We start from the raw sequence: 57671 nt of genomic DNA, 5'->3' as shown, positions 1-57671 counted from the left end.
GCCTGTGTCGTGCCCGCCTTCGAGCACGGCAGGCTGGCGGGGCTCGGCGACCCGGTGACCGGCGACACCACCGCGCCCGCCTGGCAGGGCACGACCGGAACCGTCCGGCTGCCCGTCTACCACCACTGGTCGTTCACGACCGGGCCGGACGGGGACTTCGGCGCGCTGGCCCGGCGGCTGCACGGCGTCCTGGCCGACCCGGGCCTGCGGCTGATGTCCTACAAGGAGGCCGACCCCGAGTTGCGCGCCGCGCTCGGTTCCGACCCCGGCAGGCTGTGGCTGCCGCCCGCGCTGACCGCACCGGGCACCCTCCTGACGGGCGCCCCGCCGGACGGCTACGCGACCGCGATGGGCACCATCTTGAGCCGCGGCGCAACGGCCGTTGCGCCTGTGGTCTATCTCGCGGCCCATACCGGCGGCGCCCCCGGCTGGACCGGCACCGAACCGCTGTGGATGCGGCAACTCAACATCGACCCGAGGCTGCGTGCGGCCGCCGGGCTCGGCGCCGAGGTCGTCCGCGTCCACCAGGAGGCGCTGATGGCGTCGGCCTGGCGGCAGGCGGCGGAGCTGGACCGGGTCAACCGCGAACTGGCGAACGGCAGGCTCGGCCAGACGATGGGGGAAAGCCTGCACCAACGGTTCTTCGACCTCGGCGCCGGCGGAACCCCCCTGCGGGCCGGCGGCGCGGCCGATGTGATCCTCACCCGGGCGGCCACCGCGCTGCGCAGGCTGCCGGGACAGGGTCCGTCCGGAACCGCCGCCGCTGTCGCCACCACCGTCTTCGACGACCTCGCCGAGCACCCGCCGACGGCCGCCGCGGCCTCGACCGACTTCCAGCGCGTCACCCGTCCGGCGGGGCCGGTGGCGCGGGCGGCCGGTGCGACGACCGAGCAGCCGTTGCCGTCCCCGGTCGGCCCAGTGGCCACCGGCACGGTGGTGCCCGCTCCGCCGGTGCGGGCCTCCGCCGACACCGGGGTCTTCGACCGTTACTCCGGCACGACCGTGAAGTACCGGCAGATCACCCTTGAGCTCGTCGACGCCGCGGACCGCTGGTGGAGCGGGCTCGGCGGCGCCGGGCAGCCTGCCGGTGCCCCGGGGCCTCTGGGCTACTTGGCCGACTTGGTGGTCGTGCAGCAGGGTCCGGCCCCCGCCCGGCAGCCCAGCCTGGCCCTGCACCGCGACGTGGACTTCGACGCCTGGCCGGGACGCGTCGGGACGCCGTACCCGCTGCCCTACGAGCCGCCGGTCGCCGACTTCCGGCTCATGGGCGTGCGGCTGGGCAGGATCGGCGCCGGACCCGAGCCGTCGCTGGTGTTGCTGGGCGTGGAGCACTACACCGATTCCCGCACCGGTTACCGGCGGGGCCGCGCCTGGATCCGGTCGATCCCCGCGATCACCTCGGCCGGGCACGGCCCGGCGGGTCCATGGATCCCGATCGACGACTCCCTGAGCCACGAGGCGATCGCCGTCGCGGATCTGACCTTCTGGCGCGACCCGGACCCGTGCGTCGTCATCGCCCACAGCCTCGGATCGGGGAACGGCTTCGAACTGGCCACGGCGAGGCCGGACGGAACCGGCGCGGCACCCGCGACAGGCGTCGCGCCCGAGATGTCGCCCGGCGGGGCGGTCGACGTCGCGATCGACATGGTGCCGATCCCGGCCCGGTCCGGGCAGCCGTACACCGAGCCACGTGACCTCCTGCTCTGCTGGATCGAGGACTACGTCGAAAACGAGGACGTCGGCTATCCCATCCACTACTGGCGGATCTGCTGGACGCTGGTGAAGGACTTCGACCGGCCGAACCAGACCACGACCCCCGTCAGAGATCTGCGGCTGTGGGGCGAGCACGATCCGGAGGACCCCCTCCACCCGCAGCTCAGCGTCAGTGTCACCGACATTGACGGGGACGGCCGGCCGGATGTCGTGCTGCATTTCACCGACCGGGTATCGGTGCCCGGCCCCGGCGGCTGGGTGATGGAGAACCGGCTGCACCAGATCGTCGGCCACGGCCTGCACTTGGACGGGCGCGTCTCCCACTGGAGCCAGTCCCGGGAGCTGCCCATCGTGCCCGGTGAACCCGGCCAGCCCGTGTTCGCCGCGCTCGGCGACGTCGACAACGCCCGGCTCGCGCGTCTCGGCCGGTTCGGTGACCGTTTCGCCGTGGCGGCCAGGGCCCACCAGGCGAGGCTGATCCGCCCGGCCACCGCCGCGCCGTCCCCGCCGCAGCCCGCGCCGTACGAGGTCGAGTCCGTGGCCGACGCGGTGACCGGACTGCTGCGGCCGGCCGACACGCTGCCGCCGCGGGTCCTGGAACGGATCGACTCGGCCGGGGCGCCCCTGCCGGAGGACCCGGCGGCGCTCACCGCGGCCGGTGATGGTGGCGACGCGATGGCCGACCCGTTGCGTCCGCGCCGGTACGAACCGGCCTTCCCGCAGCCCATGTCGGAGCCGCTGCGTGAGCTGTTCCCCGAGCTGGTGTTCCCGGCCGTGGACGGGATGCCCGCCGACTCGGTCGCCCTGATGGCCGGTTCCCCGGAGCTGATCGCGGCCTACCTCGCCGGCCTCAACGACGCCTTCGGCCGCGAGCTGCTGTGGCGAGGCTTCCCCTCCTCCGGGCGGGCCACGTGGTTCCGCCGGTTCTTCGACGTGCGCGGCGCGGGATCGTCCTACGACGGGGACATCCGCGACATCGCCGACTGGGGCACCGGTGACCTGGCCTCGGTCGTCTCCGGGCCGGCGGCCTCCGGCGGCGTCATCCTGCTGATCCGCGCCGAGCTGCTGCGCCGGTTCCCCGGGGCGATCGTGCAGGCGGTCCAGGCGCAGTGGACGGGCCGTCCCCTCTACCGCGACCCGACCGACCAGGTGCTCGCGCCGAGCTTCATCGGACGGATCGGCGCCGACACCGGCATGTTCGCCTTCCCGCTCAGCCCGGCCGCCGCCCGCGGCGCTCCCGCCCCGCCCGGCTCCGCCGGATGGTTCTTCGTCTTCGCCGAGCCGCCGACCGCCTCGCGGTTCGCCGCGGCGGCCGAACCCTCCTGGGACGGGTCCGCCTCGCACACCGCCGCCGCCCTGCTGCGCCCGCCGTTCCGGATCGCGATCCACGCGACCGACCTGCTGCCCGCCGCCACCCTCACCGATGCGCCGGCCTCCACCGATGCGGCGCCGAGCGAACCGGGAACGACGGAATGAGCCAACCACCACCAGCCGACTCCGACCCCTGGCCACGGCTTCCGGCCGGAGTGCCCATCGTGCTGCTGCCGATCCGCATCGAAACCCTGTTCTTTGAGGGGCTTCGGGTCCGGATCTACCCCGACGTCGCGCACGTGGACTCGCACGAACCCGCCCTGACCGAGACCGAGATCGCCTCCGGTCTCGCCTACTGGGCCGACGTCGCGGCGGCCGGCGCGGACCCGGCCCGGCAGGAGGCCGCCTGGGCGCCGCTGGCCGACCGGTTCGGGCCCGAGCGGGCGGCCTGGGTCGCACGTGCCACCCGCCTCGGCCGCCCCGCCGGGACCCCGCGTCCGGCGGCCTGGGCCCGCGCCCCGCTCGCCCGGCTGCTGCCCACACGCTGGCACGTCGCGGGCTTCAACTTCCACGGCTACCAGCCGGTCTGCGTCTTCGACGTCGCCGGTGCCCCGATCCCGCCGGACCTGGCCGTCGGCCCCGACCCGGCCACCGGCCCGGCGCCCGCGCCGGTCCCCGCCGACGGCACGTTCGTCGATCCGGGGATGCAATGGATGGTCGACTACGCGGCGGCCGAGGCGGTCGGAATGGCCGTCACGATTCCCAACCCCCGGGAGGTCGACCGGCTGCTGGTGTACGGCGTGGACGAGACCGCGACGCCCGAGCAGGGCCAGGCCCGGCTCGCCGCGCTGCTGGAGGCGCACTACTACACCGACGGCTTCGGGTTCGTCGAGCCCGGCACGCCGACCAACAACACCACGGCGGAGCGCTCCGGCCTGGTGCCGCTGAGCGCCGCGCTCCGCGAGCGGTACCGGCTCGGCGACGGCACGGCGACCCGCCGCCCGCCGCACCCGGCGGGCACCGTCGCCGCCGACCTGGCGACCGCGCTCGGCCTGGCCGACGGCGCCGACGGCGCCGACGGCGTGCTGGCCCGCGACCCGGCAGGCGCCAGAGTCGACCACCAGGCCGCCATGAACGCCGTCGTATGGCCGTCGAGCTGGGGTTACTTCCTGCTCCACATCCTGGAGGGCATCAGCCTGGACGGCGTGCGCAAAGCCCGGCGGCACTTCATCGACTACGTGCGCGCCGACGGCCCGCTGCCGACCGTCCGGCTCGGCGCCCAGCCCTACGGCGTGCTGCCGGTCATGGTGCCGTGGGGTCAGCCGGCCCAGACCGCCGACATCGCGCAGCACCACATCCACCGCCTCACCGGCATCCTGGGCGTCACCTGGCTGGCCGCCGCCAACAACCTGCCCGACCCGCTCACCGGCCGCCCCCGGCCGCCCGCGGGTGACGCCGGGCCGCCCGGTGACCCGGTTCTCCAGCCGCTGCTGCGCACCCTGGCCCTCCAGCCGAAGTCGGCGGCCTACGCCGGACGCAGCGTCGTCGGCCCCGAGTACATCAGCTCCCTGTGGCGGTTCCTGCGGCTCGACCTGGACGACAGCTGGCGCGACCTGCCCTTCGGCTCGGCGAACGTCACGCTCTCCGAACTGGGGGTGCCCGGCCGCCGCCACGCCGGAGCGGTCTTCGCCGAGGAGGCGTTCGCCGTCCCCGGGCAGCTCGTCGGCACCGACCCCGGCGCCTACATCACCGAGATCCTCGGCCGGACGCCCACCGCGCTGCGCGACGCCCCCGAACACGGCAGCACTCCGCTGCTCTACCGGATCCTGCGCGACGCCGCACTGCGTGAACTGTGGACCGGGCTGCTCATCGTCGACGGAGGCTCCCGCAGATACGTCGAGGACGAACTCGTCGACCTCGACGACACGGTTTCACCGACCCTGTGGCGCGGCCTCCAGCAGCCGGCGCCGCCCGAGCACGGCGGCCCCGCCGTCACCATCGGCCAGTACCTCGACCAGGCCGCACGGGCATCCCAGGATCCCGGTGACCCGAACGTCGCCGACCTGCGCGAGTTCCGGGCCTGCGCCGGCCGGCTCGCGACACTGCCCGCCGCCGAGCTGGACCGGCTGATGCGCGGCAGCCTCGATCTGGCCGCCCACCGGCTGGACGCCTGGACCACCTCGCTCGCCGGCCGGCGGCTCGCCGAGCTGCGCGCGGCCGGCCGGCATCCCACCGGGATACTCGTCGGCGGCTACGGCTGGGTGACCGGGCTGAAGTGGCAGGGCCCCACCCCCCACCCGGAGACCCCGCCCGGCGAACGGCAGCCGCTGTACCAGGCGCCCGGCAACGCCGGATACGTCCACGCGCCGTCGCTGCGGCACGCCACCACGGCCGCCATCCTGCACGCGGCCTATATCGCCCGAGGCGGCCCCGCCGGGAGCGCCGGCCCGGTCGCCGTCGATCTGAGCGCCGAGCGGGTACAGCTGGTCGCCCGGCTGCTCGACGGCGTTCAGGCGGGCCAGTCACTGGACTCGGTGCTCGGCTACCGGTTCGAGCGTGCACTCGCCGAAGGCGGCGTCGCCGGGGTGCCCTACCTCGTCGAGACGTTCCGGCTGCTGGCGCCCTGCCGCGTCCAGACGCTGAGCGCCGACGGCGACGCGGTCGAGACCAGCGAAACCGGCGCCGTCACCGACGGCCTGGCGTTGTTCCGCCGCTGGCGGGAGGGCGGCGTGCCCTGGGGTTCCCCGCCGGATCCGGTGAACCGGCCCGACGCCGTGCTGCCCGCCGAGGGAACGGACGAGTACGAGCTGTGCGTCACCGCGCTCCAGGGGCTCGCGGACATGGTCGACGCGCTGGCTGACGCCGCGCTCGCCGAGGGCGTGCACCACCTCGCCGCGGGCAACGCCGTGCGCGGCGGCGCGGTCCTGGACGCCTTCACCAAAGCCGACGCGCCGCCGCCCGACCTCGACGTCGTCCGCACTCCGCGCAGCGGCGCCGTCCACACCCACCGGCTGATGTTCCTCGGCTCGGTGAACGCCGCCGCCGACGTCCCCGTCTGGCCGACCGACGGCCGGCAGGTCAGGGCCGGGATCGAGCCCACGCTCAACGGCTGGGCCGCCGCCCTGCTCGGCGACCCGGGCCGGGTGCGCTGCCGCGGGGTGTGGCGGGCGCCCGACGGCTCGGTACGGGCCTGGGCGGAGGTCACCCTCGCCGACGTCCGGCTGTCCCCGCTGGACCTGGTGTGCCTGGCCGGCGGCGACCGGTCGGACCGGCTGTATGAACTGCGCCAGCGCTTCGTCGACCGGTTGCGGCTGCACCGGCCCGCCGGGGTGCCCGAACAGCCGATGCCCGAACCCGATTTCGGCCGCCAGGCCGGCTGGCCGTCCGACGTCCTCAGCGTGTTGGAGGTGATGTCGATGGCCGCCGCCGTCCGGGCGGCGCTGCTGGCGGCCCGTCCCGTGCGCGGCGAGGACCTGGCGGCCGCCGGGGATGCGCTGCCGATCCAGTGGAACGTCGCCGGGATGCGCGCCCGTACGTTCGCCGCGAGGGCCGGCCTCGCCACCAAGCGCCAGGCGTTGCACACCGCCGTGCTGGCCCAGGACATCGGCCCGATGGGCGCCGGCCTGGTCTCGCTGGCCTCGCACGGCATCCCCGGTGCGATGCCCGAGGTCGGCCGCGACTGGACCGACGCGTGGCGGGCCGAGCTGGTCGCCCAGGGGACCGCCGTCATCGCCGAGGCGGACCGCCGGCTGGCCGCCGACGACGCGCTGCAGGCGGGCTTTGACGCCGCGAGCGCGACGCCGTACGCGCAGGTCCAGCACGAGGCCGAGCGGCTGCGCACGCTGCTGGGCGAGGACTTCCCCGTGGCGCCCACCTGGACGGTGCCGCCCGCCGCGGCGCCCAGGCTGACCGACCTGCTCTCCCACGGCGCCGAGTTGCTCGGCGGTGACCGGGTCGCCACCGGGATCTGGCTCGACCGCCTCGCCCGGGTGCGGGCCGGTGCCCGGCGGCTGCACGAAGTGCTGGCACAGGCCGAGGCGACCGACGCGCCCGCGGCCGACCGCCCCCTGACGATCGCCCAGTCGCCCTACGTCGCCGGCGAACGCTGGGTGGCGCTGCCGCCCGCCGGGCCGGGTCGCCAGGCCGACCGCACGGCCCTGGCCGTGCACACGGTACGGGAGGTCAGCCCGGCGGGAGAGGTCACCGGGCTGGTGTTCGACGAGTGGACCGAGATGGTGCCCGACGCCACGGAGACCACCGGCGTGACCTTCCACTACGACGCCCCCTCCGCACGGCCGCCCCAGGCGCTGCTGGTTGCCGTGCCGCCCACGGCGACCACGGGGTGGAGCCCGCAGACGCTGCGCGAGACCGTCTCCAGCGCACTCGACCTGGCTCAGATCCGGACTATGGACCTGCCCGCGGTGGGAGAGCTGGGGCACTTCCTGCCCGCGATCTACTTCGCGCTCAACCAGACCCCGTCGACCGTCTCCACCGACCTGACCGGAGCAGGCACGTGACGATACCGCCGAATCCCTCCATCACCACCTGGACCCGGCTGGAACCGCGTACCAGGGTGAACGACTTCGGTGAGAGCGTCGCCGCCCGGGTCGAGGACCCGGCCTGGCTGCTCGGGCGGCAGTGGCAGCTCGGCGAGTTCGCGGCCAGTTCCGGTGGGTCGCCCGCGACCGTACGGATGCGCGTCACCGCGGGACGGCTCTCGGCCTACCGGGGCACGGGCGGCTCCGGGGCGACGGCCACCGGGTATGACCCCATGGGGCTGCCCCTGGAGACGCTCGTCGAGCGTGAACCCGACCACGGCGATCTCGGCCTGCGGGCCGACGGCGGCCGGCTGTTCCTGCGGTTGCTCACCCAGCACGGCATCGGCAGGTTCCGTAAGGCGTTCACCGCCGCCTATCCGCTGCCCGTACCGGACTCCGGTGACCCCGCCATTGACGCCGCGGTCACCGCCGACCTCGGCGTGCTGGCCGGAAGGGTGCCCGACGCCGCGGCGCTGGCCACCGCCTTCGCCTCGGGAGTCGTGATCCCTCCGCTCTCGGCTGAGGAGCCGCCCCCGACCGGCGGCGAGCGGCGGGCGGCCGAGGCCGCCGCGGCCGAGTTCCGCACCGCCTGGGCCTCCTACGTCAGCCGTCCCGGCGCCGAGGTCACCCCGTGGGACTCCACCCGGTTGGAACACGCCTTCGCGCTCGGCGCCCGCCTCGGCACCGACGACGTCACCCTGGTCGCTCGTGAGTACCTCGGCGGCGCCCTGGACTGGTACGACCTGGACGTCGCCGCCGACGGGACCCAGGTGCCGGCGACCCAGCCGTCCACCGACATCGTCAGTACGGGAATACCGACGCCGATCAGGTATCCGGGGATGCCGGCCGACCGCTGGTGGGAGTTCGAGGACGGACGCGTTCACTTCGGCGGCATCGAGACCGGCGCCACCGACCTCGGCCATATGCTCTTGGCGGAGTTCGCCACGCTGTACAGCAACGACTGGTTCACGCTGCCCGTGGAACTGCCCGTCGGCACCATCGCCCGGGTCTCCTCTCTGGTGGTCACCGACACCTTCGGGATCCGGACCGTGATCGAGGCCGCCGCCCATCCCGACTGGGAGATGTTCCGGCTGCGCGGCGGCGGGCCCGACACCGCGCTGTTCGTCCTGCCGCCCGTCGCCGCCCACACCATGGACGGGGAACCCGTCGAGGACGTCCTGCTTGTGCGCGACGAGGCCGCCAACATCGTCTGGGGGGTCGAGAAACTGGTCGAGCACCAGGCCGGACGGCCGCTGGACCGGCATGAACTGCACCTCGCCGCACTGCGGGCGGCCCCGCCGCCGCCCGTCCCGCCGCCGTCCCAGGGTGACCTCGACTACCGGCTGCGCGCCGCCGCACCGCCCGAGCACTGGATCCCCTACGTGCCTCAGGCCACCGCCGACCGTCTGCGGCTGGTCCGCTCCGCGCTCACCCGGCCGGTCACCGGGCAGCCGATCCCACCGCTGAGCAGGCTCCTCACCGCTGCGGGATGGCTGGCCGACGAGGAGGTCCCCCGCGAAGGCGCCAGGGTGATGCGGCAGTGGCGGCTGGCCCGCTGGACCGACGGCTCGACGCACCTGTGGCAGGCGCGGCGCAAACGGGCCGGGCGCGGCGAGGCGTCCAGCGGCCTGCGCTACGACGTCCTGACCCGACGGGAGGGACCCCCGGCCGGCTGATCCGCCGACGGCACCGGTCCCGTCTGCTCATCGTCCTCCTCGCACTGGTCACATACCGGTTTCCACCCCACCCACCAGCGGAAACATCTCCAGAGACAAGGGGATCGCACACCGAGGGCGGCGGTAGGAGGCGGAACTGGATGAGCGCATGGGGCGAATGGACACGGCCGTGCCTGCTGGGGACGCCGCCGGAGACATGCCGATGATCAGCGATCGGACGCGCGCGGTGCCCGGCGGCGGACCGGCCCCGCAGCGCTCCCGGCCCGCACCGGTGCGGTGCCGGGACCGGCGACGGCGGTACGGGAGCCGATGACGGTGCCAGCTCTGATCGCCGGACTTCTGCTCGGCCTGCTGGCCGGGCTCATCGCCGGGCTGATCCTGGGCCTGGCCGTCGGGCTCGCCGTCTTCTTCACCATCGGGCTGGCGGCCGGACTGATCGCCGGCATCCTGATCGGCGTCGTCGTCGGCCTGGCCGTCGGGCTCCTGATCGGTCTCCTCGTCGGCCGCTCGCGCCGATGACCCCGCCTCCCTGAGGCCGCTTCCGGTCCGGCCGAAAGGAGCCTTCGAGTCCCTGGTACCTCGTCCGCGCTTGACCGCCGGCCGGTGTGGGCGTCAAGCTCCGATCGGCTCGGTCGCCGAGACGGCGGTGGAGCGCTGGGATGTGAGTCACCGGTCGCAGGCCGGTGGTTGACACCGCATCGTTGCGCCGCCCGGCCCGTGCCGTGTCCTGCGAACGGCTCTCGGAAAGGTCGACGGGCGATGAAGATCGCTTTCTTGGGTGATGTCCACGGTTGTGTGCTGCACGCGCTGGGCGCGGCGGTGATGCTCCAGGCCCGGCGCGGGATCCGGCTCGACGCCGTGATCCAGGTCGGGGACCTGGGCGCCTATCCGTCGCCCGAGCGGCTGGATGAGTCCAGCCGCCGCTTCGGGCGCGGCCACCCCGCCCAGGGCGACTTCATGCGCCTGCTCGATCCGCCGCCGCCGTTCGCCGCAGGCGTGCGCCTGGCCCTCGGGCAGATCCCGCCGGTGCTGTTCGTCAGCGGCAACCACGAGGACCACCCATGGCTGGCCGCACTGCACGACGCGGCGGCCGGTGAGGTCGCGCCGGTGGATCCGCTCGGCGCCTACCGCCATGTCGCCTGCGGGAACGTGGTGGAGACGGCCGGGCAGCGGGTGGCCTTCCTCGGGCTGATCGAGGCCCCCGGGAAGATGGACCTGGACGAGGGCGCGTACGCGCGGCTGATGGCCGCCGAACCGGGCAGCGTAGACATCCTGGTCACCCATGACGGCCCGTACGGGATGTCCCGCGACCGGAACGGCAAGGAGCAGGGCTCGCCGAAGCTGACCCGGCTCATCGAGCACCTGCGACCGCGCCTGCACGTCAGCGGCCACTACCACCATCCCAACGGGCCGCGCCGCTACGGCCCCACGACCTCCTACGCGCTCGCCCTGCTGGTGCAGCCCAAGGTCACCCGGTGGGATCCGGAGCCGATCAACCCCCGCCAGCAGGTGGCGGCCGGGAGCGTCGGTCTGTTCGACACCGGGACCGGCGCCTTCGAGTACGTCCGGGACGAATGGCTCGCCGACGTCAGGGGCGACGCCCTCGACCTCGCCGCGCTCGTGAGGTCGTGCGCCGGGCATGGGCTGGCCGGCCCCAGGTGACGGCGTTCCGCCCTCCTCCCCCGCGCGGACGGCTTCAGCCCGCGACCGTGGGGCGGCGCCGGGCCAGCAGCAGGGCGCCGGCCGCCGCGACGAGGGCGCACGCCGCGAGCGCCCAGCCGGTGCCGTACTCGGCGGTGCGGGTCGAACCGGAGTCTCGGGCAAGGGTGAGGAACAGGGTGCCGACCGTCGCCACGCCCACGACCTGGCTGATCTGCATCACCGTCAGCAGCAGGCCACTGGCGTCGGCGGCGTCCTCGACCGGCACGTGCTCCAGCGCGACGGTGATGATGATGGGCATCACGCCGAGGCCCAGGCCGATCAACGCGGTGAGGAGCTCGTAGGGCACCCCGCCGCCGGCCAGCGGACCGACGCACAGGTACGCCACGGCGGCGAGCGCGAACCCGACCGGGATCAGCCGAGGGTGCCAGTGGGCCGGCAGCCGCTGCCAGTTCAGGCCGACCAGCCCGAACGCCGCAACGCACGGGACGAACGCCAGCCCGGACTCCAGGGGGCTCATCCGCAGGTCCCCCTGGAGATGCAGGGTCGTGGTGAACAGGAACGCGCCCCACGTGCCCGGTCCGAGCAGGAGGGCGCCGACGGCAGGGAGCAGGCCGGGCGCGCGCAGCACCCGCCCCGAGATCAGGGGGCGCCCGCCGCGCGCGGCGACGCGCCGCTCCACCGCGACGAAGACGCCGAAGAACACGACGCCGGCGGCCAGGGAGGCCACGGTCCACGCCGGCCAGCCCGTCTCGGGGCCGAGGATCAGCGGCATCACCACCAGCAGCACCGCCGGGCTGAGCACGAGCAGGCCCGGCAGGTCCAGGCCCCCGCCCGGCCGCCGCTCGTCCGCCGGCAGGACGCGCGGCCCGGCGACCAGCAGCAGCACGCCGATCGGCACGTTCACCAGGAACACCGTCCGCCATCCGGCGCCGAACAGGTCCGCGCTGACCAGCAGCCCGCCCGCGGCCTGGCCGACGACGACGCCGCCGGCGGTCACCGCCGCGTACAGTCCCAGCGCCCGGGCCCGGGCGGCGCCGCCGAAGCTCTGCTGGATCATGCTCATCACCTGCGGCGTCATCAGGGCGGCGCCGGCGCCCTGCAGGAACCGGAAGCCGATCAGCGGCCCGGTCCCCGGCGCCAGCCCGCACGCCAGCGACGCCAGGGTGAACACCGCCAGCCCGAGCTGGAACATGCGGCGGTGCCCGGCGACGCCGCCCAGCCGCGCCCCGCTGATCAGCAGCACCGCGTACGACAGCACGTATCCGGCGACCACCAGTTGCAGCCCGGCGCCGGAGGCGTGCAGGTCCGCCCGCAGGGTCGGCAGGGCCACGTTGACGATGTTGACGTCCAGGGTGGCCATGAACTGGCCGAGCAGGAGGACGGCGAGCATCAGGCCGCCGGGCCCACGGGATGCTGCGGTGGCGGCCGGCCGCGCCTCGGTCGGCTGTGTCGCTTGGGTCATGTGCGACAGCCTGCGGCCGGGCCGATACCGGTAACGAGAGCCCGCTGATACTGGTACTGACAGCACCTGGAACGCGAGGCGTTCACCGGGCAGGGTGGGAGCCGTGACGATGACCCGGCCGAGGACCGTCCCGGTGCGCGGCGGGCGGCGCCGCCATGAGCTGGCGTCGTTCCTGCGCAGCCGGCGTGAGCGCATCACGCCCGAGGAGGTGGGCATGCCGTCCGGCTCCCGCCGCCGCACCCCGGGGCTGCGCCGGGAGGAGGTCGCCCAGCTCGCCGGGGTCGGCGTGACCTGGTACACGTGGCTGGAGCAGGGACGGCCCATCAACGCCAGCGCCCAGGTGCTGGACGCCGTGGCCCGCACCCTCCGGCTCGACGCGGCCGAACGCGAGCACCTCTACCGCCTGGCCGATGTGCCGCAGCCACCGCCCGCCACGGACGAGACCCACGCCCTGCCCCAGGACATGCGCACGATCCTCGACAACCTGGACCCGCTCCCCGCAGCCCTGCTCAACGCCCGCTCCGACGTGCTGAGCTGGAACCAGGCCTTCGCCGCGCTCTTCCCGGGCATGGTGAACACCCCCGCCGCCGAGCGAAACGCCGTCTGGTTCGTGTTCACCACGCCGCCCTGCTGCAATCCGATCCTGAACCTGGAGGAACAGGCGCCCGAACAGGTCGCCATATTCCGGTACCGGTACAGCCGGCACCTGCACGAACCGGAATGGCAGGAGTTCGTCCAGCGGCTGTGCAAGGCCAGCCCCGAGTTCGCCCGCCTGTGGGCCACTCACGACGTCGCCCCGCCCAGGCCCTGCGACAAGGTCTTCCGCTACCCCGCGGTCGGCGATGTGGCGACCAGGTCTACCAACCTGGAGGTCACGGCCCTGCCCGGCGCTCGGCTGGTCGTCTACACCCCGGTCGACGACGAGAGCCGCGAGCGCATCGCCTGGCTCCGCGACCACCCGGAGGCGACCGCCCCGGACCACCGCCACTGACCCTCCCGCGAGCACCGCGGGAGAGGGGTTCCCGGATCAGGAACGGGCACCGCGGAACTCCAAGGTGCCGCTGTAGACGCGGGAGCGATCCCTGATCAGGTACGTGAGGGTGAAGGTCGTTACGCGATCGGCGGCGATGGTGTCGGCCCGGACGGTCCAGGTGCGGTCACCGGTGGAGCCTTGGAAGGTTCCGCTTCGGGTGCGGGCGAGGGTGATGGGGGGTTCACCGGCGAAGCCGGTCAGGCGTAGTGCGCAGTCCGGCCCGGTGCATGCGGCTTCGAAGTCGATCGGGCGACTCCCCCGGTAAAGGGCGGCCTTGTTGGTGATGTCCTGCTGGAGCGGGTACGTCTGCGCCGGCGCCTCCGGCCGGAAGGCCGCCTTGGTCGCCGCCGCATCCAGCACGAGGGTGTAACGGCCGGCGAACTGGGCCGCCCGCGCAGGCGCGGCCGCCCGGGCGGATGCGCTGGGCGTGACGACCGGGAGCGGCGTGGGGAAACCTTTGGCGGAGGGGAACACGGGAGGAGCCGCCGGTCGGTGATCGCATACCGTCTGGAACTCCTCCCCGGGCGCGTACCGCTGCCACTCCGCCCGCGTCATGGGACGTCCGGCCGTCGCGCAGACCGCGCCGAGGAGGTCTGATGGTTCGCCGACGCGCCACAGGCGAAGCGTCCGGGTGTCGTCCACGGCGGCCAGCGTTCCCCGTCCCGGCAGGAACGCCAGCGCCCGTACGGACTCGAACGGCCCGGTGAACGGTGCGCCGAGCGGGCTTCGGGTGGCGGTGTCCCACAGCCGGATCGTGCCGTCCCGCCCGCCGGAGGCGAGGGTGCGGCCGTCCTCGCTGAAGGCGACGGTCAGCACGTCATCGGTGTGCCCGGTCAGCGGCTGGCCGACAGGGCGCCGGGTCGCGGTGTCCCACAGCCGCAGGGTCCTGTCGGAGCCCGCCGTGGCGATGAGCCGGCCGTCGGGGCTGAACGCCACGTCGTCGATCCGGTCGGTGTGCCCGGCCATCGGCCCTCCCGCGAAACGGCCGCCGGCGAGGTCCCACAGCCGCACGGTCTGCCCGTTCCCGACCATGGCCAGCAGACGCAGGTCCGGGCTGAGCGTCAGATGGCCCGACGACTCCAGATTCTCACTCGGCGCGACCTTGGGAGCGAGCGTCCGCAGCAGGCGGCCGCTCGTCACGTCCCATCGCCCTACCGTGAACCCCGCTTCGCTCGCGACCACCAGCAGCGATTTCCCGTCCGCGGAGTAGGCGAGCGCCTGTACGGGCCCGACATCGGCAAGGGTGGTACGTATCCGGCCGCTCGCCAGGTCCCAGATCTGGACCCGGTCATCGGCGGCGGCCGCCAGCCCGCCGCCGTCAGGGCTGAAGGCGAAGGCGCGGGTCCAGTCGTCGTGCCCGCCCAACGCGGTGTTCCGGCCGGTGGTCAGATCCCAGGCCCGGACATGCCAGTCCCCGTTGCCGACCGCTCCGGTCGCCAGGCGTCTCCCGCTCCGGTCGGCCGCGACCGGCCCGTCCCGGTCGCTCACGGAGGCCAGGAGCGGACTGCGCACGTCCCACAGTCGGACGGCGCCCTCCCCGTCCCCGGCACTGGCCAGGGTCGTCCCATCCGGACTGAACGAAATCGAGGTGACGGCGGCGTCGTGCCCCTTGATCGGTTCGATGAGGAGCCTGCGGGTGAACACATCCCACAGGCGCAGCGACCCGTCGCCGCAGCCGACTGCGATCGTGTCACCGTCCCTGTCGAACGCCGTGACGCGCGCGGGAACACCCGAAGCACAGCCCGGCAGGTCGCCCAGCGTCCGCTGACCGGCCACCTCCCACAGCCGCAGGCGCGCGGTCCCGGTGGAGGTGAGCAGGAACGCGCCGTCAGGGCTGAAGGTCAGCGGCCCGGCGGCGCCGGTGAGGGTCCGGCCGATCTGCCGTTGGATGGCCGTGTCCCACAGCCGGACGTGCCCTTCGAGGTCGGCCGTGGCGACCATCCGGCCGTCGGGGCTGAAGGCGACGCCGCCCACCGTGGTGTCCAGCGGCTCCCCCACCGGCCTGCGCGAGGCCAGATCCCACAGCCGCTCCCCGGCGAAGAACGTACTGCCCCCTGGGCCGAGGACGGCGGGCCCGGCGCTGCCGACCGCCAGCGCGGTGACGCGCCGCTTCGCCGCGACGTCCCAAAGCTGGACGGTACGGTCATCGCCCGCGCTGGTCAGCGTACGGCCGTCCGGCCCGAACGCCACCGACGTCACGGTGCCGGCATGACCGGCCAGCGGCCTGCCGATCGGCCGGTGGGAGGCCACGTCCCAGAGCCTGACCAGGCTGTCGGTGCCGCCGGTGGCCAGCGTCCGGCCGTCGGGGCTGAACGCGACGGCCCGCACCCCGTCCAGGTGCCCGACGAGCGTGCCGCGATGGCGGCCCGCCAGGACGGCGCGCAGACCGTGGCGGGCCTCGTCGGTGGGCGCGACGCGCCAGGCGGCCGCGGCCAGCAGCGCCGCGACGACCGGGTCGGAGGTCCTCGCGCCGCTGGCCGCCAGCCGCCGCGACAGCCCGGCCGCGTGCTCGGCGTCCGCCCGGCCGCCCACCCGCACCGCCGAGACGACGGCGACCAGGGCGATGACCACCAGCGCCGCGATCGCCCCGAGCAGGGCCTGCCGCCTGCGCAGCCGCTCGGTCTCGGCGGCGGCGGAGGCGTTCAGGAACTCCCGCTGCCGCTCCTCCAGCGTGGGGAACCGGCCCGGATCGGCCGGCCACCGCCGCTCGGCCTCTCTGATCGTCTCCAGTTGCCGCCCTCGGTAGAGGAACGACGGGTCGAGCCGGCTGCCCGACCACTGCTCGGCGTCTTGGACGAGGCGGCCGTACAGCTTCCACTCCTCGACGTCCGCCTTGAGCCAGTCCCGCAGCTGGGGCCATGCCTCCAGCAGCATCTGGTGGGCGGGCTCGGCTCCGCCGTTCCCGATCACGACCAGCCGCTTGGCGGCGAACTTCTCCAGGACCCGCAGCGACCGCCCGCTCAGGTCCTCCAGGGGGACCCTGCGGCCGACCGGGCGTTCGTCCCGGCCGATGAGCGTCAGCCGGCGCAGGGCGCCCTCGGCGAGGGCCTGCTCCTCAGGGGTCAGCCCGGCGTAGACCTCCTCCGCGCTCTTCTCAACGGCTTTGCGCACGCCGCCCGACAGCTCGTAGGCGCGGTCACTGAGCCTGTTCCCCTCGCGTCTCTCCCAGGTGAGCAGCATCGCCTGGGACAGCAGCGGCAGCGTCCCCGACTTGAACGCGGCGAGCTCCGGGGACCGCAGTTCCGCGAGGATCGTCTCGACCAGCCTGTTCTCGATGCGCAGCCCGGCGGCCTCCGCCTGGCCGATGATCGCCCGCCGCAGATCCGGTTCCTCCATCGGGCCCAGCACGAACTGGCTCTCCTGGAGCGCCTGCCTGAGCACCGGGTGCCGGGCACAGTCGTCGATCCGGTCACCGCGTACCGCGATCACCACCAGTGCCGGGGGGACCCCGTGACCCGCCCGCGGGGAGACGGCGGCGGCGTGCAGGGCGGCGACGAACGCCCGGGCCTGCGCGTCGCCGGGTCCGTTCGGGCCGAACAGATCCTCGAACTGGTCGACGACCAGGACGAGCCTCAGGTCGTCGCCCGCCGCGCCCGCCCGCTGGCGGCGCAGTCCCTCGGCGAGCAGCGCCTGCCGGATGAGCGGACCGGCCCGCTCGGGCTCGGCGGCCAGCCGTTCCCGCAACGCGTCCGGGTCGCCGATCCTCGCCAGGGCCGCCAGGTGCAGGGCGAGCGTGCGCAGCGGAGGCCCGAACGCCGTGGGGGTCGTCACGATCCGGGGCCAGTGCGCCACCTCCGCCGGCAGTTCCCCGGCGGCCTCCGCCAGGGCGGGCAGCAGCCCGGCGCGCAGCAGCGAGGACTTCCCGACCCCGGAGGCACCGGTCACCACCACCAGGTGCGGGCCGTCCCGCCGGGTGGCCATGGTCCGGGCCGCGATCCGGACGAGTTCCTCGGTGGCCTGGGCCCGGCCGTGGAACAGCTCGGCGTCGATCTCCCGGAAGGCGGCCAGGCCCCGGTACGGGCAGTCCCCGGACCACCTGGCGGCCGGGGCCGGCTCCCGCTCGCCGGGCAGGCCCCGCCCCAGCGCCGCGAGGTCGCCCCGGACGAGGCGGGTCTCGGTCAGCTGCCGATGCTGCAGGTCGATCATCTGATCGTGCTGCATGCTGTGCAGGTCGGCGCTGGTCTGCAGGGTGTCCAGGGCGTCGGTGACGTCCTGGAGCAGGAACCGGAACTCGCCGAACTCCTCGCCGAGCGCGGCCAGGCCCGCCAGGAGCCGCTGCCGTGCCTCCTCCTGGTCGCTCAGCGCCTCGCCGAGCAGCTCGCCCATCGATCCGACGCCCTGCAGCACCCGCGCGATGTCCGAACGCAGCGACGCGGCCCGGTCACCGCCCTCGGCCAGCAGTTCCTCGATGCGCCGTTGGATCTCCTCGGCGATCTCGTCCTGGGACGCGTCGGGGCGGAGGCGTTGGACGGCCGACTGGAGGACGTCGGTGAGGACGTTCCCGCCGACCGCGCCGAGCACGCCGAAGCCCGTCGCCACCAGTGCGCCACCGGTGAGCAGCGGACTGAACGCCCCGGCCGCCAGGACCGCGATGAGCGTGCCCGGCGTCCAGCGGAGCGCCTGGGACCCGGACGAACGCGCCCAGCGGCCGAGCCTGCCGCGCATCCCGGCCAGCATGAGCCGGTTCCGTTCGTCCTGCTCCTCTCCCGGCTGCCCATCGTGTGCGCGCTCGTCGTCCTCGGGCTCGGATCCGTCGCTCATCCGGTCAGCTCAGCGGCTCGTCCGGGCTCGCCGCCGTGTGCGGGCCGGGAGTGAAGCCGGGCGGGACCGTCGCGGGCAACCGCGCGTACCCCTGCTCCACCCACGGACACTCGACCGCGGAGCCGAACAGGTTCTCGTCCAGGCACAGGACCGTCCCGGTCGTCATGGTGACCGTGCAGGTCGCGGTCTTGGTCGGCGCGGACCAGGACCCGTTGCGGCACAGGCTGAGCCGGACGGACTCGTTTCCCCCCACGAGGGTGGGGTGCCGTTCACGGACCTTCGCGGTGAGGTGGACGACCGCACCGCGGGGCGCGACGAACCTGCAGGACACGGTGGTCTGGGGGGCGGTTCTGCCGGGTCGCCTGATGTCGGGGCAGAAGGTCTGGCCGGGGATGTCGGAGCCGATCCCGGTGCTCCACGCGGTGGGCATGAGCACCACCAAGGGCACGCGCTGCGAAGCCGCGGGGGCGGGGGACGGCACGGGGTTCGCGTCGTCCCGGCCCGCGTCCGCACCCGCACCACCGCCCGCACCACCGCAGGCGGCGACGGCCAGCACGCATCCGGTGGCCAGGATGCCTTTCACGACGCGGCCGATCATTCGGCCGGTCATGGCGTCTGCGCCTTGCGGTAGGCCAGGCATTCGCGTGCCAGTCTCTGCTCCGCGGGGTCGCCCGTGGACAGGCAGACGGTCTTGGCGGTGGTCGCGCCGAAGACGATGCAGATGCCCGCGCTCCCATGCCCCATGCCGCTGTCACAGCCCTCGTAGTCCGCATAGTTGTAGTCCGGGTTCGGCTGGCCGGGCGGCGAAGGGTCCGCGGGCTGGGAGCGCAAGTAGTAGATCTTGCCGGGCTTCATCGTGATCTGGCATTTCCTCCCGAGGACACCGCCGTTCGTACAGGGCTCCTCGAAGTTCCCGAAGACCTTGATGTCCCATTCGGTGTTGAAAAGGACGGTGAGCTTCCCCGATGCGGCGGACACCGGCGGACCGGGCCTGGTCCCGCAGGCCTTGCGCGCCACATCGGCGGGTCCGGTGGTCGTCACGCAGATCGTGGTGTCGCGGTCCGGGCGAACCGTGCAGGTGGCCGCGCCGGGGCCCTCCGCGCATCCCCAGTAGGCGAGCCGCACGCCCTCAGGCAGCGCGCCCTGCGCCGTCACCTTCACGGGCCTGGTCTCATCACTTCTGTCGACCCGGAGGATCGACCGGCACACCCTCGTGCCACACGACCCCGACGGTTCCCCGGGCAGTTCCAGGGCCGCCAACTGCGTGTCGGCCACCAGATTCAGCCGGACCGACGCAGCGGGCCTCGTCAGAAAATAGGCCGCCCCGGCCCCCGCGATCACCAGTAGGGCAATGACGGCGCCCGCCACCCTGACGTCAGGGCGCCTCATCACAGACCATTCCCGGAAGCGATGACGACGCGGCCGAACCGCCCCCAAGCCCACCGGAGAGCGGAGTTCTCATCCGTCTCCTTTGAGATCGTTCCACACATGTGCCGGTCCCCCACACGCACGCCGCCGCGGGAACTTCTCGCGGCCGCTCGACCGGCCGGATCCGCCCCCTGCACGCCCCTGGCCATCACGGTCCGTGAAGTCCAGGATGGGGTCCCGGCGCGCGCCGGGACATCAGGGAAACCGGTGATGTTTAAGGTTCGAGGTCTCCGGGCCGGTGCTCCCCCTCCAAGAGGGCCGGCCGCCGCATCATCAGGTCCCGGCGGGAACGCAGGCCGAGCTTGCCGTAGACCCGGCTCAGATGTGTTTCGACGGTGCTGACCTGCAACGTCAGCCGCTCGGCGATCTGTGCGTTGCTCAGCCCCCGTGCGGCCAGGCCGGCGATCCGCCGCTCGGCCGGGGTGAGGGCGGTGGGCCGTGCGCGCCTTCGCCGGCCGCCCGCCAGCCGCAGCTCGTCGAGGGCACGTCCGGCCGGCCAGTGCGCGGTCGCGGCCTCGGCGGTGGCGAGCGCGTCGGCGAGGACCCGCCGGGCCTGGACCGTCCGGCCCTGCCGGCGCAGCCATCCGCCGTACAGGAGCCGGGTCTCCACCTGTTCCAGCGGAAGCTCCACGTCCGCGTGCAGGCGCAGCGCCCTGTCGAACTCCCGCTCGGCCACCCGCGGATCCTCGGCCAGCAGCGCCCGTCCCGTCGCGGCGGCGATCCGTGGCCAGCGGCAGGGCAGCCGGCCGGCGGCGGTCTCCAGTCGGGTCACCATCCGCTCGGCGGCGGCCGTCCGGCCGGCCCTGACGTACGCGACGATCGCGTCGCGTCCCCACGGCACCACGCACGGCTCGCCGACCCCGAGGCGCTCGGTGTTCTCGGCCAGCAGATCGAACTGCCGGCACGCCTCGGCGAGCGCCCCCTCATGCAGAAACCGGCGTCCGCGCACGTACCACAGCCACAGCAGCGTCCCCGCGTCGCGCAGGCCGACGGCGCTCTCCTCCACCTGGACGCAGCGCCGCTCGCACTCGTCGAGGTCGCCCGACAGCAGCAGGATCCACGCGTGCGCGGCGGCGGCGTACCGCTCCGACATCGGCGCGAGGTCCTCGATGGCCAGGGCCTGCCCCATACTGGCGCGGGCCTCGGGAAGGCGGCCGAGGCGGGTGAACAGCTCGGCTCGGGAGATGTGCAGGAAGCTCAGCGTGCCGACGGCGCCCGCCCGTTCGGCGGCGTCGATCACCAAGTCGAAGGCGGCCTGGCACTCGGCGAAGCGCTCGGCCCACTTGGCGGCGTACGCGTGGTTGCCGAGCGCGCCCCACGTCCACTGCACGTCGTCGAGCCGTGCCTGCGGATCGTCGGCGATCTCCCGGGCGGCGGCGGCCACCTGCTCCAGGCCCGTCGCGTCACCGCCGAGGAAGGCGATGTAGCCGCGGGCGGACCCGACCCTGCGCCGTGTCGCGGGTCCCGCCCCGGCCGCCAGCCGCAGGGCGCGTTCGGCGAGCGGGAGTGCCCCGGTCCCGTCGGTCAGGTGGCGGAGCGTCGCGTGGTCCAGCAGCGCCTCGACCGCGATCTCCGGAGCCTCGGACCGGGCCAGGTCGGTGGCCCGGGCGAGTTCGGCCTCGGCCCGCCGGTGCGCGCCGGCCAGGTAGCAGGCGCGTCCCAGCATGCGGGCGGTGGTCGCGGCCAGCCGGACATCGGCACCGCCGTGCCGGGCGGCCCGGTCGAACATCTCGATCGCCTCGGTGACGCGGCCGGCGGCCATGAGGGCCTGGCCGGCCGCGGCGGTCGGCTCCGGTGCGGCGTGGTCGCCGGCGAGCCGGTGGGCGGCCGTCAGGTACCGGGCCGCGGTGGCCGTCGCCCCCACCGCGAACGCCTCGCGTCCAACGCGCACCAGCACCGCCACGGCGGCGGCGTCTCCGGCCATCCGTCCCCGGATGGCGTGCTCGGCGGCCTCCGTCTCGGCGCCCCGCCGCGCCAGCAGGCCGAACGCGGCGGCGTGCAGGCGGAGCCGGGTCGCCGCCGGCAGATCCTCGTAGAGGAACTGGTGGAACAGCGGGTGGACGAACTCGACCAGGCCGTCCGGGGTCTGGCGCAGCAGCCTGCCGCGCTGGAGTCCGTCGATGGCCGCGTCCCCGGCCTCGGGGGCCAGACCGGCGAGTTCGACGGCCATGCAGGGGTCGAAGCGCAGGCCCAGGACGCTTCCCGCGCGGGCGCACCGCATCGCGGTCTGCGACGCGCCGACGAACCGCTGCACCAGCAGTTCCGGGCGGACCAGATCGGGCGCCCGTACGACCGCCGAGTCCAGGTCTCCGCCTTCACCGAGCAGGGTCGCCGCGTGTTCCAGCAGCATCGGGTTGCCCGCGCACATCGTGTGGGCGGCCCGGACCGTCTCGGCGGACGGCTCGCGTCCCGCCCGCCGTGCGAGCAGTTGCGCGGCGGCCCGCTCGCTCAGCGGCTCCAGTTCGATGATCCGCGCATAGCCGCCGTCGCCGAGGTCGCGGGAAATGTCCAGAGCCGACGGGGGCCAGGGCCGCAGGGCCGCCACCAGCGCCACCCTGGACGAGCCCAGTCGGCGGCACAGGAACGACAGCAGCGTCAGCGAATCCGCGTCCGCCCAGTGCAGATCATCGATCACCAGCAGGACGGGGCCGTCCGGCCAGGCCCGCAGCCGCCGCCACACCCGGTAGCACTGGGTGGCCACCGCATCGACCGCCGCCCCGGACAGCAGTTCGTCGGCTCCCAGCCCGGTCAGCGCCTGTGCCACCACGTTGAACGGCACCGCCGACTCGATCGGCGCCCCCTGCGCCCGCCCCACCGCGAAGCCGGTCCCTGCCAGCTCCACCGTCTCCTGCAGGAGGCGGCTCTTGCCCATCCCGGCGTCGCCCCGAAGGAACACCGCCCCGCCCTGCCCCGTGCGAGCCGAGGCCAGCAGCCGGGAGACCGCCCCGACCGCCTCCTCCCGCTCCCACACGGTGCCGAAGTCCGCCCTGCCTTCCGCCGGGGAACGCCCGCCCATGGCGGAATCCTTCCAGCCCGGATTCCCCAGGGACAAGAGAAGTCCCTGGAAAGGAACGGCGACCGGATTTTCGACTCCTCCGAAACAACGGTCCCCTCCCCACCGGATCAGGGTGACGCCGGAGAACACGACCGCTTCGCGGCATCGATAGGACGGAAAATGCGACGGAACCCTGGAGCCGTTGCCGCCCAGGCTCGGGAGGACGCGGCCGCCGACCTCGACTGGCCGGTGTCGGTTGGACTCCCCCGTCGTGCGCGTCCACCGGCACGCCGCCGGGTTCTTCCCACCAGGGGTGTCAGGACGGCGTGAGGAATTTGGGACAGGGCGTAAAGAGCGCGTAGCGAAAACGCGCCGAGGGCCGGCGCGGTGCTTACGGTGAGGCTCGTTGGACGGTTCCGAAAGGACGAACCAGGTAGACGAACTCTTCATCGTTCCGGTGCGGGAGTGCGCGAACGGCGCGGACGCGACGGGTCACGCTCCAGCTTGCGCCGCAGCGTGGCCAGGATCTGCGGGGAGTCGTCGACGACGAGGACGCGGGTCATGGACGTTCCCGCCTCGGCGGCTGCGGATCGGTGCCGTCCCGCCAGGCGGCGACCCGGTCGAGGATGATCGGGTCGGCGAGCGGTTCGCCGTCGGTGGCGGTGCCGGCGATGGGCAGGGTGACGATCATGGTGAAACCCCCGCCGGGGGTCTCCTCGGGGGTCAGGGTGCCGCCCATCGCCTCGGTCAGCCCGCGCGACAGCGCCAGGCCGAGCCCGACGCCGCTGCCGTTGTCGCGGTCGCCGAGCCGCTGGAACGGCAGGAACACCCGGTCCCAGTCGGCGGGCGGGATGCCGGGGCCGCGGTCGATCACCCGCACCTCGACGTGCTCGGCGTGCGCACTGGCGGTCACCATGACGGGCTGCTCGGGCGGGTTGTGCCGGGCGGCGTTGCCGACCAGGTTGGCCAGGACGCGTTCCAGCAGCGCCGGGTCGGCCACCACCTCGGGCAGCGGCTCGGGAATCCGGATGCGAACCTCGGCCCTCCCGACGTCGCCGAGGGCACGGGGCACGATGTCCTCGACGGCGACCCGCTGGGACGAGACGCCGAGCATCCCGGCCTGCAGGCGGCTCATGTCCAGCAGATTGGCCACCAGCCGGTCCAGGCGGCCCAGCGACTCGGCGGCGGTGTCGAGCAGTTCCTCCCGATCCTCGGGGTCCCAGGCGACGTCCTGGCTGCGCAGGCTGTCGACGGCGGCCTTGGCCGAGGCCAGCGGGGTGCGCAGGTCGTGGCTGACGGCGTTGAGCAGGGCGGTGCGCATCCGGTCCGCCTCGGCCAGCGGCCGTACCTGCTCGGCCTCGGCGGACAGGCGCTGCTGGCGCAGCGCCACGGCGGCGTGCGCGGCGAACGCCTCCAGCACCCGCCGGTCCTCGGCCCGCAGGGTGCGTCCCCGCATGGCCAGCACCAGTTCCTTGGAGATGGGGATCTCGGTCTCCCCGGCCTGCGGGGTCGGGCACGGGGGGCCGCCTGCCGTGGCCACGATGCGCCAGCGTTCCGGGTCGTCGAGCAGGCCCGGGGTCTCGGCGGTGCCCGGCTCGCGTTCCAGCAGGGTGACGGCGGTGAGTGCGAAGGTCTCCCGGAGGCGTTGCAGGATGTCGTGCACGGCGCTGTGCCCGCGCAGCACGCCCCCGGCCAGCGTGGACAGCACTTCGGCCTCGGTGCGCGCCCGGGCCGCCTCGCGGCTGCGCCGGTAGTTGACGTCCACCACCGCGCTGACGGCGACGGCGACGGCCACGAACACGACCAGCGCCAGCAGATTGTCCCGCTCGGCGATGGTGAACTCGTGGATCGGCGGGGTGAAGTAGTAGTTGAGCAGCAACGACCCGGCCACGGCGGCGAACAGCGCCGGACGCAGTCCGCCGACCAGACCGACGCCGACCACCGCGAGCAGGAACAGCAGGATGTCGCTGGGCAGCGACAGGTCGGGCTGCGCCACCTGGAGCAGCAGCGTGAGCAGGGGCAGCACCGCGACGGCCAGCGCGAAGCCCGCGACCCGCCGCCACCGCGACAGCCCGCCGCCCGGCGGCCGTGGCCGTCTGCCTCGGCTGACCTCCTCGTGGGTGACCAGGTGCACGTCGATCGTCCCGGACAGGGCGGTGGTGGTGACTCCGACGCCGCGGGAAAAGATCTGCGCGATGCGGCCGCGGCGGGACGCGCCGAGCACGAGCTGGGTGGCGTTGACGCCGCGGGCGAAGTCCAGCAGCGCGGTGGGCACGTCATCGCCGACCACCTGGTGGTACGTGCCGCCCAGGCTCTCCACCAAGGTGCGCTGTTTGACGAGGTTGGCGGGGTCGGCACCGGTGAGCCCGTCGCTGTTGGCGACGTGGACGGCCAGCAGGTCGGCGCCCTTGGTGCGGTCGGCGATGCGGGCGGCCCGCCGGATCAGGGTCTCGCCCTCGGGGCCGCCGGTCAGGGCGACGACGACGCGTTCGCGGGCCTCCCAGGTGCCGCGGATGTCGTGGTCGGCGCGGTAGCGGTCGAGCTGGTCGTCGACCTTGTCGGCCAGCCACAGCAGCGCCAGCTCGCGCAGGGCGGTCAGGTTGCCGATCCGGAAGTAGTTACCGAGGGCGGCGTCGATCTTCTCAGGGGCGTAGACGTTGCCGTGCGCCATGCGGCGCCGCAGCGCCTCGGGCGTCATGTCGATCAACTCGACCTGGCCGGCGCGGCGCACCACCTCGTCAGGGACGGTCTCGCGCTGCGGCACGCCGGTGATGGCCTCCACGACGTCGTTGACCGAGTCCAGGTGCTGGACGTTGACGGTGGAGATGACGTCGATGCCCGCGTCGAGGATCTGGTCGATGTCCTGCCAGCGCTTGGCGTTGCGCGAGCCGGGCACGTTGGTGTGCGCGAGCTCGTCGACCAGCGCCACCTGCGGGCGCCGCGCGATCACCGCCTCGACGTCGAGCTCGGTGAAGGTGGCGCCCCGGTACCGCATGGTCTTGCGGGGCAGCACCTCCAGTCCCCCGAGTTGCTCTTCGGTGCGAGGGCGGCCGTGCGTCTCGACGAGACCGACCACCACGTCGGTGCCCCGCCCCTTGCGCCGGCGCCCCTCCGCGAGCATCGCGTAGGTCTTGCCGACGCCCGGGGCGGCTCCCAGGTAGATGCGGAGCCGCCCTCGCGCCATGACCTTTTCTCCTGTCTATCCGCGGTAGGGATGGGTCTTGTCGAGCGCAAGGTTGAGCCGGAGGACGTTGACCGCGGGTTCGCCCATGAACCCGAGCGCCCGCCCCGTCTCGTTGTGCTTGATGGCCGCCAGCACCTGGGCCACTGGGACGCCCCGGGCCTTGGCGACCCGTGGCGCCTGGAGCCTGGCGTATTCGGGGCTGATGTGGGGGTCGAGGCCGCTGCCGCTGGCGGTCACCGCGTCGGCGGGCACCTTCGGCGTGGCGGGCGCGTTCCCTCGGATCGGCACGGTCAGGCCGGCAGCGAGGTCCTCGCCCGGCTTGGCGCACTCGACCCGTACGCCCAGGTAGGTGCCGAGGAACGGCTGAGCCGGGCATCCCTGGTTGGCGCTCACCACCCGGGTCGGCTTGGGGACGGACCCATCGGCGGCGCGCGCGCCGAACACCTTCAGCACCGCCCCCACACCGTCGGGGGTGCAGTACGGCCGGGCACCGCTCACGCCCTCCAGTTCCCCGACCGCCTTACTGCGTTCGCACACCTGGGTGAGCAGGCTCTGCCTGCCCTCATCAGGGTTGTCCTCCTCGTCCTTGGCGCCGGGGACCGGCAGCGTGTCGAGGATGTCCTCGGGGCCGAGGTTGCTGGCGCTGGTGGACGTGGGATCGTAGCCGTCCCCGGCGGCGGACGGGCGACTCTGGAAGTACTGCCTGAGCGGGTCGCCGTTGTTGTCGGTGAAGGCCTGGCCGATCAGCGCGCTGCCCGCCGTCCGCCCGTCGGCCGTTTTGACGATCGACCCGTTCGCCCTGTCGTTCAGGCCCGGGACCTGCGCGACCGCCCAGACGGCCAGTGGGTAGGCGATACCGCACACCACCGTGAACACGAGCAGCGCGCGCACGGCGGCCAGGTGCTGGCGAATCCAACTTGGCATACGCATGTCAGGACATCCCAGGAAGGAACTGGATGAACAGGTCGATGAGCTTGATACCGATGAACGGGGTCACGATCCCGCCCAGGCCGTAGACGGCCAGGTTGCGCGACAGCAACTTGGAGGCGCTGCTGGGCCGGTACCTGACCCCGCGCAGGGCGAGTGGGATCAGCGCCACGATGATCAGCGCGTTGAACACCACCGCCGACAGGATCGCCGACTGCGGGCTGGACAGCCGCATCACATTCAGCGTGTCCAGCCCGGGGAACAGCCCCACGAACAGCGCCGGGATGATCGCGAAGTACTTGGCGACGTCGTTGGCGATCGAGAAGGTGGTCAGCGCGCCCCGGGTGATCAGCAGTTGCTTGCCGATCTGCACGATCTCGATGAGCTTGGTGGGGTCGGAGTCCAGGTCCACCATGTTCCCGGCCTCCTTGGCGGCCGAGGTGCCGGTGTTCATCGCCACCCCGACGTCGGCCTGGGCGAGGGCAGGCGCGTCGTTGGTGCCGTCACCGGTCATCGCCACCAGCCGGCCGCCCTGCTGCTCCTTCTTGATGAGGGCGAGCTTGTCCTCGGGCTTGGCCTCGGCCAGGTAGTCGTCCACCCCGGCCTCGTCGGCGATCGCCTTGGCGGTCAGCGGGTTGTCCCCCGTGATCATCACTGTGCGGATCCCCATGGCGCGCATCTCGTCGAAGCGTTCGCGCATGCCCTGCTTGACTACATCCTTGAGATGAATCACCCCCAGGACACGGGCGGAGCCGTCCACCGTTTCGCCCACCACCAGGGGTGTGCCACCGGAGGCGGAGATACCGTCGACGATCTCGCTGAGCCGCGGCGGGACGGGCCCGCCCTGCTCGCGCACCCAGTCCGCCACCGCACCGGCCGCACCCTTGCGCAGGCTCCGGCCCGGGCGCCCGTCGCCGGACTCGTCCAGGTCCACGCCGGACATGCGGGTCTGGGCGCTGAACGGCACCCACATGGCGTGCGTCAATTCACCGGGGGTGCGCTCGCGCAGCCCGTAACTCTGCTTGGCGAACACCACGACCGACCGGCCCTCAGGGGTCTCGTCGGCGAGGCTGGACAGCTGCGCCGCGCTGGCCAGCGCGGCCTCGGTCACACCGTCCAGCGGGACGAACTCGGCCGCCTGCCGGTTGCCCAGCGTGATCGTGCCGGTCTTGTCCAGCAGCAGGGTGTTGACGTCCCCCGCCGCCTCAACGGCGCGTCCGCTCATCGCCAGCACGTTGCGCTGCACCATCCGGTCCATCCCAGCGATGCCGATCGCCGACAGCAGCGCCCCGATCGTCGTGGGGATCAGGCACACCAGCAGCGACACCAGCACGATCCCGCTGACCCCGTGCGCGTCGAGCGCCGGCGAGTCGGGCACGCCGGGGTTGCCGGCCTTGGCGTAGATCGCCAGCGGCTGCAGCGTGGCGGTGGCCAGCAGAAAGATGATCGTCAGCGCGGCGAGCAGGATGTTCAGCGCGATCTCGTTGGGCGTCTTCTGCCGGCTGGACCCCTCCACCAGGGCGATCATCCGGTCGATGAAGCTCTGCCCGGGCTTTTGGGTGATCTTCACGATGATCCGGTCCGAGAGCACCTTGGTACCGCCGGTGACGGCCGACCGGTCACCGCCCGACTCGCGGATCACCGGGGCCGACTCGCCGGTGATGGCCGACTCGTCCACGCTGGCGATGCCCTCGACCACGTCCCCGTCGCCAGGGATGATCTCACCGGCGTCCACGACCACGATGTCGCCCTGCCGGAGCTCCGGCGCGCCGACCCGCTCCGCACGTGCCTCGGCCTGACCGGCGGTCCAGCCGACGAGTCGGCGGGCCGTCACATCCGTCTTGGCCCGGCGCAGCGAGTCGGCCTGCGCCTTGCCGCGTCCCTCGGCCACCGCCTCGGCCAGGTTGGCGAAGATCACCGTCAGCCACAGCCAAACCGTGATCAGCCAGCCGAACCAGCTCGGCCGGGCGATCGCCAGCATCGTGGTCCACACGGCGCCGACCTCGACGATCAGCATGACCGGGTTGCGCCACAGCGTCCGCGGGTCCAGCTTGCGCACCGCGTCCGGCAGCGATCGCAACAGTTGCCCGGGGTCGAGCAGCCCTCCGGAGACCTTGCCGCCGCCCCTGGGGGTGGGCGTCTGCGCCGGAGCAGGTGACGCGCTCAGCGTCTGTGCAGTCATCAGTGAATTCCTTCAGCCAGCGGCCCGAGCGCCAGCGCGGGCAGGAACGTGAGGGCGACCAGCACGACCGTCACGCCGGCGACCATGCCGACGAACTGCGGCCGGTGGGTGGGCAGGGTGCCCTCCGACGCGGGCGTCTGCCCCTGGCGGGCCAGCGACCCGGCCAATGCCAGCACGAAGATGATCGGCAGGAACCGGCCGAACGCCATGCACAACCCCAGCGCGGTGTCGTAAAACACCGTGTTCACCGTCAGTCCCGCGAACGCGGACCCGTTGTTGTTGGACGCCGAGGTGAACGCGTACAGCACCTCCGAAAGCCCGTGCGGCCCGGAGTTGAGCATCCCCGCGCGGCCGCTGTCGGTCGCCATCGCCACCCCCGTGCCGACCAGCACCAGGATCGGCGTGATCAGGAAGTACAGCGAGGCGAACTTGATCTCCCGGCTGCCGATCTTCTTGCCCAGGTACTCGGGCGTACGGCCGACCATCAGCCCGGCCACGAACACCGTGATCACGGCCAGGACCAGCATGCCGTACAGCCCCGCGCCCACACCCCCGGGCGCGACCTCGCCGAGCATCATGTTGAACAGCGTCATCATGCCGCCGAGGCTGGTGTAGGAGTCGTGGAACGAGTTCACCGCGCCGGTCGAGGTGAGCGTGGTCGAGGCGGCGAAGACCGCCGAGTTCAGCACCCCGAACCGGGTCTCGGTGCCCTCGGTGGCGGCGCCCACGGCGGTCGGCACGGTCCCGTGGTGAATCCCCTGGAAGAGCATGGTCAGCGAAATGCTGGCCAGGGCGAGCACGCCCATCACCGCGGCGATCGCGTACCCCTGCCGCACCTGGCCGACCATCCGCCCGAACGTGCGGGTCAACGCGAACGGGATCAGCAGAATCAGGAAGATCTCCAACCAGTTGGTCCACGCGGTGGCGTTCTCGAACGGGTGCGCGGAGTTGGCGTTGTAGAAACCGCCGCCGTTGGTGCCCAGTTCCTTGATGACCTCCTGGGACGCCACCGGGCCGCCGGTGATGGCCTGCTGTCCGCCGGCGATGGTGGCCACGGTGTGGTCGGCCGGGTTCCAGAAGTTCTGCACCACCCCGCCGCTGACCAGGATCAGCGCGGCGACGAACGCGATGGGCAGCAGGATCCGGACGGTGCCGCGGGTCAGGTCCACCCAGAAGTTGCCGAGCTGGTCGGTCCTGGTGCGGGCGAACCCGCGCACCAGCGCGATCGCCACGGCCATGCCGACCGCCGCCGACACGAAGTTCTGCACCGCCAGCCCGGTCATCTGCACCAGGTGGCCCATCGTCGACTCGCCCGAGTACGACTGCCAGTTGGTGTTGGTGACGAAGCTGACCGCGGTGTTCCACGCCTGGTCCGGCTTGACCGGGTCCATGCCCAGGCTCAGCAGCAGACGGTCCTGCAGCCGCTGCAACCCGTACAGGAACAACAGGCTGACCACCGAGAACGCCAGCACACTGCGGGCGTACACGCCCCAGCGCTGCTCGGCGTCGGGCTTCACTCCCACCAGCCGGTAGATCCAGCGCTCACCGCGCAGGTGCCCCGTCCCGGAGTACGCCCGGTACATGTAGTCGCCCAGCGGCCGGTAGACCAGGGCCAGGGCGAGCACGAGCGATCCCAGGAAAAGGATCCCCGCCGTCGTCGGGCTCACTAGAAACGCTCCGGAAAAAGAAGGGCCGCCACCAGGAAGACGGTCAGCAGCACGGCCAGCACCAGGCCGACCACGTTCTCTACGGTCATAGCCGTTCCACCGCCTTCACCACCAGCGCCAGCAGTGCGAACACCGCCACTGTCAGCAGCACGAACGCCAGATCAGACATTTTTTCGATTCCTCGATCGGACGTCCCGGGATCCTTTCCCGGGACACGCCCCCAGGGAGGCCCCGACGACGGCGGGCGCGCGGAACGCCCACGCCGCCACCGCGTTCACCAGCACGATGAACGCGACCCGCCAGGGCGCCTGCTTCAGCACGACCGCGACGACGAACACGCGGAAAGCTCCGCGAGACAGCGTCCGAGCGGACGCTTCCAAACGGTCCATCGTGATCTCCCCTGGGGCTGTATCGCACCCCTGATTTCCGGGCACCCCAGGAGTAAAGCGTCGCCTTTGCAATACTTCGAGACATCTTGACGCGTTCTTAGCGCCCAGACCCAAAGCCTTAACACGTCCCTAACGCCGAACGTCTGCCTCAGCGCCGGCTACCGGCCGGAGATCCGGCCATTGCGGAAGGCATCCACGAACGTGTCCTTGTTTTCGACGTCAGGCCCTGGGCGATGATCGGGGTGGGTGATCGGCAGTTGGAGCTGGTCGATCACGATCGGTTGGCGCACGTGGTGGTGGGGCAGGTCGGTCTGCCGGGGGTGTGGTTGGAGACCCCGAACGCGCGCGCCTTCCCCGCGGCCTCCAGGTCGTCGAAGGCGCGGGCGGCACCTCTGCCTACTTCGATGTGGGCGCGGGTACGTGGAACGACTTCACGGCGCTGACGAGCGGTGCCAGTTCGGGGTGCTCGGCCGCCTCGTCGAGCGCTTCGCGCAGGGCGGCGTCGTTGGTGGGCCGCGCCTCCTCCAGCAGTCTCCTGCCGGCTTCGGTGACGTCGGTGTAGATGCCACGGCGATCGGTGGGGCACAGGTAGCGCTGGAGCAGTCCCCGTTCCTCCAGACGCGTCACCAGGCGGGTGGTGGCGCTGTGGCTGAGGACCACCGCGTCGGCGACCTGCTTCATCTGCAGGTGGCCGCCCTCGCCGTCGTGCTGCCGGCTGAGCACGTCGAGCAGGGAGTACTCGCGCACACTCAGGTCGTGCCCGGCCTGCAGGGCGCGCTCGATGTGCGCCTCGATCCTTCCGTGCAGCAAGGACAGGGCGCACCAGCCCTGTGCCAGGGCGGTGGGCGCGGGGTCCGTCGCGGTCATGAGCATCCCTCCGTCCCAGAGCGGCCGCCACCAGGATAGAGCAACATCGCGATAGTCGGATGTTGCAATATCCCGCGTCTACAACTATTGTCGGCGCGGCAAAAAGCTGTCTGCAACCACCTGGGAAGGTGTGGTCCCTTGCCTCTCGCGCTTGTGGCCCTGGCGATCGGGGCCTTCGGCATCGGAACGACCGAGTTCGTGATCATGGGGCTGCTGCCCGAGGTCGCGGGAGACTTCGGCGTCTCCATCCCCACCGCCGGCCTGCTGGTGACGGGCTACGCGCTGGGCGTCGTGTTCGGCGCCCCGCTGATGACCGTCGTCGGCGCCGAGACCCCCCGCAAGCGGATGCTGATGCTGCTGATGGGGTTGTTCACCGTCGGCAACCTGATCTCCGCCCTCGCCCCCGCCTTCGCCGTGATGCTGCTCGGCCGCGTGGTCGCCTCGCTCGCGCACGGCGCGTTCTTCGGCATCGGCTCCGTCGTCGCAGCCGGATTGGTCGCGCCGGGCAAGAAGGCCGGCGCCATCGCGATGATGTTCACCGGTCTGACCGTCGCCAACGTCGTCGGTGTCCCGCTGGGCACCTTCGTCGGCCAGAGCGCCGGCTGGCGCGTCACCTTCGGCATCGTCGCCGCCCTCGGCGTGATCGGCCTGGCCGGCATCGCCATGCTCGTCCCCCGGACGCCCAAGCCGGAGGGCGTGCACCTGCGTCAGGAACTGGCCGCCTTCAAGAACGCCCAGGTCCTGCTCGCCATGGCGATGACCGTACTGGGCTTCGGCGGCGTCTTCGCGGCCATCACCTACATCGCACCGATGATGACCCACGTCGCCGGCTTCGCCGACGGCTCGGTCACCTGGCTACTCGTCCTGTTCGGCCTCGGCATGGTCGGCGGCAACCTCGTCGGCGGCAGGTTCGCCGACCGTGCCCTGATGCCCATGCTGTACGTCTCCCTGGGCGCCCTGGCGGTCGTCCTGGCCCTGTTCACGCTCACCGCGCACCACAAGATCCTCGCGGCCGCCACGATCACCCTGATCGGCGCGCTGGGCTTCGCCACCGTCCCACCCCTGCAGAAACGCATCATCGACCAGGCGCACCGCGCCCCGACCCTGGCGTCGGCCGTGAACATCGGCGCCTTCAACCTCGGCAACGCTCTGTCCGCCTGGCTCGGCGGCCTCGTCATCGCCGCCGGTCTCGGCTACACCGCCCCCAACTGGGTCGGCGCCGCCCTCGCCGCCGCCGCTCTGCTGCTCGCCTTCCTCTCCGCCGCCCTGGAACGCCGGGACAACGCCCCGAACACCGCCGTCGCGGCCTCCGCACCCGCCGAACAGCAGCCCGTCGGGCACCGATGAGCCGGCTCCGCGGATCGCCCACCCGCGATCCCCTATTTCGCCACCTCCGCGATAGGGCGCTATCGCAGCGCGAACGACGTCTTCGGCCCTGCCGACTTCCAGAACACCGTGCCCGACAGTGAGCATCACCGCCATCTCCGTGATGCCGGCCATCCTGTGAACGTGCTACAGCCTTTCCTGTGGACCGGCCAGAAATTCGCGCGACGAACCAGAACTCCCAGCAAGGGATGAAGTTCCACGGAGCAGAGGTGCTGCAGGAGCCTGCACCGGACCGGCGAAAATCAAGTGAACGCGCAGAGACGGCGATCATGGGCGCTGCCGCCGCTACACTCCTACTGACGCGACCGCACGTGACTCCCCTCCCAGGAAGAGCCCTTCGTGACCGACACCCCACCTTCTGTGGATCTGCGCACTGACGAGCCGCACCCCGCGCGGGTGTACGACTTCTACCTGGGCGGCAAGAACCACTTCGGTGCTGACCGAGAGTTCGGCCAGCGGATTCTGGGCATCTGTCCGCAGTTGCGGCCGCTGGCGCAGGCCAATCGCAGGTTCCTGGCCCGCTCGGTCTGTCTGCTCGCGCGCGACTACGGGATCCGACAGTTCCTGGACCTCGGTACCGGATTGCCGACCTCGCCCAACCTGCACGAGGTCGCCCAGAGCATCGCTCCCGACTCCCGGGTGGTGTACGTCGACAATGACCCGATCGTGCTCACTCATGCCCGCGCGCTGCTGACCAGCCGGCCGGAGGGCGCCACCGACTACATCGACTCCGACGTCGTCGACATCGACCGCGTCGTACAGCAGGCGGCCCGGACGCTGGACTTCCGCCGGCCGATCGCCGTCAGCGCGCTGGCCCTGTTCCACTTCCTGCCCGACCCTCAGCCCGCTGACCTGCTGGCCTACCTCCGCAGCCGGCTCGCCCCCGGCAGCTTCCTGACGATCAGCCATGTGCTCCCGGCCCTGCGGGAGGTCGCCAAGGCGTATCAGGGGACGATGGGCCTGGGCACCCTGCGCGACAGGGACGAGATCACCGCACTGTTCGGCGACTTCGAACTCCTCGAACCAGGCCTGGTCGAACCATACCGTTGGCGGCCCGAACTGGAGCCTGGCGAGCAGGAGCCCGGCGACGAGATCGCGGATCTGGGGGCCTGCGCGGTCGCCCGCAAACCGATGGAGTGATCGCGCGTTCTGCAGGGCTGACGGCGGATGACCCGGGGCCGATCGAGTAGGCCCGGCGTCCTTCAGGACCTCCATCGGTCCAGGCATCCGCGCGTTCGGCGCGCACGGCCTCGCGCAGGGCCTCGGTGCGCTTGCCACCGCCGCGCACGGTAGCTCGGGCGCGCTCGGCGGTCGGCCGGGCCTGTGGGTCCTTGGCCAGGCAGGCGGCGATGATGCCGCGCAACGGTTCGGCCAGGCCGCCGAGGTCGGGGTCGGGGTCAGGGTCGGCGGTCAGGATGCGGTTGAAGACCGCGGGCATGGTGTCCTGGCCGTACAGAACGACGCCACCCGCCGGGCCGCCTGGATCTCCCAGGCGAACCGCGCCCTGGCCCGGGCGTCCCCGTCGAACCGGGCGTGCAGCACCTTCACCGCGACGGGCAAGTTATCCGGCGCGTACCCCAGGAAGACCGTCCCTGTCCCCCGGCCCCTAGCCGCCCGGTCAGCCGATACCCGGCCACCTCCGTCGGATCCCCTGACTGCAGCGGTGACGCCTGCAGCATCGGCCCTCCCGGCGTTGCGACTCGACGGTGATCCTGACCACCGCAAAACGCCTCGGAAAGGGCGGTGCCGCTCGCTGTCCCGCTGTACGGGGGAAGAGGCTGCGCCCGCCGCCGTACGGGCGGGGAGCAGGTGGAGCCGTCGTCGCCGTGTGGGGCGTCCGCAGGACGGATGAAAAACGTGACACAAGATGTCGGGTTTTGGGTCGAGCATGGTTCCACCGGTCGGCGTCGATGACGGACGTGGACCGAGCCCTACGGATAGACGAGGACCTCGATGCGCGAAACCCGAGAAGAGCTCAACGAGCTGCAGGCCCTACTGGACGCTTCGCTGTCCCGTTCCACCTCACATCTCCGCTCGATCATCAATGCCGAGAGCACGCTGACCGCGGAGCAGCTCACCGGCGTCCTCACCGGGATGTGCACCCTGGCCCTTTCCACCGTGACGGCCAAGGGCGAGCCACGGATCAGCGGGGCGGACGGGCACTTCCTGCACGGTAAGTGGCACTTCGGCACGGCACGCAAGGCCGCCAAGGCCGGCCATCTGGCCGCCCGCCCCGTCGCCAGCGTCGCGCACATGCGCGGTGAGGACCTGGGCGTGTTCACGCACGGCACGGTGGAGATCCTCAACCCCCAGGACGGCGAGCCGGCCGCGGACTGGCCGGATCTGCTCGCCTACTTCAAGGACTTCTACGGCGACGACGCCTTCGACTGGGACAACGACGTGGTCTACTACCGGCTGCATCCGCACTGGATGAGCGTCTACGCCCCCGACATCGCCAAGCTCACCGCGGCGTCGCGGTCCTGATCCGCAGCACGGGCCGCATCGGGACCGGCCATGTGCCGGGACATCTGGCCAACCGGCCGCTCATCCCGTTGAGGACGAGCGGCCGCCGTGTAGTGGCGTGATCGGTTCGTTTGTTCGGCATGGGCGGGGCCTGTCCGCCCATGCCCTGCCGTGTTGCGAGAGGGTGGACGAGAGTTGACCGTATTCGTACGGGACGTCGCGAGCATGGAGCACGAGACCATCGACGTGGTGGGGGCTCGTACCAACAATCTGCGGGACGTGTCGGTGAGCATCCCCAAGGGGCGGCTCGTCGCCTTCACCGGAGTCAGCGGCAGCGGCAAGACCTCGCTGGCCATCGACACCCTGCACAACGAGGCCCAACTGCGGTACCTGGAAGGGCTGTCGCCGTTCGTACGGCAGTACATCACCCAGCGCAATCGGCCGAAGGTCGACCGCATCCTGGGGCTCGGCGCCACGCTCGCCGTCGACCAGCGCCGCCTGAACCGCAACCCCCGCTCCACGGTCGCGACGATCACCGGCATCGACGGGCACCTGGGGCTGCTGTACTCGCGTCTTCCCGGGGTCGGCGCGGACCCGGCAGCCGAGCGCGGCGACGGGCATCTGACGACCGCTCACTTCGACCGCAACACGCCGGAAGGGAGTTGCGCGGACTGCCACGGGGCGGGCGGGCGCTGGCAGGCGCAGGAAGACCTGATCATCACCCACCCGGAGCTTCCCCTGTTCGAGGGGGCTTCCCCCTGGTACGCGAAGTGGCGGTCGGGGGAGCACGCGTTCATCCCGGCACTCGCCGAGAAGCGGGGCGTGGACCTCGGCCGGCCCTGGCAGTCGCTGCCCGAGGAGTTCCGTCACTGCGTGCTGTACGGCACGGGCGACGAGAAGATCGAGGCGACCGTCGACATGCCGAACAAGAATGAGACGGCCCTGATGACCTACACCTCGAGCCGGCCGCTGCGGGGCACGCTCGCCGAGGTGGAACGGGTGTTCGCGAACGCCCAGACCTCCAGCGCCAAGCAGCGCTACCTGACGTACATGCGCAAACAGCCCTGCGGCACCTGCGACGGCAGCGGGTACGGCCGGGTGACCCGGTCCGTGCGGCTCGGCGGGCTGACCTATCCCGACCTGCTCGAAGTGGAAGTGCGGGAGGTCCGCGGCTGGGCCACGTACGTGGCGGACGACCTGGGCGCCCGGCAGCGCGAGGTGGGTGAGCCGCTGCTGCAGGACCTGAGCCGCAGGCTCGCGATCCTTGACCGGCTCGGTCTGGCCCATCTCCAACTGTCCCGGAGCGCGGCGACGCTGTCCGGGGGCGAGTTGCAGCGGACCCGGCTCGCCGCACAGCTCGGCACCGAGCTGAGCGGCATCATCTTCGTCCTGGACGAGCCCGGGACCGGGCTGCATCCGGCGGACAAGGCGCATCTGCTCGACATCGCACTGGAACTGCGTGCGGCCGGCAACACGGTGCTCCTCGTTGAGCACGACCCTGAGCTGATCGCCCGGGCCGACTGGGTGATCGATATGGGGCCCGGCGCGGGCCGCCTTGGCGGTGAGGTCCTGGTGTCGGGACCGCCCGCCGATGTGGCCGCCCACCCGGCGTCGCTGACCGGCCGCTACCTGGCCGGCCAGGGGCCGCGGCTGCGCCGGGCCCGCCGCCCGGTCGGGAACGACACCCGCTGGGTGGAGTTGCACGGCCTGCGTGCGCACAACGTGACCGCGGACCTGGTGCGTTTCCCCGCCGGCCGGCTCACCTGCCTGACCGGGGTGAGCGGCAGCGGCAAGAGCAGCCTGCTCGGCGCGCTCGGGACGAGCGTGGAGGCCGCCCTGAACGGGACGGCGACCGACACGGTCCGGGAGGTGACCGGCCTCAGGGACTTCGGCTGGGTCGCCATCGTCGATCAGGAACCGCTCGGGCGGACGCCACGGTCCAACCCGGCCACCTACAGCAAGGCGTTCGACATGGTCCGCAAGCTGTTCGCCGAGACCGACATGGCGCGTGGGCGCGGGGTCAACGCCTCCTGGTTCAGCTTCAACACCGCAGGCGGCGGCCGCTGCGAGACCTGCACCGGTTACGGCCGCAAGCTGGTCGACATGCACTTCCTGCCGGATGTGTGGGTTGTCTGCGACGCGTGCGAGGGCCGGCGCTACAAGCCAGAGGCGTTGGAGGTCAGGTATCAGGGGTTGGCCATCGATCAGGTGCTGGAACTGACCGTCGCCGAGGCCGTGGAGCGGTTCTCCGAGCCTCGGCAACTCGCGGAGACCCTGGGAGCCTTGAACCGGGTCGGGCTCGGCTATCTCCAACTCGGCCAGAGTGCCACCGAGTTGTCCGGCGGCGAGGCCCAGCGGCTGAAGCTGGCGTCCGCGATCCAACGCGGTGCGGCGAGCCGCAAGGCCGGCCTCGTCGTTCTCGACGAGCCCGTCTCAGGCCTGCACCCGTCCGACGTCCAGCGTGTGGTGGACGCGCTCGATGTGCTGCTCGACTCGGGCAACACCGTCGTCGTGGCCGAACATGACATCCCCGTCTCCGCGTCCGCGGACTGGGTGATCGACCTGGGGCCGGGAGCCGGTCCGGACGGGGGCTTGGTGGTCGCGGAGGGCACCCCGGACGCCGTCGCGGCATCGGACACCCCGACCGCCGGTTTCTTCCGCCGCTACGCAGCGGGCCTGCCGCTCCTGGAAGTGAGGGAAGGCGCGCCCTGCTGAGGTGCCGGGCCCGGCGCGAGCCGGTGCGGACGCAGGCCGCCGAGCTGATCGCCGGCCTGTCCGGGGCCCACTGCACCCAGCGTGGTACCTCGCTGCCGCATCGGCTGGGCTGGAATCCCGAAGGTGAACGGGCACCGCGCGCCGCCCGGCTGCTACCCCACCTGCTGCAGGGCCGCGCGTCCGGCCCAGTGTTCCCGTCCGACCGGCGCGCCCCTGCCTCCGGTCGCCGCGCTCCGGCGTCCGCCCGGTCCCCGGCCGGGGCGCCTGTCGTATCGGCCCGAACTCCTCATAGCCATGGCCAGGGGCAAAGTGGCGGTGAGCCGGCTCGCGGATTCGTCGCACGGGGATTGCGAGTAGATCAAGACAGCCGAGTCACCCTGAGGCGGGGGCCGCTGCGTCGCAGCATCCCAGGGCGGCCTCGACGATGCGGAGCGCCTCGCTGTTGTCGATGCCAACGCTCGCCACAACGGCGGCATAGTCGGCGGCGGCTTGGCGGGCTCGTTCGCGGGCCTGCTCTCCGGCCGCTGACACGAACGAGCCCGCCCGCCCCCGGGTCTCGATCAGCCCGGCTTCCTCAAGCTCCCGATAGGCCCGGCCGACCGTGTTGACGGCCAGGCCGAGGTCGGCCGCGAGCCGGCGAATGGTCGGCAGCCGAGAGCCCACGGCCAGCGTGCGGTCCTGGATCTGCCGGGCCAGCTGGGCCCGTAGCTGCTCGAACGGCGGTACCGGCGAGTCCGCGTCGATGACGATCACCGGGCGCCCACCACCTCTCGCGCCACGGCCGCGGCACCCGGCGCCCTGAACTGAACAGTGATGTAGGCGACCATGCCCAGCACCACGAAGCCGATGGAGGCGGCGTTCCACCAGCCGGGCGCGGACCCGAACAGCAACACCATCGGCAGCGACCACAGCACAGTAGGCATGGTGCCATCGCGCGCGTCCTCGATGCGCATGATGACGTCGGCCATCAGCGAGACCTCGTCCTCGGCCACGACCGGCCGGGCCAGCAACTCGCGCAGTTGCAGGGCCTCGCCGATGCCGACCCCGACCACGGCGACCAGCACCACGACGGCTGCGTACCGCGCGGTGCCCTCGCCGACGGCCAGTGCGCTCGCCCCCAGCGCGAACGCGCCGGCGAAGGTACTTGCCACCAAGACGGCGTACGGCCGTCCGAGCAGGGCCCGCCAGCCGAGCTGCACCGGATGGGCGGCTCGCCGCGCCAGTGCCGCCCCGGCCTGCCGGTCGACGCGCCGTATCCAGGCGTCAAGCAGCGTCCGGGCCAGCACCAGGGCGACGACCAACGCGCTCAGGGCCAGCACCGGCGTCGGCCGGTGCGATCCGGAACCGCCGAACGCCAACGCCAGCGCCGCCCCGAGGATCAGCACTGCCTGCAGCACACTGCCGAGGAGCCGCACCCGCTGCCGCACCGCCAGTCGCGCGGTCAGCAACGGCGTCGGCGAGCCGTCGCCGAGGCCGTGCATCTGCAGCCAGGTCTCCGCGTATCGGACGTTCACCGGCCGCGGTCCAGCACCCGGTATGGAGCTGTTCGCCATGCCCCCTCCTTTGTCGCAAGGTTTGTATCAACATCCTGCGTCATAACTTGCGACAAAGTCAACCGAGCCGCCCCCCGCCTTGCCCTCGCCAGAGCTCCGGGAGTGCAGGGCCGAGTCAGGGCATCGACGATGGCTCCTGGCCGAGGTCGAGGTGGCGGGCCATGTCCAGCTCGAAGCGTCCGTACAGGTTCAGGTGGTCCAGAACAGGGCCGATCACCCGGCCGAGTTCTTCGATGGCCTGGTAGGCGGGGCGCTTGGGACCGCCGCAGGTGAAGCGGCGCAGCATCTGGTGGGACTGGACAGTGCCGAGCCGCAGCGCGGTGGCGCACTCGTTACACTGCCGTCGATGATGTCTGAGGAGGAGGCGTGGCACGCCGAGGCGAACCGCGTCTTCACCGCCCTCCTCGCCGAGACCGAAGGCCAGCCGCCCGACCCGCATGGTGCGGGCACGCTCGAACGCGAGGCGGCGGACTGGCTGGTGAGCCTGGCGCTCCATTGCGACGACCGGGAGTACGTCGAGGCATGGTGCCTGCACCTGGGCCGTGGCCTGCCTTCCGGGCATCCCGTGCTGGGGCTGTCGGCGCTGTGCATCGGGCATCTGTCGCGTCGCTTCGGACACCTCAGCGGCGAGGCGCGCGCCCTGGTCGAGGAACTGGCGGCGCGCTGCCGCCGTGATCCCACCGACGTCGACGGGAACGCTCTGTCCGGGCTTGAAGACGTCGAATGGTACGCACCCCGACGTCCCCGGCTCGTGAAGCTCGCTCGATGGCATCGCCGTACCTGGAACCGGGTCCGGTGGGTGTTCAGCCGCTCCTGACGGCTGCGGCCGCGACGGGAACGCAGTCGTCGGTCACCGGAGCGGTGATGGCCGACCGAATGTCCCAGACGGCCCGTAGCAGTGCTGCCCAGGACATCGCGACCGCCGTACGCACCGTGCTCAGCAGGATCCGGGAGTCGCAGCCCAGACCCGGCCGAGCGACCGCCTCACCTGGCCTCGGTCGCTCGGCCGGGCAGACGCCGAACGCCGGCAGTTCTCGCAAGAGCCGGCTCAGGCCCGGCGTCCTATGCGGTGGTCACTGCGAGCGGGGCGTGATGACGTTGGCCGGGTCATCTCTCCACACCACCTGTCCGTGCGGGTCGACGGTCAGGCCGAACCGGTCGCGGCCGGGACTGCCCCAGCCGACCCACCGCAGGTAGGCATCGGTGACCTCGTCCCACAGGGGGCGCGGCCCGGCGTGGCGCACCAGGTGCTCGCGGCGGCCGGGCCGGTGCTCGACGCGCGCCCAACTGGTGCCCACCGTATCGGCCAGCACGAGCGCGTATCGGCCGTCGCCGGTGGCGTCCTCGACGGCGGCGACGTCGGGGAGCATGGCGGTGATGGCGATGTCGGCGCCGTAGGAGTCGCCGGTGACGGCACGCGGATCGACCCGCGTCCCCTCCTCCTCGATCCCGTGGTCGGGCTCGGTCAGGGGGCCGCCGCGCTGGGAGCGAAGCATCATGTACGAGGCCGGGCCGTGGAACCGGCCGGTCGCCCGCCCGTCGCCGACGGTCAGGCGGACCTTGTAGCCGCCGATGTATTCGGGCATCCACGGCAGGACGATCGTCCCGCCGGGCCGGGTCTGCTCCACCCAGGTGTACGGGACGGTGGTGACGCCGCAGGTGACGTGTACCGCGTCGTAGGGGGCGCCGTCCGCCCAGCCGTCCGCGCCGTCCCCGGCCACCAGCGTCGGTTCGTACCCGGCGGCGTGCAGGTTCGCAGCGGCCAGGTCGGCAACGGCCGGATCGACCTCGATCGAGACGACGTTCCCGGCACCCAGCCGCTCCGACAGCAGCCCGGCCGTCCACCCGGGCCCGGTCCCGATCTCCAGGACGCGGTCATGGTCACGGGGGGCCAGCAGCTCCAGGAACGCGGCGACCGCGCCGGGCGCCGACAGCGACGACGTCCACGCCCCGTCGCCGGTGCCCGGGTCGCCTCGGCCGTCGTCTACCTGGATGATGACCGCGGCGTCGGAGTAGACCGCCTCCCACCAGCGGGCCGGGTCGGCATCGGCGTCGATGCCGTAGGCGTCACCGGGGCCGTCCGGCACGCACCAGGCCCGGCCGGGGGCGAACAGGTGCCGGGGGACGGCCCGCATCGCCTGCCGCCACTGCGGGCGGGTCAGGTAGCCGGCGGCGGCGAGCCGGTCGGCCATGCGCTCGATCCGGGCGGCCACCACGCCGGCGTCTACGGCCCGTGCGGCGGCCAGATCGAGGGCCGTCATTTGTCCTTGCCCCCGTCACTGCCGCGGCTGCCTCCGCCGCCGATGTTGTCCTTGTCATCGCGGTCGGGCGGGATCGGCTGGCCGGGCCGGTTCCGGTCACCGGTGTTGTCGTGGTTGCCCACGGGCAACTCCCCTCGGGGTCAGGTGCGCGGGGTGGTCGTGTCGTCGCCCTCATCGTGGAGGGGCGCCGCCACACCGGTCAACACCGACCGTGACAGCCAGGTGACACGATGACCTCATCTGGTCAGGCAGGCTGAAAGAGCCCCACCGGGGCCGTCATCATCTACTCGCCCAGTCCGCCGCGATAGACAAGCATGAGCGTATGGACGACGCCGAGTTCAAGCGCCTGGACGGCCCCGGCACCTGGGATCGTTTCGAGAAAATCCGGCCGTCTGCGCCGCTGCCTTCCCCGCCTATGATCCTGGCGACCACCGCCGGCGTCCCTGCGGCTGAGCGCTGCCGCAGTGGACCTCCGCCGGAGGGGTCAGGGGTGAGCGAGCACCGGCTCGGCGCCCCCGCGCTCTCGGTGTCCTCGGTGACGGCCTGGTGCCGGCGACCTGCAGAACCTGCTCGACATCCTGGCGCCGGACGTTGTCGCCCTGAGCGGCGGCGGAATCAAACATGCCCTGCTCCGGCCCATCGTGGGGGCCGACAAGGTGGCTCGTTTGCTGGCCGCCGGCTGGTGGAAGCGCGACGCCGAAAGGTCGGTCGAGCTGGTACAGATCAACGGTGGCCCGGGGCTGCTCGTCCGAGTCAATGGGGAGATCGACGGCGTGGTGGCGGTGCGGGTCGAGAACGGCTACATCACCGGCGCCTACCACGTGCGCAATCCCGAGAAGCTGTCGCGTGTGGAGCGGGAGACCACCGTGAGCCGCTGAGACACCGTGGGCGCCGGCACCCGTGGGACGGCGTGGAATGCCCGGCCCCCAGCGGGACGGCCGGGCATTCCAGCCGGTCAGCGGCGACTATGACGACAGTTGGCAGCGTCGGATCTCCAGGCGGCGAAGTCGTGTACGAGGGATCCGGGAGTCACCGGGCGGTCGTCGGGGGAAGTCCGCGGACCAGGTACGCCCAGGCGGCTTCGAGCTGTGCCGGTGCATAGCAGCGGGCGCGTTTGGCGAGTGCCTCGGCCTCGTCCGAACGGTCGTAAGCGGTGCCGACGGCCGCGACCTGAAGCTGCATACGGCAGGCCTTCTCCAGGAAGATCGCGGTCATGACGGCGGTGGGCACGTCGGGACCGACGGTGACCAGGCCGTGTCGGTGCAGCAGGAGGGCGTTGCGGTCGCCGAGGGCCTCGGCGACCTCGCCGCCCAATGCGCGGTCGCGGATGAGATCTCCGGTCCGGGTGAAGCGGGCGATGTCCGGTGGCCAGAACAAGGTGCCCTCGTGCCCGACCGGGTGCAGAGGGAGGCCGGTCGCCGCGAAGGCGACGGCCGACTCCGCATGACTGTGCACGACTGCGCCGACGTCGGGGCGCGCGGCCATGATCTCGGTGTGGATCGGGTACTCGAGATGGACGCGGCCATCGCCCTGGAGCAGGGTTCCGTTCCGGTCGATGCGTACCACGCGATCGGAGGTGATCTCCTCCATCCCATGGCCGGCGGACTTGAGCCAGGTCCCCTTGCCGTCGGGGTCTCGGCGGGAGAGATGCCCCCAGATGAGGTCGGCGTTGCCGTGCGCGGCCAGCACCCGGCAACCGACGGAGACCTCTTCGGCAGGGGTCATCGGGCGTCCTTGACGAGGAAGTCGCCGACGATCCGGTTGAACTGGGCGGGCTGCTCGAACATCGGCCAGTGCCCGGCGTCGGTGATCATGTCGAAGGAGGCGTTGGGCAGGATCTGCGAGGCCCGGCGGCCGACCTCTGCGGGGGTGGTGGGGTTGTGGTCGGTCCACAGCACGAGGGTCTCGTGCGGGATGCGCGCGAGGTCGTCTTCGCGGATCATGTGGACGCGGTTGGCCTCGCTGGGCTGCTCGGCGACGAGTTTGGCGAGCGCCTCCTCGGTGCCGGGCAGGGTGTAGTAGCGGTAGCGGCATTCGACGAGTTCGTCGGTGACGACGGTGGGGTCGACCATGAGCCATTCCAGGCGTTCGCGAACGCTCTCGCGGGTCGGGGCCGCGGTGGCTCTCGCGGTGACGGACTGGACCTGGGCATGCACCTTCTTGCTCTCCTCGACGCGTGCGGCGTCGGACAGCAGCAGCCCGGCGCCGGTGACGGAGACGAGTTTGCCGACCCGGTCCGGGTGCTTGAGCGCGGTGTACAGGGCGGTCCAGCCGCCGAGGGACTGGCCGACCAGATGGGCGCGTTCGGCTCCGATGGCGTCGAGGAAGCCGATGAGGTGCTCGGTGAAGACGGGCATGTGGTAGGTGACATCGGTCGGGCGGGCGGTGAGGCCGTGACCGAGTGCGTCGATCGCGTACACCCGCAGGCCCCGTTCGGCCAGCGGCATGACGTTGCGCAGGAAGGCCTCGGCGTGACCGGTGAGGCCGCCCATGAGGATGACGGCGTCGCCTTCTCCGGCCTCGATCGAGCGGGTGCGCCAGCCGGCCGCGTCGCGGAAGCGGGTCTCGGTGCCGAGGGAGTCCGTCCAGAACGACATCAGGGGTTCTCCTTGCTGAGGAAATCGATGAGGGCGGTGTTGACGAGTGCGGGCCGCTCGTACTGCGGCCACTGCTTGGCGCCGGGGATGGTCAGGAGCCGTGCGCGCGGGATCGCGGCACGGGCGGCTTCGACGACGGTGGCGGGTGTGTGCCCGTGCTCGCCGCGCAGGAATAGGACGGGCACGTCCAATCCGGCCAGCCGCTGGGGCGTCAGGAGGAAGCGGCCGTTGTCGGCGGCGCGGACGAGGCGGTGGACCTCCCGGGCCTCCTCGGGCAGGTACAGGGCGGTCCGTACCTCGACGAGTTCAGGGTCCACGTCTTCGGGATCGGCGAGCAGTCCCGCCAGGCGTGTGCGGACGGCCTCGGGTGTCGGTTCGGCGTAGGCGCGGCCACCCTTCTCGTAGGCGGCGCGGACCGTCGCGTCGGCGAGCCGCTCGGACTCGGACTGCAGCCCGGCCGGTTCGATGAGGGCGAGCCGCCGCACTCGCTCGGGCGCGCGCAGCGTGAGCTGCACAGCCGTCCATCCGCCCAGCGACTGGCCGACGAGGTCGGCCTCGGCGAGCCCGAGCGCGTCCAGGACGGACAGGGCGTGATCGGCCAGGTCCTCCACGGTGTACCGGCTCTGCGGGCGACGGGCGGTGAGGCCGTGGCCGAGCAGGTCGAAGGCGATCGCCCGCCGCCCGGCCGCGGCGAGGTGGGGCAGGTTCCGGGCGAAGGTCTCCAGATGCCCGCCGCGCCCGTGCAGGAGGACGACCGGAGGGCCGGCCCCGAGGCAGGCGACCCGGGTCGGCGTCCCTGCGGCGGTGACGTACCGGACCTCGGCGCCGAGCAGGTCCGTCCAGAGACTCACAGGTGCGCCCGCAGGAAGTCGAGGGTGCGCTCCCAGGTCACCCGGGCGGCCTCCGGGTGGTGGTTGGGATGGGTGTCGTCGTGGTAGGCGTGTCCGGCCCCTTCGTAGACGTGCACCTCCAGCGGCTGGCCAGAGAGCTTGAGCGCGTCGCCCAGCCGTGCGACCTGGTCGAGGGGGATGACTTCGTCCGCGCCGCCGAAGTGCGCCTGTACCGGGCAGCGGACCGTGTCGGCGATGTCGATGCGCGAGCGGACCTGGCCGGTCGGGCTGTAGGCAGCGGGCAGTTCCGGCAGTCCGTACAGCGGAACGGCGCAGGCCAGGCGATCGGAGCGGGTCGCCCAGACGAGGGCGAGGCCCCCGCCGAGGCAGAAACCGACGACGGCGACGCGGGAGGCGTCGACGTCACCGCGCCCGGCCAGGTAGTCCAGGCCCGCGTCGAGGTCGGGCACGGCCTGTTCGTCTCGGGCCGCGAGGAACGCCTTGGCGCGGCGTTCCTCCGGGGTCGTGTAATCCTGCGGGGGACGCCCGCCGATGCGGCTGTACAGATCGACGGTCAAGCAGGCGAAGCCTTCTGCGGCGAACCGTTCGGTGACCCGCTCCCGGTGCGCGGTGACGCCGAGGTTCTCGTGGGCCATGATGACGACGGGCGGCGGGGCGTCGCCCGGCGTCCGGGAGGGCAGGGCCAGGTAGCCCCGGATCTCGTCGGTACCACTGGGGAACCTCACCCAGGCGGCGTCGGCGGATGTCCGCATGTCTTCTCCGTGGGGATCAGCCCGCTCGGGGCGGGCCTGGCGGCTGTACGGCCGCGGCGCGTCCGAGCAGGTGCTTGATGTAGGTGCCGAGGGCTTCGAGCCGCCGGCGCGGCATGCGCGCGATGCGTCCGCACACCGCGACCGCGCCGACGGGGCGCCCGGCGAGCATGACGGGTACCGCAACGCCCGCGATACCGGCGATGAACTCGCCGACCTCGATGGCGTAGCCGTACCGTCTGCAGGTGTCGAGCTCGCGCTGGAGCGCGACGGGATCGGTGATGCTGGCGGGGGTGCGCTGCGCCAGCGGCAGCGTGGAAACGATCTCCTTGCTCTCCTCCGGGGGCAGGCCGCTGAGGATGGCGCGGCTGATGCAGCCGTTGGCCAACGCCGAGCGTCTGCCGAGCGGTGACAGCGACTCCGGCGAGTGCGGGGCCTCGCGCTTGCCCGTGATGAGCAGCGACCGGTCGCGCCAGTCGATCTCGGCGACGAGCACGGTCTCACCGGTGGAACGGATGAGCTCCTCGGCGACCCCCTGGGTCAGGTGGGCCAGCTCGGTGGTCGCGGAGACGAGACTGCCCAGCTCCAGCAGGCGGTTGCCCAGAACGTAGGAACCGTCGGCCTCCTGCCGGAGGAATCCGCGTTCCACGAGGGTCACCGCGATGCGGTGGGTGCTGGTCTTGGGCACCCCGGCCGCCTCGGCCAGCTCGGAGAGCTGGAAGCGGGGGTGGGCGGCGCTGAACGCACTGAGCACGTCCAGCGCCCGGTCGACCGAGCGGACCCCGCGCCGGCGCGGGCCGCTCGCCGGAGTGCCGTCGCAGGGAAGGGAGCCAGGAGAGTCGTTCATCGGAGCCTCACGAGCAGTAGGGCGGTGCTTCGCTCGCATTCTCGCTGGTCACCACGGTGTCGGGAACCGTGGCGATCTTCTGGACGCCCGGTGCGCCGCGCAGCAGGCCGACAACGTTGTCGATGGCCATCTCACCGACGCTCTTGGGAGTGTTACTGACCGTGACCGCGAAGTCGCCGGCAGAGACCGCCTTGACCCCCGCCTCGCTTCCGCCATTGGTCAGGATCTTGATGTCGTCCCGTCCGGCGGCCTTGAACGCGGCCAGCACGCCGAAGGCCATGTCCTCGTTGTGGACGAACACGTAGGAGATGTCGGGACGCGCTTGGAGCATGTTGTCCGCGACGTCCTGGGCCTTGGCGCGCTGCCAGAGCGCGGGCTGGTCGAACACCACCTTCGCGGCGTCACCGAGGCTCTTTTTGAAGGCGTCGTTCATCAGGTCGGCCGCCGCGCCGGGAGCGCCGCCGACGATGCCGACCTCGACGGACTTGCCTTTGCTGTCCTCCACGAGCCAGGCGCCGAGGTCACGGCCGACCTTCTGCACATCGGTGACGACCGCGCCAAGGATCTTGCTCTGGTCGACCGAGGCGACCGAAGTGAGGAAGATCGGGATGCCCGCCCGGTTGGCGCGGCTGATGCCGCCTTCGAGGGAGTCGATGTTGACCGTCTGCACGACGATCGCGTCGACGTCCTTGACGATCATGTCGTCGATGTTGGAGAGCTCCTTGGCGGGGTCCATCGCCGAGTTCGCGGTCAGCAGGGTGACGCCGGCCTTGGTGGCGCGCGCCTGCATGGACCGCTGGAGGCAGGTGTGGAACTCGATGGAGTTGCCGTTGACGAAGCCGACCGTCAGCTTCTTGTCCGACGGGACGGGCCCGGCCGCCTCGCTTCCCTCATCGACGGAGCAGCCCGTGAGGGCGAGGCCGACGGCCAGGGAGAGGGCCACGGCACGGTTGCGAACGGGGCTTCTGCTGGGGATGGCGAACATGTCAATCCTTCTGGACCGTGGAGGGGTGGAATGGTTGCGGACGGCCCGCGTTCAGTGGGAACCGCCGCGCAGGTGGTTGGTGATGGCCGCGATGAGGAGCACGGTGCCGAGTGCCACGTCCTGGTAGTGGGCGTTGATCTGGAGCAGGTTGAGGGAGTTGGCGACCACGCCGAGGAGCACGACGCCCAGGACGGTGCCGACGAGGGTGCCGCTGCCGCCGTGCAGGGCGGTGCCGCCGATGACGACCGCGGCGACCACGGTGAGTTCCAGGTGCAGGCCGCCGGTGCCGGGGCTGGCCGCACCGAGCCGAGCGACGAGCATGACACCGCCGAGCGCGGCGAGCAGCCCTCCGAGGGTGTAGAGCAGCAGCTTGGTACGGACGACGGGGATTCCCGCGAGGCGGGCGGCGTTCTCGTTGCCGCCGATCGCGAAGGCGTTCCGTCCGAACGCGGTCCAGCGCAGGACCAGCCCGGCGGCCACACAGACGACCATCGCGATGACGACCAGGGCGGGAACGGCACCCGCGACCTCACCGAAGCCGAGGGAGACGAGGTGCTCGCCGATGGAGATGCTCTTGCCGTCGATGACGAGAAGGGCGGCTCCGCCGAGGATGGTGGAGGTGGCCAGCGTCGCCACGAACGGCACGACCTTCAGGAGCGTCACCACAAGCCCGTTGACCAGGCCGATGGCGGCACCGAGCGCGAGCGCCAAGCCCACCGCCGTCCACTCGTTGAAACCCGCGACGATGAGCTGGGCGACCACTCCGTGAGCGAGCGCCGCGATCGCACCGAGCGAGAAGTCGATGCCGCCCGCTGTCATGAGGAGGGTCAGCCCGGCTGCAAGGACGGCCACGACCGCGATCTGCTGGGAGACGTTGAGGAGGTTCGAGCCGGTCAGGAACGCGTCGCTCTTGAGCGCGGTGACGGTGCCGATGGCGAGGAGCACCGTCAGCAGGCCGGCGTGCCGGGAGACTCCGGGCGGCAGCGCGAGGCGGGCCTGTCCTTTCAGCGCGGTGAGTGCGGTCATGTCTGCTCTCCTCCAGCGGTGAGCGTTACGAGGTCGTCCCGGGTCACCCGGTCCATGGGAAGGTCGGCGACGATCCGCCCTGAGCGGACGACGACGACGCGGTCGGCGAGCCGGACCACCTCATCGACGTCGGAGGAGCTGAGCAGGACGGCGGCGCCCCGGTCGGCGAGGTCGTCGACGATGCGGTGGATGTCGGCCTTGGCGGCGACGTCCACGCCATTGGTCGGCTCCTCCAGGAGGCAGGCGACCGGATCGCCGTCGAGCCACGCCGAAAGCAGCACTTTTTGCTGGTTGCCGCCGGAGAGGGTCGACACGGGCGGGTCCACCTGGAGGGTGGTGACGCCGTAGCGTTGCCGGGCCTGTCGCCCCTGGGCGTGGATGTCCCGCCAGCGCACCAGCCACGGGCGGCGCCGTCCCCGGCGGACGAGGTCGAGGTTCTCGTTGACGCTGAGAGCGGGCACCAGTCCGTAGGACAGCCGGTCACCGGTGATGCACCTCAGGCCTGCGGCCAGGGACGCGCCGACGTTCCCGGGTGCCACCTCGGCGTCGTTCACCGTGACCCGTCCGCTCTCGGCCCGGCGCAGCCCGGTGAGCAGCCGGAACAGCTCGCACTGGCCGTCCCCGGCGGGGCCGAGGACCGCTACGACCTCTCCGGCCCGGACCGTCAGGTCGAAGGCGTGCAGCCGGCCGCCGCTCAGCCCGGCCAACTCCAGCACCGGCTTCCCGGGAGACCGGCTCGTGCCGGAACGTTCGTGCACGAGCCGGTCTCCGACCATGGCGCGGATCAGGGCGGGCAGATCCAGTTCCGCGGAGCGCACGACGGTGGCCACGCGGCCGTCTCTCATCACGGTGATGCGGTCGGCGAGGTCGAGTACCTCGTCGAGGTGGTGGGAGATGTAGACGATCGCCGTTCCCCGGTCGCGCAGCGTGCGCACCAGGCGGTGGATCCGCTGGGCGTCCCGGCCGCCCAGGGAGGCGGTCGGCTCGTCCAGGACCAGCACCCGGCCCCCGAGGTCGACCTCGCGGGCGATCTCCACGAGGGTCTGCTCGGCGGGGCCGAGGGCCCCGGCGACCGCGTCCGGCGCGATGTCGATGCCGAGCCCGTCGAGAGCCCGCGCCGCCTCCTGGCGCACCCGCTTCCACAGCACCCGTCCGGCACGTGTGGGAAGCCTGCCCAGCAGGAGGTTCTCGGCCACCGTCAGGCCGTCTACCAGGGTGCGCTTTTGGTGCACGATGCTCACCCCGGCCGCGTGGGCGCGGCGCGGGGTGAGCGAGGCCTGCCGCTCCCCGTCGATGAGGATGTCCCCGCTGTCCGGGGCGAACGAGCCGCAGATCATCTCGACAAGCGTCGACTTGCCCGCCCCGTTCATCCCGACAACGGCGTGCACCTCGCCCGGCAGCAGCGTGAAGTCGACGCCGGCGAGTGCCTGGGCGCCGCCGAACGCCTTGCGCACCTCGCGCAGCTCCAGTACCGGAGCCACCTGACGTTCTTCGAGATCGAGGTCCACGAGCCCTCCTTCCACGTGGGGCTGGTCGTCGAAAGCGGGCATGTCAGGCCCCGTCTGCGGCGGGCACCGTGTACATGTCCTGGTGGGCCACGCCGAGGACGACCATGAGGTTGCGCAGCGCCACGGGGTTCATCCCGCGCTCCAGCAGCCAGGCCGCGTCCCTGCGGACGACCGCGAGCCGCTCTTCGGGGGTGAGCGGGTAGTCCGCCAGAACGGGTTCCGGCGTGGCCAGGAAGGCTTCGAGCAGGCCGGGGGTGTGCTCCAGTTCCCGCGCCAGGCGGTTGAGGCCGACGACGCTCACGGGGTCACCTCGAATCCGCTGACGCCGATGCCGACGGTCCAGGCGGGCATGGGCCGGTAGGCGTGCACGCGGGCCGGTCCGCCGGCCGCGCCCGCGGCGATCAGCCAGGTGCGGATCTCCAGGGCCCCGTTGCCCGCCTCGTTCAGGATGTGGGCGTCGTCCCAGGTCAGGACCTCCTCGGCCCGTCCCTCTCGCAGGAGAGCGAGGAACCGGGTGTCGAACTCCTCATTGATCTCACCAAAGCGCGGCAGCCCCACCCAGTGGGACAGTCCTCCGGTGCCGATCACCCCGATCCGGGCGTCCCCCGGCAGTGCGCGGACGGTGTCGCGCAGCGCGGCGCCGAGGGCCAGGCAGCGGCCCAGGGTCGGCAGCGGCGGGGTGTTGCAGTTGACGAACAGCGGGACGATTCCGGCGGCGGCGGCCGACGGCAGTTTGGTCAGCGGGACCATGAAGCTGTGGTCCAGCGCCATGGTGTGGGAGCGCGCGAGGTCGAACCCGCGCGCGGTGAGGCCTTCGAGCAGTGCTTCGGCCACCTCCGGGCGGCCGGGCACGGTTCCTCCGGGGTTGCCGAACTCCGCCCAGCCGTGGTGCTCCTCGGCGAGGCCGAGGCAGAAGGCCGGGTAGTTCTCCAGCCCGAACGTCTCGTAGTGGTCGGTGGCGGCGACGACGACGGCGTCCAGACGGGCGGCGGCGATCTCTGCGTCGAGCCGCCGCCAGGCGTCGTGCAGCACTCCGGAGACCTCCGGGTCGGCCTGCGCATGCTTGACGATCGCGCCCACATGGGAGGTCGCCGCGGCCAGTGCGAGGTGGCCCATCACCCCTCCCTTCCGGTGAGGCGGATGTCGTCGAGGTGTCCGTCGCCCCGGCGGACGACGTCGGTGGCCTGGAGCCGCCCACAGCCCGGGCAGGCGTAGCGGCGCAGTTCCAGTCCCGCGTCCAGCCGGGTGGCGTGGCCGAACTCGTGCACATCGACGCTGATCTCCAAAGCGGCGTGCGCGCGCCACGGCTCGTCCACCGGGGACAGCACACAGCCGCAGGCGCACGCGACCCAGCGCCGGCCGGCGGCCTCGACGATCTCCATGCCGTCGCCCATCGGGTGGATCCTGGTCCGCGGCCCCGCGGGCGCATCGGGCAGCGGCCGTTCGGCGGGCCAAGCGCGGCGCGCGGCCCGTAGTTCCTCGCGCCGCGTCGAGGTGGCCTCGGCGTCGACGCGGCCGTCGGCGGACAGCACCGCGCCGTAGAGGCGGACGGCCGCCTCGGGGGTGACCGCCCCGAAGTCGATGTCGGCCTGGACCGCCTCCACGGAACGGTCCAGGGGGTCGCCCCAGCCTCCGCCCGCCTGCGGGACGGTCGCCAGGACGTCATCGTCGCCCAGGTGGTAGAGGCCCTGGCGGCCGCGCATCACTGGGCGCTCCCCCGACAGCTCCTCCACTGACGGGATTCGTCCTGCGGCGAGCTGTGCCTTGACGTCGCTGCCGTGGACGACCGTGCGAGTGTTCTGGGCACCGGGGTAGCCGCCGAAGATCCCGACGGAGTTGGGCACTTCCCAGCCGTGTGCGGAGTTCAGCGCGGTGACGTCGCGGCCGCCGTGGACGGTGTAGACCGCGCCCATGCTCATGCCGCCGCGGTGGCGCCCGGCGCCGCCGGAGTCGGCGACGAGGCCGCGCCACAGGTAGAGCAGCGGTGAGTCCATCTCGACGGCCTCGACGTTGGAGATGCGCTGCCGCTCGATGTTGTGCTGGCCCTGGGTCCAGGCGCCATCGCGGTGGGCGTAGGCCGCGCCTCCTGTGGCCAGGCAGTCCATGATCACGTAGGTCTGGCGGGCGCCGTTCTCCCCGGCCCCGGTGAGGACGAACTTGTCAGGGCCGCCCGCCGGGACGGCCTGCGCCTCGCGCAGCAGCTCGTCCGAGCACGCCGCCAGCTTCGACAGGCACTCCATGGCCGTCATCTCGACCAGCCAGCCGGCCTCCAGCGCACCGCCGCTGACCGCCGCGGGGCGGGAGGCGTTGCAGATCAGACCTTCGGGGCAGGTCACCTCGATCGGCTTGAACAGTCCCTCGTTCCAGGGCGCGTCGAAGGCGAACGTCGGCAGCAGCGCGGCCGCGATCCCGGCCATCATCCCGGAGTAGGCGCAGTTGATGTAGCCCTTGGCCTGGGGTGACGAGCCGGAGAAGTCGAAGTGCAGGGTGGCGCCCCGCTTGGTCAGCACCAGGTCGATCTCGTAGGTCGCGTTCTCCTTCGACTGGGCCAGGCCGCCGTCGTTGTCGAGGAAGGCGCGCGAGTGCAGGCGCGCGTCGGGCAGCTTGGCCAGCCGGTTGCGCAGCCGGCGTTCCGACAGTCCGATGAGGTTGGCCATCACCGTGCGGACCGTGGTGGCCCCGTACCTTTCGGCCAGGGCCGTCATCGCGCGGACCGCGGTGTTGTTCGCACCGATGAGCGCCCGCAGGTCCAGGTTGACGGTCGGCGCCATCCGGGTGTGCGCGAGGATCAGATTCCACACATCGGTGCGGACCCGGCCGCCGTCGACCAGCTTGGTCGGCGGCATCTGGAGGCCCTCCTGGTAGGAGTCGGTCGCATCGATGCAGAAGCTGCCGGGGGTCATGCCGCCGACATCCACCATGTGGCACATGGCGCCGGTCCAGGCGAGCAGTTCGCCCTCGAAGAAGATCGGCGCGATGAGGCCGACGTCCTGGGCGTGGACGGTGCCCTTCCACGGGTCGTTGACGATGAACATGTCGCCGGCGTTGATGCCGGGGTCCTCGGCGCAGTCCTCGATGACCGACCGGGTGATGGCGGCCATGGAGGAGGCGTGCGACAGGATCGTGCGGCCCATCGCGGCGACCGAGCCGTCGGGCAGGTAGAGCCCGACGTTGTAGTCGCTGGCCTCGACCACGTGGGTGGAGCCGGAGATGGCGGCCAGGGTCGCGCCCTGCTCGTCGGTGATGGCCAGGAGCCGGTGCCGGATGACCTCGAAGGTGATCGGGTCGATGGTGTCGGCGGCGGTGGTCACGCCTCCCCCTTGCAGTCGATGACGAGGTTGCTGTGGTGGTCGATGAGGAGCGACTGGGAGGGGCCGAGGACCACGGTGGTGCCGGCGAACTCCAAGATCGCCGGACCGCGCAGGGTCGCGCCCGCGCCCAGCCCTTCACCGCGGTAGACACGGGTGGCGATGCGGCCGGTCTCGGGGAAGTGGACCTTCCGCTCACCGATGAGCGCGGCATCGGGATCGGTGGAGCCCGGGTACCGCCCCTCCCGCACATCGGTGATCTTCACGCGGCCCTCCACCCGCAGGGTGTGGATCTCCACACCCGCGCCCAGCAGTGCCGTGCCGGCGCCGTAGATCCGCTCGTAGGCCGCCCGGAACTCCTGGATCAGCTCGCGGAGGACGTCCGTGGTCACGGGACCGTCGGGCACCGGGAGCGGCAGTTCATGGGACTGACGGCGGAACTTCAGGTAGGCGACGCGGGAGAGCCGGACGCGCGGGTCGTCGTCCAGGTCGGCGCGGCAGCGTTCGGCGAGCGCGTCGAAAGTCGCGGTGATGCGGGCGGCGTCCAGGTGGGCGGCCGGGTCCTGTGCTCCCGGCGGGGTGCGGTGGACCTCGGTCGTCTGGACCGCCCGGTACCGGTCGGAGGTGACCGTGCCGTAGGCGGAGTGGACCGTCGAGGTGGGCGGAACGACGAGCGTCGCGATGCCCGCTGCCTCGGTGTAGGCATAGGCGTGGGTCGGTCCGGCGCCGCCGTAGGCGTAGACGACGAAATCGCGGGGGTCGTGGCCCTGCTCGACCGTTACCTTGCGCAGCAGGTCGGCCATCTGGTTGTCGGCGACCTTGCGGATACCGGAGGCGGCCTCCTCCACGGTGAGGCCGAGCGGCTCGGCGATGTGCACGCGGATGGCCTTCTCGGCCAGAGAGCGGTCCAGCGGCATGCGTCCGCCGAGGAAACGCGCGGGGTCGATGATGCCGAGGACCACGTCGGCATCGGTGACCGTCGGGCGGTCCCCGCCGCGGCCGTAGCAGGCCGGGCCCGGCACCGAGCCGGCGCTCTCGGGGCCGACGACGAGCACCCCGGACTCGTCCACGGCGGCCAGGGATCCGCCACCGGCGCCGATCGCCGTGACCTTGATCCGCGGCAGGGCCAGGTGCAGATCACCGACCTCGCTGACCCGCTCGACCAGCGGCTCGCCATTGATGATCAGGCCGACGTCGAAGCTGGTGCCGCCCATGTCGGAGGTGATGACGTTCGGATGGCCGAGCCGGGCGGCGAGCGCGGTCGAGGCCAGCACGCCGCCGGCCGGGCCCGAGGTGAGCATCGACGCCGACCGGCGCGCGGCGTCCTCGGCCCGCATGACCCCGCCGCCGGAGTCCATGATCGAGAAGTCGCCGGTGAAGCCGGTGGAACGCAGCCGTCCCTCCAGGTTGGCCACGTAGTCGCGGATGACGGGGCCGAGATAGCTGTTGACGACGGTGGTGGCCGAGCGCTCGTACTCGCCGATCACCGGCGCGACCTCGTGGGAGAGGGTCAGGTAGACCTCGGGCCACTCCTCGGCGATGATCTGGCCGACCCGTTCCTCGTGCTCGCCGTTGACGAAGGACCACAGGAACGACACCGCCAGGGCCCGTACTCCCTCGGCACGCAGCCGGCGCAGCGTGCCGCGGACCTCCGCCTCGTCCAGGGCGACGATCTCACCGCCCGTGGAGTCGACGCGTTCGGTGATCTCCACGATGCGCGAGCGCGGCACGATCTGGTCGGGGTTGCGGCGGAGGCTGTAGTGGCCGGTGGCCGCGCCCATGCCGACCCACGAGGTCATCGAGCGCTGGATGAGCATCGTGTCGCTGAAGCCCCGCGTGGTGAGCAGTGCGGTCGGCGCACCCTTGCGCTCGATCAGCGCGTTCGTCGCGGCCGTGGTGCCGTGGGCGAAATAGATGATCGTGGAGCAGAAGTCCGCCAGGCCCATCCCGTACGACTCCGCGGCCAGCTTCAGCGCGTTCACCACGCCCTCGGACCGGTCGTGGGGGGTCGTGGGCGACTTGAACAGCCGGGGCGGGTGGCCGTCCCGCAGGACGACGAGGTCGGTGAACGTACCGCCCACATCCGTCCCCACGAAGAACCGCAGGGCGGATTCCGGATTACTATCCACGTTTTCCTCACCAGAGTCGACACGGAATCGTTGGCGCAGCCAGCCAGATGTCACCGATGTGACGAACGTGTTGCGCTTGACGCCACACTCTGTGCGGTGATCCAGATCACCGGCAACGCCTCAGTCCGCACTGCGGACCGGCCCTCCCCACCCAGCAGCGACGCCGACACCTCGGCCACACCGCCCAGGCGGCCATCACCCCTCGAACCAGCCGTCGTCCAGTGGGAGCAGCACGTGGGTCCGGCCGGAGACCGACGAGCAGCGAGCGGGACCTGCCCAGCATCGATCTTGGCTCCCCACCACAAGGTCTCAGCCGACTCTCGGCACCCCGCTCCCGAACGGACGCCAGACAGCGGAAAAGGCCGGTTCCGATGCTTGGAACCGGCCCCTGACCTGTGGTGGAGCTGAGGGGATGTGAATCCCTGACCCCCTCGATGCGAACAAGGATCACCCACGCCTCTGACCTGGGAGCATGGAGTATTCCCAGGTCAGAGGCATAGCATCGCCTCGCCTGACGCGGGCTGACCCCGCCTGACCCGCCACCCCGTCCCACAGATTTCCCACAGGATGAACCGGCCTCATGCCTGGGGGCTCACGCCAACGACCCGTGTGCCTGACGTCCAGCTCCATAGCAGAGGGTCTGATAGATGGTCTCGTGACAGACATGCCACCCAGACTTGCCGGGGTGCTCGACGTGCAGCCAGGCGGCTATCTGCTGCGGGCTCCACGCCAACTCCAGCTTGGCCGGATCCGAGACGACGCCCTCGCCCTCACGCTACCGGCGCATCATGCGGAGCCGTGCGCGGCATTCTCACCGCCACGGCGGCGTCTGAAAGGGGAATGTCATGGCTCAACCTCAGTCATAGGCCGGCAGGCAGGAGCTGGACCAGGCCGACCCAGGTGTCGTCGTCGGCCCAGGTGTGGACACCGCGGACCGCCCAGCGGCCGGCAGGAAGCAGAACCGGCGCCTGATCGGGCAACCCGCCATCGGGATACTCGACGCTCAGCTCGGCGCCCGCCTCGGCGGAGTCCATCAGTACCGCCGGCCCATCGGTCCGCCACGTGCCGTACTCCTGCCACTCGGTGGCGGGATCGGCGAGAACGGCCTCGGCCGCGGTGAGTAGATCGGCTTCGCAGCCGGCGGCGAGCCGGCGCAGGAAGGCCCGATGCGCGGGCAGATAGCGGGGCTTCCCCCCGAGATGTGGACACCTTGGAGACTGGATCTTGAGGTCCAGGGGAAGAGATGTCACCGATGGCGCTGAAGCACTATCCGGAGGAGTTCAAGGCCGACGCGGTCGCGTTGTACCTGTCGGATCCGTCCAAGACCTACAGGCAGGTCGCTGAGGATCTGGGGATCAACCGGGCGACGCTGCGGCAGTGGGTGATCGACGCCCGGCGCCGGGGCGAGGCCGGGCCTAAGCCCAAGCCCGCCGGTAAGGGCAACCCGGCGCAGGACGTAGCCTCCCCTGACGTGTTGGAGAAGGAGAATCAGCAGCTC

The 57671-nt window shown here is 72.1% G+C and carries 43 protein-coding genes (1 of these 43 running past the window's edge); 13 read left to right on the top strand and 30 right to left on the bottom strand.

Annotation, left to right across the window (positions count from 1 at the left end):
* From C4U03_RS32210 to C4U03_RS32190, 5 genes are all read left to right on the top strand, one after another.
* Positions 1-3189, top strand: the 3' portion of a protein-coding gene (locus tag C4U03_RS32210; RefSeq protein ID WP_103943329.1) for a serine/threonine-protein kinase. The gene continues 609 nt to the left of window position 1, outside the view; the window shows 3189 of its 3798 coding nt (coding positions 610-3798); the start codon falls outside the window, past its left edge; its stop codon occupies positions 3187-3189.
* Positions 3186-7541, top strand: a complete 4356-nt coding sequence (locus C4U03_RS40745) for a hypothetical protein (protein WP_160147167.1) — start codon at positions 3186-3188, stop codon at positions 7539-7541. The genes C4U03_RS32210 and C4U03_RS40745 overlap by 4 nt, the downstream gene beginning before the upstream one ends.
* Positions 7538-9238: a hypothetical protein gene (locus tag C4U03_RS32200; protein ID WP_103943327.1), complete on the top strand. Its 1701-nt coding sequence runs from the start codon at positions 7538-7540 to the stop codon at positions 9236-9238. The genes C4U03_RS40745 and C4U03_RS32200 overlap by 4 nt, the downstream gene beginning before the upstream one ends.
* A 309-nt stretch (positions 9239-9547) precedes the next feature.
* Positions 9548-9757, top strand: coding sequence for a hypothetical protein (locus C4U03_RS32195; protein WP_103943325.1), 210 nt, complete (start codon positions 9548-9550; stop codon positions 9755-9757).
* A gap of 240 nt (positions 9758-9997) precedes the next feature.
* Complete coding sequence (locus C4U03_RS32190) at positions 9998-10900, top strand: metallophosphoesterase family protein (protein WP_103943324.1); 903 nt, start codon at positions 9998-10000, stop codon at positions 10898-10900.
* Positions 10901-10934: 34 nt separating this feature from the next.
* Here C4U03_RS32190 and C4U03_RS32185 read toward each other — a convergent pair whose 3' ends face one another.
* Positions 10935-12362 (bottom strand): MFS transporter, encoded by a 1428-nt coding sequence (locus tag C4U03_RS32185; protein WP_103943322.1) that lies wholly within the window; start codon positions 12360-12362, stop codon positions 10935-10937.
* Positions 12363-12471: 109 nt separating this feature from the next.
* On the opposite strand from C4U03_RS32185, the gene C4U03_RS32180 reads away from it, so the two are divergent.
* Positions 12472-13353, top strand: a complete 882-nt coding sequence (locus tag C4U03_RS32180; RefSeq protein ID WP_103943321.1) for a helix-turn-helix transcriptional regulator — start codon at positions 12472-12474, stop codon at positions 13351-13353.
* 36 nt (positions 13354-13389) lie between these two features.
* On the opposite strand, the gene C4U03_RS32175 is transcribed toward C4U03_RS32180, so the two are convergent.
* The 11 genes from C4U03_RS32175 to C4U03_RS32120 all read right to left on the bottom strand — a co-directional run bounded on the left by C4U03_RS32175 (position 13390) and on the right by C4U03_RS32120 (position 31795).
* A complete protein-coding gene (locus C4U03_RS32175; protein WP_103943319.1) occupies positions 13390-18156 on the bottom strand; it encodes a WD40 repeat domain-containing protein in 4767 nt (1588 codons plus the stop codon).
* Positions 18157-18160: 4 nt separating this feature from the next.
* Positions 18161-18766, bottom strand: a complete 606-nt coding sequence (locus tag C4U03_RS32170; protein WP_146087594.1) for a hypothetical protein — start codon at positions 18764-18766, stop codon at positions 18161-18163.
* On the bottom strand, positions 18763-19524 hold the full coding sequence (locus tag C4U03_RS32165) for a hypothetical protein (RefSeq protein WP_146087593.1): 762 nt from the start codon (positions 19522-19524) through the stop codon (positions 18763-18765). Before C4U03_RS32165 ends, C4U03_RS32170 begins: the two co-directional genes overlap by 4 nt.
* 274 nt (positions 19525-19798) lie before the next feature.
* Complete coding sequence (locus tag C4U03_RS32160) at positions 19799-22600, bottom strand: ATP-binding protein (RefSeq protein WP_160147166.1); 2802 nt, start codon at positions 22598-22600, stop codon at positions 19799-19801.
* 538 nt (positions 22601-23138) lie between these two features.
* Complete coding sequence (locus tag C4U03_RS32155) at positions 23139-25763, bottom strand: sensor histidine kinase (protein WP_103943311.1); 2625 nt, start codon at positions 25761-25763, stop codon at positions 23139-23141.
* Positions 25764-25778: 15 nt separating this feature from the next.
* Complete coding sequence (locus C4U03_RS32150; RefSeq protein ID WP_200827616.1) at positions 25779-26687, bottom strand: potassium-transporting ATPase subunit C; 909 nt, start codon at positions 26685-26687, stop codon at positions 25779-25781.
* 7 nt (positions 26688-26694) lie between these two features.
* Positions 26695-28872, bottom strand: coding sequence for a potassium-transporting ATPase subunit KdpB (gene kdpB, locus C4U03_RS32145; RefSeq protein WP_103943306.1), 2178 nt, complete (start codon positions 28870-28872; stop codon positions 26695-26697).
* Positions 28872-30539, bottom strand: coding sequence for a potassium-transporting ATPase subunit KdpA (gene kdpA, locus C4U03_RS32140; protein WP_103943304.1), 1668 nt, complete (start codon positions 30537-30539; stop codon positions 28872-28874). The genes kdpB and kdpA overlap by 1 nt, the downstream gene beginning before the upstream one ends.
* On the bottom strand, positions 30539-30628 hold the full coding sequence (kdpF, locus tag C4U03_RS42185; RefSeq protein ID WP_103943302.1) for a K(+)-transporting ATPase subunit F: 90 nt from the start codon (positions 30626-30628) through the stop codon (positions 30539-30541). The genes kdpA and kdpF overlap by 1 nt, the downstream gene beginning before the upstream one ends.
* A gap of 72 nt (positions 30629-30700) precedes the next feature.
* Positions 30701-30877 carry a hypothetical protein gene (locus C4U03_RS42180; protein ID WP_160147165.1) on the bottom strand — a complete coding sequence of 59 codons (177 nt, stop codon included), beginning with the start codon at positions 30875-30877 and terminating at the stop codon, positions 30701-30703.
* Between the two features lie 447 nt (positions 30878-31324).
* On the bottom strand, positions 31325-31795 hold the full coding sequence (locus C4U03_RS32120) for a MarR family winged helix-turn-helix transcriptional regulator (RefSeq protein WP_103943298.1): 471 nt from the start codon (positions 31793-31795) through the stop codon (positions 31325-31327).
* A 138-nt stretch (positions 31796-31933) separates the two neighbouring features.
* Here C4U03_RS32120 and C4U03_RS32115 point away from each other — a divergent pair, with 138 nt between their 5' ends.
* The 4 genes from C4U03_RS32115 to C4U03_RS32100 all read left to right on the top strand — a co-directional run bounded on the left by C4U03_RS32115 (position 31934) and on the right by C4U03_RS32100 (position 38359).
* Entirely contained in the window at positions 31934-33142 is a 1209-nt protein-coding gene (locus tag C4U03_RS32115; RefSeq protein ID WP_103943296.1) for an MFS transporter, read from the top strand.
* A gap of 378 nt (positions 33143-33520) precedes the next feature.
* On the top strand, positions 33521-34321 hold the full coding sequence (locus C4U03_RS32110) for an SAM-dependent methyltransferase (protein ID WP_235018279.1): 801 nt from the start codon (positions 33521-33523) through the stop codon (positions 34319-34321).
* 813 nt (positions 34322-35134) lie between these two features.
* Positions 35135-35665: a pyridoxamine 5'-phosphate oxidase family protein gene (locus tag C4U03_RS32105; RefSeq protein ID WP_103943293.1), complete on the top strand. Its 531-nt coding sequence runs from the start codon at positions 35135-35137 to the stop codon at positions 35663-35665.
* 174 nt (positions 35666-35839) lie between these two features.
* Positions 35840-38359 carry an excinuclease ABC subunit UvrA gene (locus C4U03_RS32100; RefSeq protein ID WP_235018278.1) on the top strand — a complete coding sequence of 840 codons (2520 nt, stop codon included), beginning with the start codon at positions 35840-35842 and terminating at the stop codon, positions 38357-38359.
* A 372-nt stretch (positions 38360-38731) separates the two neighbouring features.
* Here C4U03_RS32100 and C4U03_RS32090 read toward each other — a convergent pair whose 3' ends face one another.
* From C4U03_RS32090 to C4U03_RS43065, 3 genes are all read right to left on the bottom strand, one after another.
* A complete protein-coding gene (locus C4U03_RS32090) occupies positions 38732-39112 on the bottom strand; it encodes a GntR family transcriptional regulator (protein ID WP_103943289.1) in 381 nt (126 codons plus the stop codon).
* Positions 39109-39912: a hypothetical protein gene (locus C4U03_RS32085; protein ID WP_103943287.1), complete on the bottom strand. Its 804-nt coding sequence runs from the start codon at positions 39910-39912 to the stop codon at positions 39109-39111. The genes C4U03_RS32090 and C4U03_RS32085 overlap by 4 nt, the downstream gene beginning before the upstream one ends.
* Positions 39913-40027: 115 nt before the next feature.
* Positions 40028-40198: a transposase gene (locus C4U03_RS43065; protein ID WP_235018277.1), complete on the bottom strand. Its 171-nt coding sequence runs from the start codon at positions 40196-40198 to the stop codon at positions 40028-40030.
* A 60-nt stretch (positions 40199-40258) separates the two neighbouring features.
* On the opposite strand from C4U03_RS43065, the gene C4U03_RS41390 reads away from it, so the two are divergent.
* Entirely contained in the window at positions 40259-40729 is a 471-nt protein-coding gene (locus tag C4U03_RS41390; RefSeq protein WP_200827615.1) for a hypothetical protein, read from the top strand.
* A 256-nt stretch (positions 40730-40985) separates the two neighbouring features.
* Here the strand turns inward: C4U03_RS41390 and C4U03_RS32075 are convergent, their stop codons facing one another.
* Positions 40986-42173, bottom strand: a complete 1188-nt coding sequence (locus C4U03_RS32075) for a methyltransferase domain-containing protein (protein ID WP_235018276.1) — start codon at positions 42171-42173, stop codon at positions 40986-40988.
* On the bottom strand, positions 42170-42295 hold the full coding sequence (locus C4U03_RS42670) for a hypothetical protein (protein ID WP_268817560.1): 126 nt from the start codon (positions 42293-42295) through the stop codon (positions 42170-42172). The genes C4U03_RS32075 and C4U03_RS42670 overlap by 4 nt, the downstream gene beginning before the upstream one ends.
* A gap of 534 nt (positions 42296-42829) precedes the next feature.
* Between C4U03_RS42670 and C4U03_RS32070 the strand changes: the two genes are divergently transcribed.
* Positions 42830-43051, top strand: coding sequence for a sigma-70 family RNA polymerase sigma factor family protein (locus C4U03_RS32070; RefSeq protein WP_200827614.1), 222 nt, complete (start codon positions 42830-42832; stop codon positions 43049-43051).
* 151 nt (positions 43052-43202) lie between these two features.
* Here C4U03_RS32070 and C4U03_RS32065 read toward each other — a convergent pair whose 3' ends face one another.
* The 13 genes from C4U03_RS32065 to C4U03_RS32005 all read right to left on the bottom strand — a co-directional run bounded on the left by C4U03_RS32065 (position 43203) and on the right by C4U03_RS32005 (position 57423).
* Positions 43203-43898: a class II aldolase/adducin family protein gene (locus C4U03_RS32065; RefSeq protein ID WP_103943286.1), complete on the bottom strand. Its 696-nt coding sequence runs from the start codon at positions 43896-43898 to the stop codon at positions 43203-43205.
* Positions 43895-44770 carry an alpha/beta fold hydrolase gene (locus C4U03_RS32060; protein WP_103943284.1) on the bottom strand — a complete coding sequence of 292 codons (876 nt, stop codon included), beginning with the start codon at positions 44768-44770 and terminating at the stop codon, positions 43895-43897. The genes C4U03_RS32065 and C4U03_RS32060 overlap by 4 nt, the downstream gene beginning before the upstream one ends.
* Positions 44770-45621 (bottom strand): alpha/beta fold hydrolase, encoded by an 852-nt coding sequence (locus C4U03_RS32055; protein ID WP_160147163.1) that lies wholly within the window; start codon positions 45619-45621, stop codon positions 44770-44772. The genes C4U03_RS32060 and C4U03_RS32055 overlap by 1 nt, the downstream gene beginning before the upstream one ends.
* Positions 45618-46373, bottom strand: coding sequence for a dienelactone hydrolase family protein (locus tag C4U03_RS32050; protein WP_103943280.1), 756 nt, complete (start codon positions 46371-46373; stop codon positions 45618-45620). The genes C4U03_RS32055 and C4U03_RS32050 overlap by 4 nt, the downstream gene beginning before the upstream one ends.
* Before the next feature lie 16 nt (positions 46374-46389).
* Positions 46390-47217 carry an IclR family transcriptional regulator gene (locus C4U03_RS32045; RefSeq protein ID WP_103943278.1) on the bottom strand — a complete coding sequence of 276 codons (828 nt, stop codon included), beginning with the start codon at positions 47215-47217 and terminating at the stop codon, positions 46390-46392.
* Positions 47218-47224: 7 nt separating this feature from the next.
* Positions 47225-48202, bottom strand: a complete 978-nt coding sequence (locus C4U03_RS32040) for a sugar ABC transporter substrate-binding protein (RefSeq protein WP_200827613.1) — start codon at positions 48200-48202, stop codon at positions 47225-47227.
* A gap of 51 nt (positions 48203-48253) precedes the next feature.
* Positions 48254-49228, bottom strand: a complete 975-nt coding sequence (locus C4U03_RS32035; protein WP_103943276.1) for an ABC transporter permease — start codon at positions 49226-49228, stop codon at positions 48254-48256.
* The gene (locus C4U03_RS32030; RefSeq protein WP_200827612.1) at positions 49225-50736 is read right to left on the bottom strand and encodes a sugar ABC transporter ATP-binding protein; all 1512 of its coding nucleotides are present in this window, start codon (positions 50734-50736) and stop codon (positions 49225-49227) included. The genes C4U03_RS32035 and C4U03_RS32030 overlap by 4 nt, the downstream gene beginning before the upstream one ends.
* 43 nt (positions 50737-50779) lie before the next feature.
* Positions 50780-51037: a hypothetical protein gene (locus tag C4U03_RS32025; protein WP_160147162.1), complete on the bottom strand. Its 258-nt coding sequence runs from the start codon at positions 51035-51037 to the stop codon at positions 50780-50782.
* Positions 51034-51852: a DODA-type extradiol aromatic ring-opening family dioxygenase gene (locus tag C4U03_RS32020; RefSeq protein ID WP_103943270.1), complete on the bottom strand. Its 819-nt coding sequence runs from the start codon at positions 51850-51852 to the stop codon at positions 51034-51036. Before C4U03_RS32020 ends, C4U03_RS32025 begins: the two co-directional genes overlap by 4 nt.
* Positions 51852-54047, bottom strand: a complete 2196-nt coding sequence (locus tag C4U03_RS32015) for a hydantoinase B/oxoprolinase family protein (protein ID WP_160147161.1) — start codon at positions 54045-54047, stop codon at positions 51852-51854. Before C4U03_RS32015 ends, C4U03_RS32020 begins: the two co-directional genes overlap by 1 nt.
* Positions 54044-56173 carry a hydantoinase/oxoprolinase family protein gene (locus tag C4U03_RS32010; protein WP_146087592.1) on the bottom strand — a complete coding sequence of 710 codons (2130 nt, stop codon included), beginning with the start codon at positions 56171-56173 and terminating at the stop codon, positions 54044-54046. Before C4U03_RS32010 ends, C4U03_RS32015 begins: the two co-directional genes overlap by 4 nt.
* Positions 56174-57033: 860 nt before the next feature.
* Entirely contained in the window at positions 57034-57423 is a 390-nt protein-coding gene (locus tag C4U03_RS32005) for an Imm21 family immunity protein (protein ID WP_103943264.1), read from the bottom strand.
* Positions 57424-57425: 2 nt separating this feature from the next.
* Here C4U03_RS32005 and C4U03_RS32000 point away from each other — a divergent pair.
* Positions 57426-57671: transposase (locus C4U03_RS32000; RefSeq protein WP_160147160.1), on the top strand; the 246-nt coding region annotated here is incomplete at its 3' end.

Source organism: Thermomonospora echinospora, assembly GCF_900108175.1.
Taxonomy (GTDB): domain Bacteria; phylum Actinomycetota; class Actinomycetes; order Streptosporangiales; family Streptosporangiaceae; genus Thermomonospora; species Thermomonospora echinospora.
Note: the sequence above shows the minus strand (reverse complement) of the source record. Positions and strands in the feature narration are given on the sequence as shown.

Excerpts from the sequence above, each read along its gene's own strand:
- C4U03_RS32040 (WP_200827613.1), bottom strand. The coding sequence starts at position 48,202 with ATGTTCGCCATCCCCAGCAGAAGCCCCGTTCGCAACCGTGCCGTGGCC.
- C4U03_RS32065 (WP_103943286.1), bottom strand. The coding sequence starts at position 43,898 with ATGACCCCTGCCGAAGAGGTCTCCGTCGGTTGCCGGGTGCTGGCCGCG.
- C4U03_RS32175 (WP_103943319.1), bottom strand. The coding sequence starts at position 18,156 with ATGAGCGACGGATCCGAGCCCGAGGACGACGAGCGCGCACACGATGGG.
- C4U03_RS32180 (WP_103943321.1), top strand. The coding sequence starts at position 12,472 with ATGACCCGGCCGAGGACCGTCCCGGTGCGCGGCGGGCGGCGCCGCCAT.
- C4U03_RS32060 (WP_103943284.1), bottom strand. The coding sequence starts at position 44,770 with ATGTCGTTCTGGACGGACTCCCTCGGCACCGAGACCCGCTTCCGCGAC.
- C4U03_RS32160 (WP_160147166.1), bottom strand. The coding sequence starts at position 22,600 with ATGGGCGGGCGTTCCCCGGCGGAAGGCAGGGCGGACTTCGGCACCGTG.
- C4U03_RS32150 (WP_200827616.1), bottom strand. The coding sequence starts at position 26,687 with ATGCCAAGTTGGATTCGCCAGCACCTGGCCGCCGTGCGCGCGCTGCTC.
- C4U03_RS41390 (WP_200827615.1), top strand. The coding sequence starts at position 40,259 with ATGATGTCTGAGGAGGAGGCGTGGCACGCCGAGGCGAACCGCGTCTTC.
- kdpB (WP_103943306.1), bottom strand. The coding sequence starts at position 28,872 with ATGACTGCACAGACGCTGAGCGCGTCACCTGCTCCGGCGCAGACGCCC.
- C4U03_RS32155 (WP_103943311.1), bottom strand. The coding sequence starts at position 25,763 with ATGGCGCGAGGGCGGCTCCGCATCTACCTGGGAGCCGCCCCGGGCGTC.
- C4U03_RS32050 (WP_103943280.1), bottom strand. The coding sequence starts at position 46,373 with ATGCGGACATCCGCCGACGCCGCCTGGGTGAGGTTCCCCAGTGGTACC.
- C4U03_RS32035 (WP_103943276.1), bottom strand. The coding sequence starts at position 49,228 with ATGACCGCACTCACCGCGCTGAAAGGACAGGCCCGCCTCGCGCTGCCG.
- C4U03_RS32105 (WP_103943293.1), top strand. The coding sequence starts at position 35,135 with ATGCGCGAAACCCGAGAAGAGCTCAACGAGCTGCAGGCCCTACTGGAC.
- C4U03_RS32195 (WP_103943325.1), top strand. The coding sequence starts at position 9,548 with ATGACGGTGCCAGCTCTGATCGCCGGACTTCTGCTCGGCCTGCTGGCC.
- C4U03_RS32045 (WP_103943278.1), bottom strand. The coding sequence starts at position 47,217 with ATGAACGACTCTCCTGGCTCCCTTCCCTGCGACGGCACTCCGGCGAGC.
- C4U03_RS40745 (WP_160147167.1), top strand. The coding sequence starts at position 3,186 with ATGAGCCAACCACCACCAGCCGACTCCGACCCCTGGCCACGGCTTCCG.
- C4U03_RS32185 (WP_103943322.1), bottom strand. The coding sequence starts at position 12,362 with ATGACCCAAGCGACACAGCCGACCGAGGCGCGGCCGGCCGCCACCGCA.
- C4U03_RS32120 (WP_103943298.1), bottom strand. The coding sequence starts at position 31,795 with ATGACCGCGACGGACCCCGCGCCCACCGCCCTGGCACAGGGCTGGTGC.
- C4U03_RS32075 (WP_235018276.1), bottom strand. The coding sequence starts at position 42,173 with ATGACGGCCCTCGATCTGGCCGCCGCACGGGCCGTAGACGCCGGCGTG.
- kdpF (WP_103943302.1), bottom strand. The coding sequence starts at position 30,628 with ATGACCGTAGAGAACGTGGTCGGCCTGGTGCTGGCCGTGCTGCTGACC.
- C4U03_RS32085 (WP_103943287.1), bottom strand. The coding sequence starts at position 39,912 with ATGGCGAACAGCTCCATACCGGGTGCTGGACCGCGGCCGGTGAACGTC.
- C4U03_RS32020 (WP_103943270.1), bottom strand. The coding sequence starts at position 51,852 with ATGGGCCACCTCGCACTGGCCGCGGCGACCTCCCATGTGGGCGCGATC.
- C4U03_RS43065 (WP_235018277.1), bottom strand. The coding sequence starts at position 40,198 with ATGCTGCGCCGCTTCACCTGCGGCGGTCCCAAGCGCCCCGCCTACCAG.
- C4U03_RS32190 (WP_103943324.1), top strand. The coding sequence starts at position 9,998 with ATGAAGATCGCTTTCTTGGGTGATGTCCACGGTTGTGTGCTGCACGCG.
- C4U03_RS32170 (WP_146087594.1), bottom strand. The coding sequence starts at position 18,766 with ATGACCGGCCGAATGATCGGCCGCGTCGTGAAAGGCATCCTGGCCACC.